Source organism: Ensifer sp. EB106-05-01-XG146 (genome assembly GCF_058791875.1).
The window spans coordinates 3,736,948-3,782,500 of the sequence record NZ_JBYTDX010000001.1; the positions used below are offsets into that span (position 1 = coordinate 3,736,948).

At 63.6% G+C, this 45,553-nt stretch carries 40 protein-coding genes (2 of these 40 running past the window's edge); 15 read left to right on the plus strand and 25 right to left on the minus strand.

What is annotated here, in order from left to right; translation table 11 throughout:
• Positions 1–104: the 3' end of a bifunctional folylpolyglutamate synthase/dihydrofolate synthase gene (locus AC3WVQ_RS18380; protein ID WP_110819711.1), read on the plus strand. 1,240 nt of this gene lie to the left of the window's left edge; only the last 104 of its 1,344 coding nucleotides appear in the window; its start codon lies off the left edge, out of view; the stop codon is at positions 102–104.
• Positions 105–197: 93 nt separating this feature from the next.
• Here the strand turns inward: AC3WVQ_RS18380 and trxA are convergent, their stop codons facing one another.
• From trxA to chvI, 12 genes are all read right to left on the minus strand, one after another.
• Positions 198–521, minus strand: coding sequence for a thioredoxin (gene trxA, locus AC3WVQ_RS18385; RefSeq protein WP_034801674.1), 324 nt, complete (start codon positions 519–521; stop codon positions 198–200).
• An 86-nt stretch (positions 522–607) separates the two neighbouring features.
• A complete protein-coding gene (addA, locus tag AC3WVQ_RS18390) occupies positions 608–4,174 on the minus strand; it encodes a double-strand break repair helicase AddA (protein ID WP_110819712.1) in 3,567 nt (1,188 codons plus the stop codon).
• Positions 4,164–7,346 carry a double-strand break repair protein AddB gene (gene addB / locus AC3WVQ_RS18395; protein ID WP_252160433.1) on the minus strand — a complete coding sequence of 1,061 codons (3,183 nt, stop codon included), beginning with the start codon at positions 7,344–7,346 and terminating at the stop codon, positions 4,164–4,166. The genes addA and addB overlap by 11 nt, the downstream gene beginning before the upstream one ends.
• Before the next feature lie 2 nt (positions 7,347–7,348).
• The gene (locus tag AC3WVQ_RS18400) at positions 7,349–8,080 is read right to left on the minus strand and encodes a nucleotidyltransferase family protein (RefSeq protein WP_090295144.1); all 732 of its coding nucleotides are present in this window, start codon (positions 8,078–8,080) and stop codon (positions 7,349–7,351) included.
• Between the two features lie 10 nt (positions 8,081–8,090).
• On the minus strand, positions 8,091–9,602 hold the full coding sequence (tsaE, locus tag AC3WVQ_RS18405; protein ID WP_110819714.1) for a tRNA (adenosine(37)-N6)-threonylcarbamoyltransferase complex ATPase subunit type 1 TsaE: 1,512 nt from the start codon (positions 9,600–9,602) through the stop codon (positions 8,091–8,093).
• Positions 9,602–12,082 carry an ATP-binding protein gene (locus AC3WVQ_RS18410; protein WP_110819715.1) on the minus strand — a complete coding sequence of 827 codons (2,481 nt, stop codon included), beginning with the start codon at positions 12,080–12,082 and terminating at the stop codon, positions 9,602–9,604. The genes tsaE and AC3WVQ_RS18410 overlap by 1 nt, the downstream gene beginning before the upstream one ends.
• Positions 12,083–12,388: 306 nt before the next feature.
• Positions 12,389–13,789, minus strand: a complete 1,401-nt coding sequence (gene ahcY / locus AC3WVQ_RS18415) for an adenosylhomocysteinase (protein WP_110819723.1) — start codon at positions 13,787–13,789, stop codon at positions 12,389–12,391.
• Positions 13,790–13,955: 166 nt separating this feature from the next.
• Positions 13,956–14,246 (minus strand): HPr family phosphocarrier protein, encoded by a 291-nt coding sequence (locus AC3WVQ_RS18420; RefSeq protein ID WP_043624332.1) that lies wholly within the window; start codon positions 14,244–14,246, stop codon positions 13,956–13,958.
• On the minus strand, positions 14,246–14,647 hold the full coding sequence (locus AC3WVQ_RS18425) for a PTS sugar transporter subunit IIA (RefSeq protein ID WP_034801684.1): 402 nt from the start codon (positions 14,645–14,647) through the stop codon (positions 14,246–14,248). The genes AC3WVQ_RS18420 and AC3WVQ_RS18425 overlap by 1 nt, the downstream gene beginning before the upstream one ends.
• A gap of 156 nt (positions 14,648–14,803) precedes the next feature.
• On the minus strand, positions 14,804–15,262 hold the full coding sequence (locus AC3WVQ_RS18430; protein ID WP_110819716.1) for an HPr kinase/phosphorylase: 459 nt from the start codon (positions 15,260–15,262) through the stop codon (positions 14,804–14,806).
• Positions 15,259–16,992, minus strand: coding sequence for a sensor histidine kinase (locus tag AC3WVQ_RS18435; protein WP_218685636.1), 1,734 nt, complete (start codon positions 16,990–16,992; stop codon positions 15,259–15,261). Before AC3WVQ_RS18435 ends, AC3WVQ_RS18430 begins: the two co-directional genes overlap by 4 nt.
• Before the next feature lie 239 nt (positions 16,993–17,231).
• On the minus strand, positions 17,232–17,957 hold the full coding sequence (gene chvI, locus AC3WVQ_RS18440; protein WP_034801691.1) for a two-component system response regulator ChvI: 726 nt from the start codon (positions 17,955–17,957) through the stop codon (positions 17,232–17,234).
• Positions 17,958–18,281: 324 nt separating this feature from the next.
• On the opposite strand from chvI, the gene AC3WVQ_RS18445 reads away from it, so the two are divergent.
• From AC3WVQ_RS18445 to AC3WVQ_RS18470, 6 genes are all read left to right on the plus strand, one after another.
• Positions 18,282–19,892 (plus strand): phosphoenolpyruvate carboxykinase, encoded by a 1,611-nt coding sequence (locus tag AC3WVQ_RS18445; RefSeq protein WP_060608919.1) that lies wholly within the window; start codon positions 18,282–18,284, stop codon positions 19,890–19,892.
• Between the two features lie 203 nt (positions 19,893–20,095).
• Positions 20,096–20,530 carry an alternative ribosome rescue aminoacyl-tRNA hydrolase ArfB gene (gene arfB / locus AC3WVQ_RS18450; protein ID WP_034801693.1) on the plus strand — a complete coding sequence of 145 codons (435 nt, stop codon included), beginning with the start codon at positions 20,096–20,098 and terminating at the stop codon, positions 20,528–20,530.
• A gap of 207 nt (positions 20,531–20,737) precedes the next feature.
• Entirely contained in the window at positions 20,738–21,808 is a 1,071-nt protein-coding gene (locus AC3WVQ_RS18455) for an IS110 family RNA-guided transposase (RefSeq protein WP_192373398.1), read from the plus strand.
• Positions 21,809–22,071: 263 nt separating this feature from the next.
• On the plus strand, positions 22,072–22,545 hold the full coding sequence (gene lysM / locus AC3WVQ_RS18460) for a peptidoglycan-binding protein LysM (RefSeq protein ID WP_034802175.1): 474 nt from the start codon (positions 22,072–22,074) through the stop codon (positions 22,543–22,545).
• A 2-nt stretch (positions 22,546–22,547) separates the two neighbouring features.
• Positions 22,548–22,985 carry a hypothetical protein gene (locus AC3WVQ_RS18465; protein ID WP_252160434.1) on the plus strand — a complete coding sequence of 146 codons (438 nt, stop codon included), beginning with the start codon at positions 22,548–22,550 and terminating at the stop codon, positions 22,983–22,985.
• Positions 22,986–22,997: 12 nt separating this feature from the next.
• Positions 22,998–23,609, plus strand: a complete 612-nt coding sequence (locus tag AC3WVQ_RS18470; RefSeq protein WP_060521549.1) for an alpha-ketoglutarate-dependent dioxygenase AlkB — start codon at positions 22,998–23,000, stop codon at positions 23,607–23,609.
• A 15-nt stretch (positions 23,610–23,624) separates the two neighbouring features.
• Here AC3WVQ_RS18470 and coaA read toward each other — a convergent pair whose 3' ends face one another.
• From coaA to hisB, 7 genes are read right to left on the minus strand one after another with little or no spacing between them, the layout of a single operon-like run.
• A complete protein-coding gene (coaA, locus tag AC3WVQ_RS18475; RefSeq protein WP_060521550.1) occupies positions 23,625–24,617 on the minus strand; it encodes a type I pantothenate kinase in 993 nt (330 codons plus the stop codon).
• On the minus strand, positions 24,614–24,937 hold the full coding sequence (locus AC3WVQ_RS18480) for a phosphoribosyl-ATP diphosphatase (protein WP_034802164.1): 324 nt from the start codon (positions 24,935–24,937) through the stop codon (positions 24,614–24,616). Before AC3WVQ_RS18480 ends, coaA begins: the two co-directional genes overlap by 4 nt.
• 15 nt (positions 24,938–24,952) lie before the next feature.
• Positions 24,953–25,729, minus strand: coding sequence for an imidazole glycerol phosphate synthase subunit HisF (gene hisF / locus AC3WVQ_RS18485; protein WP_034802161.1), 777 nt, complete (start codon positions 25,727–25,729; stop codon positions 24,953–24,955).
• Positions 25,730–25,732: 3 nt separating this feature from the next.
• The gene (hisA, locus tag AC3WVQ_RS18490; protein ID WP_060521552.1) at positions 25,733–26,470 is read right to left on the minus strand and encodes a 1-(5-phosphoribosyl)-5-[(5-phosphoribosylamino)methylideneamino]imidazole-4-carboxamide isomerase; all 738 of its coding nucleotides are present in this window, start codon (positions 26,468–26,470) and stop codon (positions 25,733–25,735) included.
• A 28-nt stretch (positions 26,471–26,498) separates the two neighbouring features.
• Complete coding sequence (gene hisH / locus AC3WVQ_RS18495) at positions 26,499–27,149, minus strand: imidazole glycerol phosphate synthase subunit HisH (RefSeq protein ID WP_090302289.1); 651 nt, start codon at positions 27,147–27,149, stop codon at positions 26,499–26,501.
• Positions 27,149–27,619 (minus strand): DUF2628 domain-containing protein, encoded by a 471-nt coding sequence (locus AC3WVQ_RS18500; RefSeq protein WP_060521554.1) that lies wholly within the window; start codon positions 27,617–27,619, stop codon positions 27,149–27,151. The genes hisH and AC3WVQ_RS18500 overlap by 1 nt, the downstream gene beginning before the upstream one ends.
• Before the next feature lie 24 nt (positions 27,620–27,643).
• Positions 27,644–28,252, minus strand: a complete 609-nt coding sequence (gene hisB / locus AC3WVQ_RS18505) for an imidazoleglycerol-phosphate dehydratase HisB (RefSeq protein WP_034802151.1) — start codon at positions 28,250–28,252, stop codon at positions 27,644–27,646.
• A gap of 227 nt (positions 28,253–28,479) precedes the next feature.
• On the opposite strand from hisB, the gene hslV reads away from it, so the two are divergent.
• The 5 genes from hslV to AC3WVQ_RS18530 all read left to right on the plus strand — a co-directional run bounded on the left by hslV (position 28,480) and on the right by AC3WVQ_RS18530 (position 33,462).
• The gene (gene hslV / locus AC3WVQ_RS18510) at positions 28,480–29,037 is read left to right on the plus strand and encodes an ATP-dependent protease subunit HslV (protein WP_051659613.1); all 558 of its coding nucleotides are present in this window, start codon (positions 28,480–28,482) and stop codon (positions 29,035–29,037) included.
• Complete coding sequence (locus tag AC3WVQ_RS18515; RefSeq protein ID WP_192373256.1) at positions 29,027–29,551, plus strand: GNAT family N-acetyltransferase; 525 nt, start codon at positions 29,027–29,029, stop codon at positions 29,549–29,551. Before hslV ends, AC3WVQ_RS18515 begins: the two co-directional genes overlap by 11 nt.
• Positions 29,548–30,855: an ATP-dependent protease ATPase subunit HslU gene (gene hslU, locus AC3WVQ_RS18520; protein WP_034802146.1), complete on the plus strand. Its 1,308-nt coding sequence runs from the start codon at positions 29,548–29,550 to the stop codon at positions 30,853–30,855. The genes AC3WVQ_RS18515 and hslU overlap by 4 nt, the downstream gene beginning before the upstream one ends.
• Positions 30,856–31,049: 194 nt before the next feature.
• Complete coding sequence (locus AC3WVQ_RS18525) at positions 31,050–31,994, plus strand: DUF1402 family protein (protein WP_090428639.1); 945 nt, start codon at positions 31,050–31,052, stop codon at positions 31,992–31,994.
• Between the two features lie 73 nt (positions 31,995–32,067).
• Positions 32,068–33,462: a cytochrome P450 gene (locus AC3WVQ_RS18530; protein WP_034802144.1), complete on the plus strand. Its 1,395-nt coding sequence runs from the start codon at positions 32,068–32,070 to the stop codon at positions 33,460–33,462.
• On the opposite strand, the gene AC3WVQ_RS18535 is transcribed toward AC3WVQ_RS18530, so the two are convergent.
• On the minus strand, positions 33,416–34,045 hold the full coding sequence (locus tag AC3WVQ_RS18535; protein WP_060521557.1) for a hypothetical protein: 630 nt from the start codon (positions 34,043–34,045) through the stop codon (positions 33,416–33,418). The genes AC3WVQ_RS18530 and AC3WVQ_RS18535 overlap by 47 nt on opposite strands.
• A gap of 150 nt (positions 34,046–34,195) precedes the next feature.
• Between AC3WVQ_RS18535 and AC3WVQ_RS18540 the strand changes: the two genes are divergently transcribed.
• Positions 34,196–36,199 (plus strand): hydantoinase/oxoprolinase N-terminal domain-containing protein, encoded by a 2,004-nt coding sequence (locus AC3WVQ_RS18540; RefSeq protein ID WP_110819719.1) that lies wholly within the window; start codon positions 34,196–34,198, stop codon positions 36,197–36,199.
• 205 nt (positions 36,200–36,404) lie between these two features.
• Positions 36,405–38,576: a malate synthase G gene (locus tag AC3WVQ_RS18545; protein WP_110819720.1), complete on the plus strand. Its 2,172-nt coding sequence runs from the start codon at positions 36,405–36,407 to the stop codon at positions 38,574–38,576.
• A 112-nt stretch (positions 38,577–38,688) separates the two neighbouring features.
• On the opposite strand, the gene AC3WVQ_RS18550 is transcribed toward AC3WVQ_RS18545, so the two are convergent.
• The gene (locus tag AC3WVQ_RS18550; protein ID WP_090302300.1) at positions 38,689–40,614 is read right to left on the minus strand and encodes a HAMP domain-containing methyl-accepting chemotaxis protein; all 1,926 of its coding nucleotides are present in this window, start codon (positions 40,612–40,614) and stop codon (positions 38,689–38,691) included.
• 272 nt (positions 40,615–40,886) lie between these two features.
• The gene (locus tag AC3WVQ_RS18555; RefSeq protein WP_034802133.1) at positions 40,887–41,576 is read right to left on the minus strand and encodes a L,D-transpeptidase; all 690 of its coding nucleotides are present in this window, start codon (positions 41,574–41,576) and stop codon (positions 40,887–40,889) included.
• Positions 41,577–41,759: 183 nt separating this feature from the next.
• Here AC3WVQ_RS18555 and AC3WVQ_RS18560 point away from each other — a divergent pair, with 183 nt between their 5' ends.
• Positions 41,760–42,284, plus strand: a complete 525-nt coding sequence (locus tag AC3WVQ_RS18560) for an MmcB family DNA repair protein (RefSeq protein ID WP_034802131.1) — start codon at positions 41,760–41,762, stop codon at positions 42,282–42,284.
• A gap of 58 nt (positions 42,285–42,342) precedes the next feature.
• On the opposite strand, the gene AC3WVQ_RS18565 is transcribed toward AC3WVQ_RS18560, so the two are convergent.
• The 3 genes from AC3WVQ_RS18565 to hrpB all read right to left on the minus strand — a co-directional run.
• On the minus strand, positions 42,343–42,927 hold the full coding sequence (locus tag AC3WVQ_RS18565; RefSeq protein ID WP_034802128.1) for an ActR/PrrA/RegA family redox response regulator transcription factor: 585 nt from the start codon (positions 42,925–42,927) through the stop codon (positions 42,343–42,345).
• A gap of 78 nt (positions 42,928–43,005) precedes the next feature.
• The gene (locus tag AC3WVQ_RS18570; RefSeq protein ID WP_034802125.1) at positions 43,006–44,313 is read right to left on the minus strand and encodes an ActS/PrrB/RegB family redox-sensitive histidine kinase; all 1,308 of its coding nucleotides are present in this window, start codon (positions 44,311–44,313) and stop codon (positions 43,006–43,008) included.
• Positions 44,314–44,347: 34 nt separating this feature from the next.
• Positions 44,348–45,553: the 3' portion of an ATP-dependent helicase HrpB gene (gene hrpB, locus AC3WVQ_RS18575; RefSeq protein ID WP_090302304.1), read on the minus strand. It continues 1,254 nt past the right edge of the window; only the last 1,206 of its 2,460 coding nucleotides appear in the window; the start codon falls outside the window, past its right edge; its stop codon occupies positions 44,348–44,350.

Consider the following 45,553-nt stretch of genomic DNA (forward strand, 5'->3'; position numbering starts at 1 on the left):
CCAATCTGGTCGACGAAGATCCGGCGCCGCCGCGCATCCTGATCGGTGGCTCGCTCTATCTGGTGGGCGATGTGCTTGCCGACAACGGCACGCCGCCGAAGTGATCGGCAGCTGGGACCGCCATCCCGCTTCCAGATTTAAGACAAGAAAAAAGCCCGGCATGCCGGGCTTTCAACGTTTTCAGCAGTGAACTCGCTTTAAGCGACCGCCGTGGAGATCCACGAGGACAGGGCCGTCTTCGGGGCGGCGCCAACCTTGATGTCAGCCACTTCGCCGGCCTTGAACATGGCGAGCGTCGGGATCGAGCGAACGCCGTACTGGGCGGCCAGTTCCGGGTTTTCGTCGATGTTGAGCTTGGCAACCTTGACCTTGCCGGCGAGTTCGTTCGAGATTTCCTCGAGGCTCGGGGCGATCATCTTGCACGGGCCGCACCATTCAGCCCAGAAATCGACAACCACCGGCTCGGCGGAGTTCAGCACTTCCTGCTGAAAATTGGACGTATCGACCTTTACAGTAGCCATAGGCTGCTCCTTGCGTTCGGAATGGCAGTATCCAGATGTTGTGTCTCATGTGAGAAGGCACCGCTGGATTTTCAATATCGGGTATCTCACTTTGTTGCGAGGTCTTCAAGGCTCCTGTCGAGTGCCTGGTCGGGAACGACGTGGATTGCCGGCCCCTCGGTGAAGATCAGCACACACCGAAACGCATGCGCCGGATAAAGCGGCTGCAGGAGCGCGCGGTAGATGGCAAGCTGCGCCGTGTAGGCGAAGGGAATGTCGTTAGGCGATGCCGGCACCTGCCTGTTGGTCTTGAAGTCCGCAATCGTCACGACGCCATCGCGGACGGCCAGCCGGTCGATCCGGCCTGAAACCGCGTGCTCACGCTTGCCGAGCGTCAGCGTACCCATGACCGAAACCTCGGCCCGGCTGCTCACCGAGAAAACTGCGCCGAGGTCCGGATGGTCGAGCACGGTTTCGATGCTGGCGATCAGTGCGGCGCGTTGTTCTGAAGGCCAACTGGGCACGGATCGCTCGAGATAGCGTTCGGCCGCGGCCCGGCGATCGTCTCCCGCCATCGAGGGCAGAACCTGCAGCAGGCGGTGCAGGATGGCGCCGCGCAGCATCGAGAGGTTTGCCGGGGCCTTTTCTGAGAAAAGAGCCGAGCCGACGAGCGCATCGCCATCGTCCTCGTCAACCGCGATGCCGACGCCGGAAGGACTGAGCGGCCGCGGCAGCCGTTTTTGCGGCGGCAGTGGCGTCGAAAGCGCCTTTGGCAGGGCGGTGGCGGGACGGCCCGAATCGGCCGAGCGCGCATCGCCGGAGGGCAGATCGCGTTCGAGCTGCTTCTCGCGCCAGGCATGGCCGGACCATTCCTCGCCGCCGGCGTGAAAACTGGTCGGGTGGCCGCGGCCGCTCTCGTCTCCGGCAAGGCTCGCCTGAACCATAGCGTGCCATGTATCGGTAACGGCCCGCTGGCCGCGATAACCGCAGACGATCAGGCGGTCGGCGGCGCGGGTCATGCCGACATAGAGCAGGCGACGATATTCTTCCTCAGCCAGCGTCTTCAGCCGCTCGCCGTCGGCGGTGATGAGCGAGTTCGATTCCGCGCCCGGCGCGCGCCACACCGGAAGCGGCAGGACGGTGCCGTCTCTCTGGGCAAGCTCCAGGAAGCGAAGAGAGGGCACATGCTGGTTGCTGAACGCCGCCCCGCCGCCATCGGCGAGGAAGACGACTGGCGCTTCCAGGCCCTTGGCCGCGTGCACGGTCATGATCCGGACTTCGTCGCGTTCCTTGTCCTGCTCGCGCTTGACCGTCGGCGCTTCCATTTCCAGCGTCGAGACGAAGGCCTGCAGGCCGGGCAGGCCGCTTCTTTCCTGGTCGAGCGCGAAGGTCAGGAACTCGTCGAGAATGTCGCTGACCTCGGTGCCAAGCCGCGCGAGAAAGGCGGCGCGGCCGCCATGCACGCCGAGGACGCGGGCATAGAAGTCATGCGGCGCCAGCTGGCTTGCGAGCGCCATGTAGGATTTCAGCGTTCGCGCCGTCTGGTGAAACAGGATACCGTCATCGGCTTCATGCTGCAGCCTCTCCCAGAGGCTTTCGCCTTCGCCGCGCCGCGCCGCGAGTTCGAACAGCGCGTCTTCGCCGAGGTTGAACAGCGGGCTTTTCATCAGCGCGGCCAGCGACAGGTCGTCCTGCGGCAACAGCACGAACCGCCCGAGGGCGAGCAGGTCCTGGACGGCAATATGCTTGGTGAGCACCAACCGGTCGGCGCCGGCGACCGGAATGTTGTTGCGGCGCTTGAGTGCTCTCGTCAGAGCATTGACGAAGGCGTCGCGCTTGCGGACCAGTACGATCACGTCGCCCGGGCGCATCGGCCGGCGAACGCCCTTCTCGACGATCGTCTCCTTGCCGATCCAGCTTTCCAGCGTGGCTGCGATCCGGCGGGCGAGGATGTTGACCGGCGCACTCTCCGGCGTTGCGTCGAAGGCGGCGGTCCATTCCTCGTCTGTATCCACCGGTTCGGCGGCAATCACGTCCCAGATGTCGACGGCGCCGGGATGGCCGATGCGGTTCGAAGCATGCACCACGGGCTCGTTGCGGGCGCTGAGGCCTCGCGCATGCGCCGGATTGGCAAAGACGGCGTCAACGGCCGAAAGCACGTCGACGGTCGAGCGGAAGGAGAGCTGCAGGCGGATGGGCTCGAAAGCCTTGCCGCCGTCGCGCACCCGCCGTTCGGTCTCCTGGCTCTCGCGCGAAAACCGCTCCGGACGGGCGCCCTGGAAGGAGTAGATCGACTGTTTCTCGTCACCGACAGCAAACATCGTGCGGGCAGTACCGCGTGCGCTCTCGCCCGAGAAGAAGTCGGAAGCCAGCGCCTGGATGATCGTCCACTGCGCCGGGCTGGTGTCCTGCGCCTCGTCGACGAGGATATGGTCGATGCCCTGGTCGAGCTTGTAGTGTACCCAGGCGCTGACGTCGCCGCGGGCAAAGAGCGCCGCCGTGCGGTTGATCAGGTCCTCGAAATCGAGCTGGCTGCGGCGTCGCTTCAGTTCCTCGTAGTCGGTATTCAGCCGCCCGGCGAGCGTCAGCGCCGCCAGCGTCGCCTCGAACATCCTGAGGATGCTGATGTGATCGATGCAGGCGACGACATGGCGATAGGCCTCGTCCACGAGGTCAATGAGATCGGGGGCAGCCTGCTGCATCGCCTTGTTGAGGAAGGCGGATTGCGCCCGCGGCTTGCCCGTGCCGGTGAAGAACAGATGCCTGAGCCCGTCATAGCGCGCGCTGAGATCCGTCATCTTCGAAACGGTCCTCAGCCCCTCCGCAAAGTCGAGCACCTTCGTGCCGCCGACGCTGGTGGCGAGCGAGAAGTACCGTTCGAGCGCCGCGCCGTTCAAGCCCGCCAAGGGCCAGATCGTCGCCATGGCGCCGTCGACGCTTTCCCCCGGCGAAAGCTTCAGCGCCCGGCGCAGCTCGGCCTCGGTGCCGCCGAGCCCGTCGGCATGTTCGAGGAAGACCTGGATCGCGGTTCGGTTTTCGACGATTGCGGCCAGCAGCTTTTCCAGGCCGGTATCGTCGGCGATGTCGAGCACGGTGGCAAAGGCGTGGGCAAGAGCCGGATCGTCCTTGGCCGCGGTCGCGGTCAGCAGCAGCCGGCGCGCATCGGCAAGCAGAACCGCAGCCGCGCGATCGTCGAGAACCGAGAAATGGCCGGCGACATTGGCCTCCAGCGGAAACTGGTGCAGCAGCGCCTCGCAAAAGGCATGGATCGTCTGGATCTTCAGGCCGCCCGGGGTCTCCAGCGCGCGGGCGAACAGGCGCCGCGCCTCCTGCAGCTTCAAGCGCCCGGGCCGCTCGCCCTCAATCGCCTCGATCCGCTTTTCGAGCGTCGCGTCGTCGAGCGTTACCCATTCGGCCAGCCGTTCGAACACGCGATTCGACATTTCGGAGGCCGCCGCCTTGGTATAGGTGAGGCAGAGGATCGCCGAGGGGCGGCAGCCGGCAAGCAGCAGCCGTATCACCCGCTGGGTCAGCACGTGGGTCTTGCCGGAGCCGGCATTGGCCGACACCCAGGCGGAGCGGTCCGGGTCCGAAGCCAGCGACTGCCGGCGCGAGGTCCAGTCGAGCCAGCTTTGAGGCGTCGCCTGTTCGGGGCCGAGGTCGTCATCCCTCATCGCCATCCTCCTCTTCGCTGTCGGCCGTCGACCATTCGGCTACGCGTGCCAGATGGTCGTATTCGCCGCCATAATCGCGCTCTTTCTGAACAATCACGCGCGAGGCAAAGCCATGCTTGCCCGAAAGCAGCGCGCATAGCAGCTTCCTGAGTTCGGCAAGCGACTCGTCCGCAAGCTGATCGGCCGACTTCGTCTCCTTCGACTTGCTGCCTTCGTTGTTGACCGCTTCCGGTTTGAAGCGCGCGCCCGGTTTGAGCCGGACATAGAGCAGCGACTGTGGGTGGCTGGGCGGCACGTCCTTAAAGGCGCCGGCCTTGAGGGCCGCGGCTTCCAGCGCGAGCTGCGGGTCGAGCAGCACGCGCGCTTCCTTGGTCGATGGGCTCGAGCCGGTCTTGTAGTCGACGATCTCGACGCTGCCGTCGGTCAGCGTATCGAGCCGGTCGGCAATGCCGGTCAGCCGCATGTCGGCGACGCCGAGCTCCATCGATGCCGCCACTTCGGTGCGCGACCGGCGGATGAAGCGGGCGCGGTCCCGTTCCCATTTGATGAAGGCCAAGCCGACCGCGGCAAAGCGCGGCCGCCAGATCGTGTCGATATGGGTGGGCAGTCGCGCCTCGTCGAAAGCCTCGTTCAGCAGCCGGTGCATGACCTCTTCCGCCGCCGGCAACATCAGATCGACGCCCGCGCGTACGAAACGCTCGACGATCTGGTGGTAAAGCGTGCCGCGCTCGGCCGGGCCGGGGTCGCTGTTGAACGGCAGCAGCGGATCCAGCCGAAGGATGCGTCGCGCATAGATCGCGTAGGGGTCGCGCCGTAGCCGCGACACTTCGCTGAAAGAGTACTTGCGCGGCTGCAGGTCCGCCGGTGGCTTGGGGGCGGGGCGCTCGGCCAGCGGCTGGCGGCCGCCGTCGTCAAGCATGCGGGCCCAGGCGAGATAGTCGGCGCCATTGGCGTGCAGCGCTCGCGTCAGCCGTTCGCCGCCGAGCGCCAGCAGCCGCTGCAGCCAGCGCGAGGCGACGGTGGGTGCTGCGCCCTGGCGCATCGAGCGGGTGAAGATCAGCCGCCTTGTGCCGCAGGCCATCTGGAAGTCGTGCGCAAGCTGGCCGATGCGTCGTTCAGGCGGCTCAAGACCGATCCCCGTCTTCATGGTGCGCGACAGGAACGGATCGTTGGCCGTCTGGCCCGGCCAATTGCCTTCGTTCAGGCCGCCGAGAACCACCAGGTCCATGCTCTGCAGGCGCGATTCCAGCGCGCCGAAGATGAACACCCGCGGATGGCGCATGGAGCGAGGCTTGACCGCGGCGCTGGCCGACAGGGCTTCGACGACATCGCACCATTGCGGCCCGTCCGCGGTCATCTGGCCGTCGGTCTCGATGATGCCGCGAAGGAGAGTTGCGAGCGTATCGGCGGCCTCGCCGGACCAAAGCCCACCGAGGTCGCCACGCTCGTCGGCTGAGGCCGCTTCCAGGGCCTCGCCGGTGCGCATCGCCCAGTCGGCAAAGGTAAATTCGTCCGAAAACACGCGGCTGCCGTCCCGGCTGCGCGTCAGCGCGGAGGCGAGCGGCGCCACCGCGAGACCGATCTTCGCCGCCACGTCGCGGGCCGCCTGAAGCGCGTCATTCCCGATGCCGATGCGCCATTCCGGTGGATGGCGATCGGTCTTGTGCCGGACGATCGCCGCGTCGAGCACGGATTCGAGCACCAGCAGATCGACCGTCGCGGTGCTGCCACGCAGTGCCATGCGTTCCAGCGCGTCGGCCCCTTCGCGCATCCTGTCGCGGGAAAGCCCGAAGCGCGCCAGCGGATGCTTGAGAAGCGCGACGAACGGCACGGGATCGCCGGGGCGCAGGCATGCTTCTAGCAGCAGCCGCAGCAGGCTGCCCTGCGGCGTCGCGATGAGAGGCGTACCGGCGGAATCGTCGGCCTCGATGCCGAAGCGGGCAAGCTCGGCGCCGACCCGCCGTGCGAGATTGCGGTCCGGCGTGATCAGCGCTGCCTGGCTCTCGTCGCTGCCTTCGAGCGCGAGCCGCAAGGCGACCGCGATCGCGGCCGCTTCCTCGCGTTCGTTGGCGGTTTCGATGAGGGCTGCATCCTGGAAGGCTTGCTGCAGCAACGCCGGATCCAGCTCGCTGCGCATCGCGGTCCATGCATTGGTCGCCTTGGCCGGCAGAAGAGCGTGCGACAGGATCTCGGCACGGACTTCGAGGTCGACCTCGGCGACAGCCAGGGCGGTCACGTCGGGCCGCAGAACGCTCATGCGTTTCAGCAGCCTGTAAAAGCCGTATTGCGGGTGGCTGCGGCTTGCCGGGTCCGGCCTGCCGTCAAGGGCGGCGTTGGCGACGATCATGTCCCATTCGGCCTCGCTCATCGTCTGGTCGAGGCCAGGCAGCACGATCGTACCGTTGGGCAGCTTCTGCACGGCGGCAATCAGCGTGGCCGTTGCGGGAATGGAGCCGGTCGAACCGGCAATGATGATCGGGCCCTCGATCTTGCCGGCGGCGATGCGCTGCGTCTCGGCCTGCAGGATCGCGTTGCGGTGGCGCGCGGGCGAGGATTGTTTTAGTTCCTCCAGCCGTTCCGGCCAGTAGCTGCGGGCAATCTTCAGGAATTCGAGCGTCAGCTGCCACCAGAGGGCGTGCTCGCCGGCATCGAGCTTGTCGAGCTTGTCCCAGTCGAGTTCTTCCGTCTCCATCGCGTCGATGAGGTCGGCAAGATTGCGCGCGAGCCAGATCGCATCGGCAGGGCTTGCCGGCGCAATCAGCGGGCTCTCCGCATGGATGTCGAGCACCACCTTCGGCAGCCGGTTGCGCCAGGCGAGGATAAGCCGGCCAAGCTCGATCAGGCGTGCGGTCCCGGGCAGGGGCGGGGCGAGATCGAGGATCGCCGGCACCTCGGCATCGAAGAAGCCGCTGTCGTCATCGGTCTCGCCGAGCGCCTTGATCGTGGGCAGGATGGTGGAGCGGCCGCCGAGCAGGTCGACGAACTCGGACCGGAGCACACGGGCCGAGCGCCGCGTCGGCACGAAGATCGTCACGCCGGCAAGCGGCAGGGGATCGGCCGGGTCGTAGCGGAAGTCCGGCGTCAGGCTACCGTCGCAAAGCTTTTCGGCGAGCGTCTTCAGGAAGGGGAGGCCGGGCGGGATCGTGAAGACGTTGGACCGGCGGCCACGCACGCTCATCCCTCCGGCTGGTGGCGGCGGATCGCCGCCTCCGCTTCGCCGATCGCCTCGGGCGTTCCGACCGTCATCCAGTGACCGTCGAGCAGCAGGCCGTAAAGACGGCCTTCTTCGGCGGCGCGATCGAAGTAGATGTTGAGATTGAAGGCGTCGTCGGGCGCGTCGGCAAAAAGCCGGGAGTGAAGCGCGATCGCGCCGGCATAGACCACCGGGTTCGGCAGGCCTTCGGCGTAGCGCGTGAGCTTGCCGTCGTCACCCAGCGAGAAATCCCGCTTGCCGTTGTGGCCGGTCGTATCCTCGTCGCGCACGCAAAGGAGCAGCATGTCCATGCGCTCCGCGTCGAAGGCGGCGGCCAGGCGCGTCAGGTTGCTGGGCTTGCCCTTGGGCTCGCCGACCCAGAAGAGATCGGCATTCATCACCAGAACCGGCCCCTCCGGCAGCAGTTTCAGCCCCTTGGCGAGACCGCCGCCGGAATTCATCAGCGCCTCGCGCTCGTCCGAAATCACGATCTCCGGGGCGCTGCGTTGGCTGAGATGGCCTTCCATCAGGTCGGCGAAATGATGCACGTTGACCGCGGCCGTGCTGACGCCGGCCTCCACCAGGAGGTCCAGCACGTAGTCGATCATCGGCTTGCCGGCGATCTCGACGAGCGGCTTTGGTATGGTGTTGGTGATCGGACGAAGACGGGTGCCGAGGCCCGCGGCGAGCACCATCGCATTGCTGATCGACATTGATTCTCTGTCAGTTCGCTGATTCGGAAACGAGGATTCCGGTCTTCATACACCAGTCGTGCAAGGGTTTCAGCGATTCATGTGAAAGCGCCGCCTGAAGATAGGCGAAAGTGCGCGGCATGTGCTTCATGTAGCCGGGCTTGCCGTCGCGCTGCATCAGTCGCACCCAGATGCCGACGAGCTTGCAGTTGCGCTGCGCCGACATCAGGTGCCAGTCGCGAAGGAACATTGCCTCGTCGAAGCTACCACCCCCGCGCCGTTCGGCGAAATAAGCGTCCATCATCCGGCTTGCGAGCGAAGGCGGGATGGTGACGCGGGCATCCTGAACCAAGGACGCGACGTCATAGGCAGTCGGACCGATCATTGCGTCCTGGAAATCGATGAGGCCGATCCGGTTCAGACCTTCGCGTTCCCCGCGCCAGATGATGTTCGGCGAGTGAAAATCGCGCAGCAGCAGGTTCGTTTCGGATGTCTGCAGGAGGTCGATCAGGCCGTCCCAGATCTCTCCATATTCGCGCTTCTCGTCGTCGCTTGCCGGCGCGCCGCGTTTCCAGGGCAGATACCAGTCGGTCAAAAGCCGCGTCTCGATCTTCATCGCCGTCCGGTCGAAATCCGGAATGCGGTGGATCACAGTCGGCTCGACCTTGATCTCGGCCTCGGCCGGTTCCGCGTGCAGGCGAGCAAGCAGCCGCGCGCTCTCGATGTAGCGTTCGTCGATCGGCTCTCCGTCCGCATGGAGGACGCCCTCCGAGCCCAGATCTTCGATCAAGAGGATGCCCTGGTCGATGTCGCGGGCGTAGATTTCAGGCGCCGCAAAGCCGCGGGCAATGAGCATCTGGTCGACGGCGACGAAGGGAACGACATCTTCGGCGATATGCGCCAGCTGCTGATAGTACTTTCCGTCCTGAAGGATCGGGCCCGGCTTGTGCCGCGGCGAATCCATCAGAATCCGGCTAACGGAGCCGTCCGCCGGGTAAATGCGCTCATAGGCCCGGATCGAGGCGTCGCCGCTCAGGTGCCGCCGCCGCGCCTTGGAATGTCCGTTCGTATCGAGAAATTCGCGGATCGAAAGCGTTCGGGCGATGCGCTGCAGCGTGTCATCAGGCGCCGAAATATCGACGCGTCGCCCGTCCTTCTCGTGGGTGATCGCAAGCGTGATGCGACGTGAGGGGAGGGCGTCGTCCGCCCGTTCCGGCCATTCGACCAGGCAGATGCCCTGCGACAGGGCTTCATCGAAGCCCAGTTCGTCGAGCTCGCTGGAATCGGCCAGCCGGTAAAGGTCGAAATGCGCGACGGGTATGCGCAAGTCGTAGCTCTGGACCAGCGTGAAGGTCGGGCTCGGCACTTCCAGGCCGTCGTCATCGGCGACGACCCTCAAAAAGGCGCGCGCCAGTGTGGATTTGCCGGCGCCGAGATCGCCCGAAAGAGCGACGCAGTCGCCAGGCTTCAGGGCGAGCGCCAGGTCCTCACCAAGCTCGATCGTTGCCGCCTCGTTTGCAAGATGGCGCTCGATCGCCGGCATCATTCGGCCGCGACGGTGGCCGGCACGTCGGCCGAAGGGATGCGGCAGGTCACTTCCGTGCCTTCGCCTTCCTTGCTGCGGATCGAGACCGTGCCGTGATGCAGGCTGACGAAGCTCTCGACGATCGAAAGCCCGAGGCCGGCGCCGCCGCGCTGACCGTGGCTTTCAAAGCGGTTGAAGACCGTGTCGAGCACGTCCTGCGGAATGCCGGGGCCGCTGTCGGAGACCGAGAAGATGAAGTCGCTGCCCTCGCGGCGGCACGCCAGTTCGATGACGCTGCCATCGGGGGCGAAGTTCGCGGCATTGGTGAGCAGCTTGACGAAGATCTGCTTCAGGCGCTGCTGATCGGCGACCATCCGGCCGAGATTATCAGGTGCGGCGATCCGGAGCGTCACGCCGCTTTCGGTCAGACGGTCGGCCATCTGATACGCGATGTCGTCGAGGAAATCGGTGAGGCTGATGTCGGCAAGGTCGAGCTGGACGATGCCGGCGTCGACGGTCGCAAGATCGAGGATGTCGTTGACGATCGTCAGAAGCAGCGACGACGACGTGGCGATATGGTCGACATACTCTGCCTGGCGCTCGTTGAGGTCGCCGAAAGCCGGCGTCTTCAAGAGATCGGCAAAACCGATGATGTTGGTGAGCGGCGAGCGCAGCTCGTAGGAGACGTGGTGGACGAAGTCGTTCTTCAACGCATCGGCCTTGCGCAGCGCCTCATTCTTTTCGGTGAGCGCGCGCTCGACCCGGACGCTGTCGGTAATGTTGACGAAGGTCAGCATCGTCTGGGCGTTCGGCAGCGGGATGACCGCGTAGTCGAGAATCAGCCCGGTCCTGAGTTCGAGAATGCCGCGGCTGGAGGGCCGCTCGTCGTCGAAGCTGGTGATGATGTGGGTGAAACGCTTCCAGCCGTCGGGCTGGTCGTAGGAGATCAGGCAGGCCTGCTCGATCGCCTTGATATGCGTACCGGGTTTGGCTTCAGCCTCGCTGATGCCCCAGATCGCGCGAAACGCCGGGTTCGACAGGCGGATGCGGCCGTCCGGGCCGAACACCGCTACGCCTTCGGCCAGGTGATCGATGGTTTCGCCCTGGACCTGGACGAGGGTGTTGTAGCGCGTTTCGAGGTCGACCTTCTCGGTCAGGTTCTCGAACACCCAGGTAACGCCGCCCTGCGGGCGGGCGGTGGCAAAGACGCGCAATGTCTGTCCGTTCGGCAGGTGCCAAAGGTCGCTCTGTGTATCGAGCGCCTGGTAGACCGATAGTGCGTTCGCCTTCCACTGTTTCCAGTTGAGCTGTTCCGGCAGCTGGCCGCCGGCGCGCAGCCGATCGAGCACTTCGCCATTGTCCGGCTTGCGCTCCAAGAAGCCGATATCGAGGTTCCACAGGCGCTGGAAGGCCTGGTTGTAGAACTGCAGACGCTGGTTGCCGTCGAAGATCGCGACGGGCGTCGCCAGATGGTCGAGCGTTTCCGCATGGCTCTTGAGCGTGCGGTTGAGCTCTTCGCGCACGGCCTCGATCCCCGAAATATCGACTGCGATACCGGCCGAACCGGCGGCGCTGCGGGCGTCGACGACGTCGAAGAAGGTGCGGTTGCCGCGCACGACGGTCGAGACCTTGTCGTGGAAAGGCGTATCGAACGTCGAGACCGACCGGATCTTTTCACGCGCAACGGTCGCAAGCAACTCGCGCTTTTCCGCGACGGCGGTGGCGACATCGGGTGCCTCGACGGCGTCGGCATAGGCTTCGTTGACCCAGACGAGCGCGCCGTCGGTGCCGCGCTGCCAGACGGGCAGGTCGATTGCGTCGAGGAGCGTATGGAAGGAGCGAAGCGCGATATTGAGCCGGTCGTGTTCGAGCTTCAGTTCGGCGAGCTCCGCCCGCATGTTGTTGAGCGCGATGAAGCGCACAAAGGCGCGGCCGCCGGAAACGCGTCCCTGGGCTTCCAGCACTTCGTTGCGCTGCGTTTCGATGACGAGATCGAAGCTGCGGGCCTGGGTGCGAAGCGCCTCGATCGATTTTTCGAGCTCGCCTGCAGACTGCGCCTTGACCCAGCGGCCGAAGGCCAGGAAGTCGCGGTCGTCGGAAGGCGCGCCGGTTTCCGCCGGCAGCTGGCCGAGCAGTTCGGCGCGTTCGAGAAGCCCGTCCCAGATGACGATCCGGCGGTTCTTGTCGGCGACCAGCGCCTGGTAGCGCGAGAGGCGCTGGTTGGCGTCGGAAAGGTCGGACCTAAGCTCGCGGTTTTCCGCCTCGATGTTGCCGCGCTGGCGGATCAGCCAGATCGCCGAGATCATCGCAGCGGAAATGACGCCGATCAGCACGGAAAAGGTGACGACTTCCGACGAGCCGAAGATGCCGGCCTTTTGCGGGACAACCTGGGCGAGAGCATCCGTGGCGGTGAAAAGGGCGGTGCCGGCCAAAAGGCGGCGCAGGAATTTCGGACCCTTGCGGCAGATGGCCGGAAAATCTGTGTGGTCTTTGTTCATGGCGCTGCCATCCCCGTCTGTCCGAAGGGTGCTGCCGGCCTTGCTGCGCCTTGCACAGTTCCACCGGGGCCCTGTTCAAGGGTCCGCGTCAGTTCCGATTGCATCCCCGGTCTGTCTCCGTCTGTTTGCCGCTAATTCGACAAGACATCCCATCCGCGATGCCCAAGGTCCGCACCGGCATCACGAATCAATGGGTTAGAGCATACTTCCTAGTCGAATCGTCGGGAAGGGAGAGGCCCAAAAAAGCGGCCGCGCTCTCTTGTCAAGAACGCGGCCACAAGATGTTGTGGATTGCCCGGGTAAGGATCAGTACCGGTAGTGCTCAGCCTTGAACGGACCCTGCGTCTTCACGCCGATGTAGTCGGCCTGCTCTTCGGAAAGTTCCGAAAGCTTGGCGCCGAGCTTCTTGAGGTGCAGGCGAGCGACCTTCTCGTCGAGCGCCTTGGGCAGGACGTAGACTTCGTTCTTGTACTTCTCACCCTTGGTGAAGAGCTCGATCTGGGCCAGGACCTGGTTGGAGAACGAGGCCGACATCACGAAGGACGGGTGACCGGTGGCGTTGCCGAGGTTGAGCAGGCGGCCTTCCGAAAGCAGGATCATGCGGTTGCCCCTCGGGAACTCGATCATGTCGACCTGCGGCTTGATGTTCGTCCACTTCAGGTTACGCAGAGCCGAGACCTGGATCTCGTTGTCGAAGTGGCCGATGTTGCCGACGATCGCCATGTCCTTCATCTCGCGCATGTGGTCCATGCGGATGACGTCCTTGTTGCCGGTCGTCGTGATGAAGATGTCGGCCGACGAGACGACGTCTTCGAGCTGGACGACTTCGAAGCCGTCCATGGCGGCCTGGAGCGCGCAGATCGGGTCGATTTCCGTGACCTTGACGCGGGCGCCGGCGCCGGAAAGCGAGGCGGCCGAACCCTTGCCGACGTCGCCGTAACCGCAGACGACGGCGACCTTGCCGGCCATCATCACGTCGGTGCCGCGGCGGATGCCGTCGACCAGCGATTCCTTGCAGCCGTACTTGTTGTCGAACTTCGACTTGGTGACGCTGTCGTTGACGTTGATCGCCGGGAAGGGCAGCAGGCCCTTGGCCTGGAGCTGGTAGAGGCGGTTGACGCCGGTGGTGGTTTCCTCGGTCACGCCCTTGATCGCGTCGCGCTGCTTGGTGAACCAGCCCGGCGAAGCGGCAAGGCGCTTCTTGATCTGCGCGACGAGGATTTCTTCTTCCTCGGAGCCCGGGTTGGAGAGCACGTCCTCGCCGGCTTCGGCGCGGGCGCCGAGCAGGATGTACATGGTGGCGTCGCCACCATCGTCGAGGATCATGTTCGAGACGCCACCGTCGGCCCACTGGAAGATCTTGTCCGTGTAGGTCCAGTATTCTTCGAGCGTCTCACCCTTGACGGCGAAGACCGGAACGCCGCTGGCGGCGATCGCGGCTGCGGCGTGGTCCTGGGTCGAGAAGATGTTGCACGAAGCCCAGCGTACGTCGGCGCCGAGCGCGACCAGCGTCTCGATGAGGACGGCGGTCTGGATGGTCATGTGCAGCGAGCCGGTGATGCGCGCGCCCTTCAGCGGCTTCGAAGCGCCGAACTCTTCGCGGCAGGCCATCAGGCCCGGCATTTCCGTTTCGGCGATCGCAATTTCCTTGCGCCCGAAATCGGCAAGTCCGATGTCGGCGACGATGTAGTCCTGAGTGGTGGTCATGGAGTTCTCCGGGCTGATCTCTTCAAGCCGCGCGGCCTTGGCCATCTCCGCGGCGCGATTATGCCTCCCACGCCTATACGACGCGGTGAGAGTGCGACCGATCTATCAGGATTCAGGGTGGAGAGCAACCTCGATATAAAGAAGTCTTTATATCTTTATATTGCCGTCAGATTTCTTCGCCGAACTTGTCGGCGACCAGAGCGTCGAGCGCGTTCAGGGCTTCTTCGGCCTGCGCGCCGCTGGCGGTCACGCAAACGCTGCAGCCGGTGCTGGCGGCCAGCATCATCAGCCCCATGATCGAGGTTCCGCCAACGGTCATGCCGTCCTTCGAAACGGTGATCTCGGCGTCATAGGCCTCAACCGTCTGCACGAACTTTGCTGACGCCCGCGCATGCAGGCCTCGCTTGTTGATGATCAGCAGTTCGCGCGTCAGCGACATGTCGGGGCGGTGATCCATTACTTTCCACTCAGGACGCGGCTGGCGACGTTGATGTATTTCCGCCCGGCCTCGGAGGCCTCGACAAGTGCCTTGTCCATGTCGCTCTCGCCGCGCACGCCGGCAAGCTTGATCAGCATCGGCAGGTTGACGCCGGCGATCACTTCGACGGTGCCGCTGCGCATCACCGAGATGGCGAGGTTGGAGGGGGTCCCGCCGAACATGTCGGTGAGAATGATGACGCCGTTGCCTTCGTCGACATTGGTGACCGCGTCGAGGATATCCTGCCGACGCTGGTCCATGTCGTCCTCGGGGCCGATGCAGACGGTCTCTATAGCTTTTTGCGGACCGACAACATGCTCAAGCGCATGTCGAAATTCCTCAGCCAGCTTGCCATGGGTGACAAGCACAAGTCCGATCATGGGTATCTTCGCTCCAACTGCACACGCAATTCACTGATGGCCAGATATCGCAATGCAGCAATTTCGTCCACCTGTTGGGGAGGGCATCTTGGCAAGGAAAAGGGGAAGTGCAAGCCAAAAATGCCGAAATTCCGGTCGCGCTGACGGTAAATCGAGCTAGAAACCTATTTTTTCAGCGATGAGCGCCTGCAAAATATTGAGAACCTGGGCGCCTTCTTCAACGGGAACGCGAACAATCGGCAATACGCGCCCGAGTGGCAGGGGGAATGTCTCGTCTTCGGGCGGTAGCCGCGGGTCGAATGGGACGGCGACGGGCAGAATGGCCCAGTCCATCACGGCGGCAGGCACGGTTTCGATCGTGCCGATGCCGGAGCCGCGGATTTCGATGAGGCCGTGAATGGAGGGCGGGCAGCGCGCCACGATCCGGTCGTGTTCGAGCGCAAGATCCACCCGGTCGTCGGCGACGAGCGCTGCAAAATGTCCAGCCTGCCGGGCGGCCGTGATGCAGGCGAGCGCCAGTCTGGATTTGCCGCTGCCGGACGGGCCGGTAAGCAGGAAGCCGCGTGTCCCGAGCACGATTGCGGTGCCGTGGACATTGGCGCGGGCCGTTGTCACGCGTGCGGCTCGGCGGGCAGGGACAGGACGAAGCGCGCGCCGGTGATATGGCCATCCGGTCCGGCGATGTTCTCGGCCTTGAGCGTGCCGCCATGGGCTTCGGCGATCTGCCTGGAGATCGACAGCCCGAGGCCGGAGTTCTGTCCAAAATCCTCGCCTTCCGGCCGGTCGGTATAGAAGCGCTCGAAAATGCGGTCGATGTCTTCGGCCTGGATGCCCGGGCCGTTGTCCTCGACATAGACGAGGCAGCGCGAGCGCGAGCGGGTGAGGCGCACGACGATCCGCCCGCCGTCCTCGGGAACGAAGGAACGGGCGTTTTCGATCAGGTTGGTGATGATCTGGCCGATGCGCAGGTCGTAGCCGCTGACGGCAAAGCGCGCCTTGGGGCTGTCCTTGCGGTCGATGACGAAATCGAGCAGCACCGCCTTCTTCTTGCTGCGGACCTGGCGCGAGATATCGACGAGGTCGCCGAGGAGTTTTTCGAGATCGATCGTCTTGGCGTCGCTGCGGGCAAGTTCCGCGTCGAGACGCGAGGCGTCCGAGATATCGCTGATCAGGCGGTCGAGGCGACGGACGTCATGCTGGATGACGTCCATCAGCCGCTTCTTCGATTCGTCGGTCCGCGCCAAAGGCAGCGTCTCGACGGCGCTGCGCAGTGAGGTGAGGGGGTTTTTCAGTTCGTGGCTGACGTCGGCGGCAAAGTTTTCGATCGCGGCGATCCGGTCATAGAGCGCAGTCGTCATCTCACGCAGCGCGACCGATAGGTTGCCGATCTCGTCCTGGCGCGAGGAGAAGTCGGGAATTTCCTCGCGCTCCTTGGCGCCGCCGCGGCGCACGCGCACCGCTGCTGCCGCAAGCCTGCGCAGCGGATTGGCGATCGTCGACGACAGAAGCAGCGACAGGATGATGTTGACGAGCGCCGCGACGCCGAAGACGCGGATGATGGCGAGGCGCTCGGCCTGGACGATCTTGTCGATGTCGCCGGCCTGGGTCGAAAGTAGGAGCACGCCGAGAACGGCGCGGAAGCGCTGGACGGGCACCGCCACGGAAACGATAAGCTCGCCCTTCTCGGTAACGCGCTCGACATAGCCGCGCACGCCCGTCAGAGCATTGGTCACCTCAGGGTAGATCGAGCCGTTGCCACCCGGCGGTTCTTTATAGAGCGGCAGATTGCCCGGCTGCAAAAGCTTGTTCAGCCAGCTGTTGAGTTTTTCGCCGATGCCCGTCGCCTCCGGCTCGATCGGCGGCAGGTCGAAGCGCAGCACCTGGCCGCCGCTATAGAGATGGCGCGAATCGAGCAGCAGGTCGGCGTCCGCGTCGAACAGCCGGGCGCGGGTGCGCGTCGGCGAGATCAGCCGCCTCAGAACCGGCGCGACACGCTCCTGGATGATCGGGAAGTCGAGATCCTCGTCGCTCGGCAGCGGCGTGATACTCTGGCCAGCCTGCAGCTCCAGCAGCTTTTCGGGATCGATGGTGATCGAATTGGTATCGACCGAGGCGGAAGCGGAGATCGCGCCGGCGATGATTTCGCCCTGGGTCAAAAGGCTTTCGACGCGCGCGTCGATCAGCCCCTCGCGGAACTGGTTGAGGTACATGATGCCGCCGACCAGAACGACGAGCGCCACCAGGTTGAAGAAGACGATACGGCGGGTGAGGCTCGAGAAGACGGCATTGCCGAAGAGACGACGAATGAGCGTGAAGGGATGCGCCCAGCGGCGCTGGCCCTTCAGTGCCTGGGCACGCCCGTCAGTGTCTTCAATGTCGCCGTGCAAGACTTCTACCAAATGTCCCGCTCCCGCGCGGACTGTCCTTCATAATCGTTCGATAGCGGCGGCGCTGCCGGCCGGTTGCGCCGCCTTCCATGGTTTTGATCCGAAGACGGCGGAGATCGTGTCGAGCCTCAGATGAGGCCATCACCATCGCGCCGCTTCAAATGCGCCACTCTGGGCGCGATGGCAAGCCCCGAGGCTCAGGCACTCTCCCGGAAACGATAGCCGACACCGTAAAGCGTCTCGATCATGTCGAAGTCGTTGTCGACCATCTTGAACTTCTTGCGCAGCCGCTTGATGTGGCTGTCGATGGTGCGGTCGTCGACATAGACCTGTTCGTCATAGGCCGCGTCCATCAGTGCGTCGCGGCTCTTCACCACGCCCGGGCGCTGCGCCAGCGAATGGAGAATGAGGAATTCCGTCACCGTCAGGGTCACCGGCTCACTCTTCCAGGTACAGGTGTGGCGCTCCTGATCCATCACCAACTGCCCACGCTCGAGCGAGCGCGACGGCGCGTCGGTTGCCTTGACGGTATTGTTCGGATTGGCGGCCGCGGCTTCGCGGTTGGCGGCGCGGCGCAGGATCGCCTTGACGCGTTCGACCAGAAGGCGCTGCGAAAACGGCTTGGTGATGAAGTCGTCGGCGCCCATCTTCAGGCCGAAGAGTTCGTCGATCTCTTCATCCTTGGAGGTGAGGAAGATCACCGGCAGGTCCGACTTCTGCCTCAGGCGGCGCAGCAATTCCATGCCGTCCATACGCGGCATCTTGATGTCGAAGATCGCAAGCTGCGGCGGCCGGGCGAGCAGGCCTTCGAGCGCGGAAGCGCCGTCGGTATAGGTCTCGACTTTGTAGCCTTCTGCCTCCAGGGCGATGGATACGGACGTCAGAATATTCCGGTCATCATCGACAAGCGCGATGGTCTGCATCGTGTTCAACTCCGTCTTTTGAGGTGCCGGTCCCGTCCCCGAAAACTCCGGCATTCGCGAGTCACGGGTGCGTTAGTGAGTATAAAGGTGGAACAAATTGTGGCGAAGCCCAAAAAGCACCTGTCGTGACGATAGGATAGGTCCCGTCAGATCGGTGTTCGGGAGGCCGATTTCAACCGATTAAAAAAACGATAATTTTCTTTAAATCGATTAATATACTGAAATCATTATTCTTTTTTTGACGTCGCCTTGTTTTTGAGCGAGCATGCAAGTAAGGTCCGGCGAAATTCAACGCCAATGGCCAAACACGAAGGAAGCTTGACCATGGAGCAACTCGGCACTCGCAATCTCGCGAACGGCTTGGAAAAACTCGGCTTTATCGACCTGGAAACGGTTCGGTACAACCTCGAAGCCGCAGAGCTTTATGAGGAAGCTCTTCGCCGCGGCGAGGCTGAGCTGACGGCACACGGTGCGCTCGTCGCCCGTACCGGCCAGCACACCGGTCGCTCGCCGAAGGACAAGTTCGTCGTTCGCGATGCGAACACCGACGATCAGATCTGGTGGGACAACAACAAGCCGATGTCTCCGGAGCATTTTGCCCTGCTGCGCAAGGATATGCTTGAGCACGCCAAGGGCATGTCGCTCTATGTGCAGGACCTGGTTGGAGGCGCCGATGCCGACAACGCCCTGCCGACGCGCGTCGTTACCGAGTACGCCTGGCATTCGCTGTTCATCCGCAATCTGCTGATTCGCCCAGCCCGCGAAGCGCTCGGCTCCTTCCTGCCGAAGCTGACGATCATCGATCTGCCGAGCTTCAAGGCGGATCCGGAGCGCTACGGCTGCCGCACCGAGACGGTCATCGCCTGCGACTTCACCAACGGCCTGATCCTCATCGGCGGCACGTCCTATGCCGGCGAAATGAAGAAGTCGGTCTTCACCGTTCTCAACTACCTGCTGCCGAAGAAGGGCGTCATGCCGATGCACTGCTCGGCAAACGTGGGCGCGGCCGGCGACACCGCGATCTTCTTCGGCCTCTCCGGCACCGGCAAGACGACGCTTTCGGCCGACCCGACCCGCACGCTGATCGGCGACGACGAGCACGGCTGGGGCGAGCAGGGCGTCTTCAACTTCGAAGGCGGCTGCTACGCCAAGGCGATCCGCCTGTCGGAAGCCGCCGAGCCGGAAATCTACGCCACGACCCGCCGCTTCGGCACCGTCATGGAAAACGTCGTGCTTGACGAGCGCCGCGTTCCTGATTTCGACGACGGTTCGCTGACGGAAAACACCCGTTGCGCCTATCCGCTCGACTTCATCCCGAATGCCAGCGCCACCGGCACCGCACCGCAGCCGCGCACCATCATCATGCTGACCGCCGATGCCTTCGGCGTCATGCCGCCGATTGCCAAGCTGACGCCGGAACAGGCGATGTACCACTTCCTTTCCGGCTACACCGCCAAGGTCGCCGGCACGGAAAAGGGCGTTACCGAGCCGGAAGCCACCTTCTCGACCTGCTTCGGCGCACCGTTCATGCCGCGTCACCCGTCGGAATACGGCAACTTGCTGAAGGACCTGATCGCCAAGAACGGCGTCACCTGCTGGCTGGTGAACACGGGCTGGACCGGCGGCGCCTACGGCACCGGCAGCCGCATGCCGATCAAGGTGACGCGCGCTCTGCTCGCGGCCGCGCTTGACGGTTCGCTGAACGCTGCGGAACTGCGCACCGATGCCAACTTCGGCTTTGCCGTTCCGGTCTCGGTCCCGGGCGTCGACGACGGCATCCTCGACCCACGCTCGACCTGGGCCGATGGTGCAGCCTATGACGCACAGGCCCGCCGCCTGGTCGACATGTTCATCACGAACTTCGCCAAGTTCGAGAGCCATGTGGACGGCAGCGTTCGCGACGCGGCTCCCGGTACGAAGATCGCCGCCGAATAAACATTGTCGGCTATGATTCACGTGAAACCCGGTCCTTGTGGCCGGGTTTTTCGCTTTCGCGCCCGCTCTGTGTCCCTTTAAATCCCCTTCGATCTAAGGCGAGCCAAAGTGCTACGGCGACCTTTGCGCCTCTGATGAGACGCGCGGCGCCGCAGTGTTTTCAACGGGTTCGCTCTGTGCCATAGATCGGGCCGAGGTGAACCATGGCCAGCGACCCGCTCTACATAAACGACAATATCGTCCTTGCCGGCTGGGAGCTAACGGAGCAATTCGTGCTGGCCGGTGGCCCGGGCGGGCAGAACGTCAACAAGGTGTCGACCGCCGTTCAGCTGTTCTTCAACGTCCAGGCGTCTCCGGCGCTTTCCGATCGCATCAAGGCCAACGCCCTGAAGATCGCCGGCAAGCGCGCCTCGAAAGAGGGCGTGCTGATGATCGAGGCGAGCCGCTTTCGCAGCCAGGAGCGCAACCGCGAGGATGCGCGCGAGCGCCTGAAGGAGTTGATCCTGAAGGCTGCCGAACCCCCGCCGCCGCCGCGCAAGAAGACCAAGCCGACGCGCGGTTCCGTCGAGCGGCGTCTCAAGGAGAAGTCGGGTCGCGGGGAGATCAAGAAGCTCCGGGGCCGGCCTGGAGGCGATTGATTCTTTTTGCGGCTCCCTTGCCTTTTGGCGGGCAGCGCCCTCTCTTATCGAGCAGTGTTTTCGCAAAAGGAGGTGGCATGAAAGAGACCGCGTCCGCTGAGAGAACGGATCACTGAGATGCAGGTGATGATTGAGGGACAGCCACGCTTCCGGCCTTTCGGCTTATCCTGTTGGGGTTTTGGAGATCTCAACACGGGAGTTGGAAGCATGACTGCGTCCTATGATTACCATATCGGCGTTGATTACCACAAATCCTATAGCCATCTGGTGGTGCAGGACAGCAGCGGCAAGACGCTGCGCTCCGGCCGGGTGAAGAACGATCGCCAGTCGCTCGGCGGGTTTCTCGAGCGGTACCGCGAAAACAGCCATGCGGTTGTCGAGGCGACGCGCAACTGGATGGTTATCTACGACTGGCTCGACGACATTTGTGATGATGTCGTTCTCGCCCACCCGTTGAAGGTCAAGGCGATCGCCGACGCCAAGATCAAGACCGACAAGATCGATGCGACCGTGCTGGCGCATTTGCTGCGCGCCGACCTGGTGCCGGAAGCCTGGGCGCCAAGCGAGCGGTCGCGGGACCTGCGTGTCGCCCTGCGGGAGCGGATGTTCTACGTGCGGCTGCGCACGATGACGAAGAACCGCATCGTCACGGTGTTTGATCGCTATCCGGAGCAGACGGCGCAATTGAAGACGCTCGGCGATCTGTTTGGTAAGGCCGGCCGCATTCAGCTTTCGCAGGTCAACGTCTCTGAGATCGACCGCATCCAGATCGACCGTGGCCTCGCTTTCATTGGCGACATCGATGAGCGGATCAAGCAGTCGGAAGCGACGATCCGGGCGATGACCAAGGCCAATCCCAACGTGAGGCTGTTGAAGACGATCCCCGGCATCGGCGAGTTCTTCGCCCGTCTGATCGACGCGGAGATCGATGACATAGCGCGGTTCCGCAACCCGAAGAAGCTGGCCGCCTATGCCGGGCTGGTGCCCTCGACCTATTCGAGCGGCGGCAAGACCTATCACGGCAAGATCATCAAGCAGGGCAACAAGTGGCTGCGCTGGGCTTTTGTCGAAGCGGTCACCCCGGCGATCGCCAGCGATCCACAGCTTCGCGCCCAATATGAGCACCTGAAGATCAGAGGAACCAACAAGGCGCGTGTGGCGATGGCGCGCAAGCTTTTGACGATCGCCTTCCAGATCCTGCGCGACCAGCGCGCTTACGAGCCGCGCGGCGAAAGCATCATCACGGAAGGCGCGTCAATGAAATCCCGACTGTCCTGATGACTTTCTAGCGAGCCTAGCAGTGCCGGGCTGCGCTCCTCAAGGAGAATGGGAAGCCGGGAGCCGAACGCCACTCTGTGACCGAAGCCAAGCCATCAGGTCACGCATTGGAGAATGGTTCAGAACCGAAGGACGGCCCTGTCCAGCGGAACGAAGACCATTGAGCCGATCGGCAAAAAAGGCCGGTCAGAACAAAACCGAACCCAAGGAAAGCCGCCAACTCAAGGCGTTCTGCCCCTTGCGTTCTTTCATTGGAGATATTCATGGGTCTTTTCAGCTTTATCAAGAACGCCGGCAAGAAGCTTGGCATCGGCGGCGACGACGATGCTCCGGATGCCGAAAGCGTTCAGAAGGAACTTGCATCCCACGATCTCGGCACCAAGGACGTGCAGGTCGAAGTGGCCGGTGACAAGGTCGTGCTGAAGGGTGTCGTGAAGGACCAGAGCGTCTTCGAAAAGGCCGTCGTCGCCGTCGGCAACACGCTCGGCGTGTCCGCAGTCGAGGCCTCCGAACTCAAGGTCGCCGATGCCGGCGCAGCACCTGCTCCGGCAAAGGAGCCCGTCTTCTATACGGTCAAGAAGGGCGATAACCTCTGGAAGATTGCCGAGGCGCAGTACGGCAAGGGCAAGGGCGCCAAGCACACGGTGATCTTCGAAGCCAACAAGCCGATGCTGACCCATCCGGACAAGATCTATCCCGGCCAGGTTCTGCGCATTCCGGATCTGGATGCGGCCTGAGCGTGTCCTTCAGGCGGTTTCTCGTCGTTGCCGCGCTGGCAAGCCTCTGGCTTGCCAGCGGTTCTTTGGCGCAGCCTTTCCGTGAACCCGCCAAGGGCAGCACTGAGCGTGCCGCCATCCTCGACGCGATCCGCCCCGCGGTCGAAGCCGAGATGCGCGGTCCCGTCGAATTCGTCGTCACCACCATGCGTGCCGCACCCAACTGGGCCTTCATGCAGGTCGAGCCGCAACGGCCGGGTGGCGGATCCATCGACCTGCCGCAAACCGGGTTGCGCGACGAGGCAGACATGATGGATGGTCTGACGGTGTTCGCACTCGTCAGCTTCCAGAATGGCCGCTGGAACCTGGTCGATCACGTCGTTGGGCCGACGGATGTGGCCTATGCCGGCTGGCCGCTTCGCTACGGTGTGCCGGCGGCACTTCTCGGCCTGGAACAATAAGGACTGCTTCTCATGCAGGTGCTCCCGAAAGGGATCAGACATATTCCGGGTTATCTCGATCGTGCCCGGCAAGAGCAACTGGTCGAGGCCATTCGGTCAGTCGTTGCCGAAGCGCCGCTGTTCGTGCCGGAAATGCCGAAGACTGGCAAACCCATGTCGGTGCGCATGACCAATTGCGGCGCGCTCGGCTGGGTCACGGATCGCGATCGCGGCTATCGTTACCAGTCTCAGCATCCGGTGACCGGCCGCCCCTGGCCGGTCATGCCGGAGATCCTGCTCGATATCTGGGATGCGGTTTCCGCAAGCAGCAAGACGCCCGAGGCCTGCCTGGTAAACTTCTATTCCGAAGAGGCCCGCATGGGGCTGCACCAGGATCGCGACGAGCGCGATCTTGAAACCGCCGTCGTCTCGATCTCGCTTGGTGACAGCTGCCTCTTCCGCGTGGGTGGCAATACGCGCGGCGGCCAGACCATGTCCTTCCGGCTGGAAAGCGGCGATGTCGTGGTGCTGGGTGGGGAAGGGCGTCTCGCCTTCCATGGCGTCGACCGGATCTATCCGAGCACGTCGACGCTGCTGAAGAATGGCGGGCGGGTCAATCTGACACTCCGCCGCGTCAATCCCTGAGGATGCACCGAAAGCTTAGAGCTTCCTGAGCGCCACCTTTTCGGTCAGATGGTTCGGGCCCTTTTGCAGGATCAGGTCGGCGCGCGGGCGTGTCGGCAGGATGTTCTGGTGCAGGTTCTTCAGGTTGATGTTGTGCCACAATCCCTCGGCAATGGCCCGGGCTGCATCCTCGCTGATCGTGGCGTAGCGGTGGAAGTAGGATTCCGGGTTCTTGAACGCGGTTTCGCGCAGCCGCATGAAGCGGTTGACGTACCAGCTGTGGATCAGGCTCTCCTCGGCATCGATATAGATCGAGAAGTCAAAGAAATCCGAGACCATCGGCACGATCTTGCCGTCGGCCGGCAGGTTGCGCGACTGCAGAACGTTGATGCCTTCGAAGATCAGGATATCTGGCCGGTCGATGACCGTGAACTGGTCGGGCAGCACGTCATAGGTCAGGTGCGAATAGCTGGGCGCCTTGACGTTCGGCTGGCCGGCCTTGATCGCCGACAGGAAGCGCAGGAGCGCGCCGACGTCGTAGCTCTCCGGAAAGCCCTTGCGGTCCATCATGTTTTCGCGCTGGAGCACGGCGTTCGGATAGAGAAAACCGTCTGTTGTCACCAGGTCGACCTTCGGGCTCGACGGCCAACGCGCCAGAAGCTGCGCCAGGATACGGGCCGTCGTCGACTTGCCGACGGCGACCGATCCGGCAATGCCGATGACGAAGGGGGTCTTCGTCTCGGACATGCTGAGGAAGCGCTTGCGCTGCTCGAAGAGCATCTGCGACGATTCCACATGGGTCGAAAGCAGGCGTGACAGCGACAGGTAGATCTGCCGGACCTCGCCGAGATCGACGGGGTCGTTCAACGATCGCAGCCGCTGTACCTCGTCGGCCGTCAGCGTCATCGGCGTATCGGCGCGAAAGCGCGACCATTCCTCGGCGGTGAAGAAATGATAGGGCGAGTAGTCCCGCTTCTGGAGGTTGTCGGGCAGGTCGGCTGCTTCGATGTCTTTCGCCGCGATCGTCATGGGGTCTGCCGATTTGCCTTTTCCTGCAGGCCGGATTGGTTGGTCCGTCGCTGAAGTTCGTTGAGCACATCCTGCAACGGAACGTCGGCGATCTTCAATACGACCATTAGATGATAGAGGAGATCGGCGCTTTCGGCGATGAGATTTGCGCGGTCGTTGCTGATGGCCGCGATCACGGTTTCAACCGCTTCCTCGCCGAGTTTCTTCGCCGCCTTCGGCTGGCCGCTTGCCACCAGTTTTGCCGTCCAGGATTCGTCCGGCGCCGCCATCGCGCGTGTCGCGACGATGGCTTCGAGGTCGGAAAGTGTGAAGTCGCCCATGGGAGATCCTGAAGCTCAGTCGAGGCGCATGGCGATGCCATGCTCCGCCATATAGCGCTTGGTTTCGCCAATGCTATAGGTGCCGAAGTGGAAGATGGAGGCGGCAAGGACCGCGGTCGCGTGACCGTCCTTGATGCCGGCGACCATGTGGTCGAGTGTGCCGACGCCACCCGACGCGATAACGGGCGCGCGGACCGCGTCGGCGACGGCGCGGGTAAGCGCGATGTCATAGCCGCTCTTGGTGCCGTCACGGTCCATCGAGGTCAAAAGGATCTCGCCGGCGCCGAGATCGACCACCCGACGGGCAAAATCGATCGCGTCGATGCCGGTCGGCTGGCGTCCGCCATGGGTGAAGATCTCCCAGCGATCCGCTTCGCCATCCGTCGAGACCTTCTTGGCGTCGATCGCGACGACGATGCACTGGTTGCCGAACTTGTCGGCGGCTTCGGCGACGAATTCCGGGTTCTTTACCGCAGCCGTGTTGATTGACACCTTGTCGGCGCCGGCCAGAAGCAGCTTGCGGATGTCGGAAACCTGGCGCACGCCGCCGCCGACGGTCAGCGGCATGAAGCACTGTTCGGCCGTACGGGCGATGACGTCGAAGATCGTCTCGCGATTGTCCGAGGACGCGGTGATGTCGAGGAAGCAGAGCTCGTCGGCGCCGGCAGCGTCATAGGCGCGGGCCGCTTCCACGGGGTCACCGGCGTCGATCAGGTCGACGAAGTTGACGCCCTTGACGACACGGCCGTCCTTGACGTCGAGGCAGGGGATAACGCGGGCTTTAAGCGTCATGGTTCAAGCCTTTCTCGCAGCGCGGATCAGCTCCAGCGCCTCCTGCGGGTCGATGCGGCCGTCATAGAGCGCGCGGCCGGAGATGGCGCCTTCGAGCTTGCGTGCGTCCGGCTCGACCATGCGGCGGATATCGTCCATCGAGGCGAGACCGCCCGATGCGATGACAGGAATGGAAACCGCGTCCGCCAGTTCCAGCGTCGAAGCCCAGTTGATACCGGTCAGGATGCCGTCGCGGTCGATGTCGGTATAGATGATCGCCGAAACGCCGGCGCCCTCGAACTTCTTGGCAAGCTCGATCACGCCGAGTTCGGAAGCCTCGGCCCAGCCTTCGACGGCAACCTTGCCGCCCTTGGCGTCGATGCCGACGGCGACCTTGCCGGGGAATTTGCGGCAGGCCTCGATCACGAGCGCCGGATCACGGACAGCGACAGTGCCGAGGATGACGCGGGCAAGCCCGCGCGACAGCCAGTTTTCGATATGGTCGAGCGTGCGGATGCCGCCGCCGAGCTGCACCGGGTTTTTGGTCGCCTTGAGAATGGCGTCAACGGCGGTACCGTTGACCGTCTCACCGGCAAAGGCGCCGTTGAGGTCGACCACGTGCAGCCATTCGAAGCCCTGGTCTTCAAAGGCGCGGGCCTGGGCCGCCGGGTCGGGGTTGTAAACCGTCGCCTGGTCCATGTCGCCAAGCTTCAGGCGCACGCATTGCCCGTCTTTCAGGTCGATCGCGGGAAAAAGGATCATGGGTCTGTCCAATCAGTCGTGCGAAAGCTCAGGGCTTCCAGCGCAGGAAATTCGAGATGAGGGCAAGGCCAAGCGCCTGGCTCTTTTCCGGGTGGAACTGCGAGCCCGCCTTGTTGCCGTTGGCGACGAAGGCCGTGACCGGCCCGCCATAGTCGGCCTCGGCGACCACGTCGGCGGCGTTCTCAGCGGCCAGGTGGTACGAATGCACAAAATAGGCATGCAGACCGGCTTCGCCAACACGGATGCCGTCAAACAGCGGGTGCTCGCGCTTGAGCTTCAGCGTATTCCAGCCGATCTGCGGGATCTTCAGTGTGGTGTCGGCGGGCGTCATCTCGACGACATCGCCGGGGATCCAGCCAAAACCATGGGTGATGGTCTTTTCAAGTCCGCGCGACGACATCAGCTGCATGCCGACGCAGATGCCGAGGAAGGGTCGCCCGGCCTGTTCGACCGCCTCGGTCAACGCTTGCTCCATGCCGTCGACGGCAGCAAGGCCGCGGCGGCAATCGGCATAGGCGCCAACGCCCGGAAGCACGATGCGGTCGGCGCTCGCCACCCGTTCCGGCTTGTCGGTAAGGTCGATCTCGGCTGCAATGCCGGCTTCGTGGGCGGCCCGTTCAAAGGCCTTGGTGGCCGAGCGCAGATTGCCCGAGCCGTAATCGATGATGGCGACGCGCATCAGCGTTCTCCGTAGGAATCAAAAAGGCCGAGGCCGGGGCCGCCACTTGAGGGCTTGCGCACGGTCCAGTCGGCCGGGGAGGGGGCGGCGGGCTTGGTCTCGTTCGAAGCCAGGCTCGTGAAATAGATCTCTTCGGCCGCTTCGAGATTGGGCGCCGGCACGATGGAACGCAGCGTCCAGTCACGGGCCGTCAGGCTGCGCGCCACCAGAACCGGCCCTTCGAGCGCCACCACCAGCCGAAGCGCGAGCTGGGCCAGGAGAGATGGCAAGAAGCCGCTCTCGTGGTTCGACAGGAATATTAACGAGATCTGCAGAACAGCAACTGCGATTCCGATTGCCCATTGACGCTTGGCGAGAAGCCAGAGCGCCGGGAAAAGGAAGGCCCACCAGGAAAAGCCGTCGGCGACGAAGCGCGCCCGCTCGTCGTTGGCGCGCGCACCCGGCGGGGTGAGGATCATGTAAGAAGCCATGAGTCAAAGCCAGTGACTGGCCGCTTAGGCAAGGGTCCCCTTGGTCGAGGGAACGCGGCCGGCCTGGCGCGGGTCGATTTCGGTTGCGGTGCGGAGCACGCGGGCGACGGACTTGAAGCAGGTCTCGGCGATATGATGGTTGTTGGCGCCGTAGATGTTCTGGATATGCAGCGTGATCCCGGCATGCTGGGCGAGCGCCTGGAAGAATTCGCGCACGAGTTCCGTGTCGAAGGTGCCGATTTTCGGCGACGTGAAGGTCACGTTCCAGACGAGGAACGGCCGGCCGGAAACGTCCACTGCCGCGCGGGTCATCGTTTCGTCCATCGCAAGATCGAGCGAGGCATAGCGGGTGATGCCGCGCCGGTCGCCAAGCGCCTTGGCAATCGCCTGGCCGATGGCAATGCCGGTGTCCTCGACCGTATGGTGGTCGTCGACATGCAGGTCGCCGTCCGTCTTGATCTCCATGTCGATCAGCGAATGTCGGGCGAGCTGGTCCAGCATATGGTCGAAGAAACCGACGCCGGTCGAAATCTTGGCGATTCCGGTGCCGTCGATGTTGACCGATACGGATACCGCGGTTTCGTTGGTCTTTCGCGAAACCTCTGCGGTGCGGCTGGACGTGGCTTCTGCCATCGGGCTCTCCTGTATACGCTGACGCGGCTCCTTATCAGGCAAAAGCTGAAATATCCAGAACTTGAGCGGTCGATTCGAATCATCCGGTGACAGTCGCCGAATGAAGATTGCGCCGGCGGCCTGTTGCCATTTGCAAACCTGTCTGCCGTACTTACATAGGCCTCAAGCAACCAGGCTCGAGTCACGAGCCGCAATGCCCCGCGTATCAGGGGCCTACGGGTAATTTCATGAGCGAACACAATCCCTACGGAACGATGCATGCGACGACCATCATCACGGTACGCAAGGATGGCAAGGTGGTGATGGCCGGCGACGGCCAGGTGAGCCTCGGCCAGACCGTGATGAAGAGCAACGCGCGCAAGGTGCGGCGGCTTGCCAAGGGCGACGTGATCGCCGGCTTTGCCGGCGCCACAGCCGATGCCTTCACGCTGCTGGAACGGCTCGAAGCAAAGCTCGAACAGTATCCCGACCAGCTGATGCGGGCAGCCGTCGAGCTCGCCAAGGACTGGCGCACCAACAAGTATCTGCGCAATCTCGAAGCGATGATGCTGGTGGCCGACAAGTCGATCACGCTGGCGATCACCGGCAACGGCGACGTTCTCGAACCCGAGCACGGCACGATTGCCATCGGATCGGGCGGCAACTACGCCTTTGCCGCGGCCCGCGCGCTGATGGACAGCGACAAGTCGGCCGAGGATATTGCCCGCAGGGCGCTGCAGATCGCCGGCGACATCTGCGTCTACACCAACCACAATATCGTCGTGGAGACACTGGATGCCCAATGAGCCCGCGCATGTCAGTTTCGTGCCGGTGGCCAATAGCCACCTGCCGCTGCTGCATGCCTGGCTGAGCGAGCCGCATGTGCGGCAATGGTGGGGCGACCCGGACAAGGAAGTGGAGCTGATCCGCGAAGGCTGCGCGTCAGGAGAAGTGGAAGGCTTCATCTTCCACGTGGCCGGCGAGCCGGCGGGCTACATCCAGTCTTGGGTGCCGGCCCAGTACCCGGACGACGAGCCCTGGGCGAAGGACATGCCGGCCGATGTGCCCGGTATCGACATCTTCATCGGCCCGGCGGAACTGACGGGCAGGGGCGTCGCATCGCTCGCGGTCCGGGCCTTTGCCGGGCGGCTCTTTGCCGCCGGCGCCCCCCGCGTCGTGATCGACCCTGACGCCGGCAACCGAAGGGCCGTCAGCGCCTACACCAAGGCCGGCTTCGTGCCTTACGCAGAATGGATTGATACGTCCGGCCGCACACTCCTGATGGAGCTGACGCGGACCGAGTTTGAGAGGACTACATGAGTACGTTTTCACCCAGAGAAATCGTGTCGGAACTCGACCGTTTCATCATCGGCCAGAACGACGCCAAGCGCGCCGTGGCGATCGCGCTCCGCAACCGCTGGCGCCGCCAGCAGCTCGGGGACGAGCTGCGCGACGAGGTGATGCCGAAGAACATTCTGATGATCGGACCGACCGGCGTCGGCAAGACCGAGATTTCCAGGCGGCTCGCCAAGCTCGCCGGCGCGCCCTTCGTCAAGGTCGAGGCGACCAAGTTCACCGAGGTCGGCTATGTCGGCCGCGACGTCGAGCAGATCATCCGTGACCTCGTCGAAGTCGGCATCGGTCTCGTGCGCGAAAAGCGCCGCGCCGAAGTCAAGGCAAAGGCGCACCAGAATGCCGAGGAGCGCGTGCTCGATGCACTGGTTGGCGCCACCGCGTCGCCGGCAACGCGCGACAGCTTCCGCAAGAAGCTGCGGGCCAACGAGCTCGACGACAAGGAAATCGAGATCGACATCGCCGAGACCGGCGCGCCGGGCGGCGGCTTCGAGATCCCGGGCATGCCGGGCGCCAATATCGGCGTGCTCAATCTTTCGGAGATGTTCGGCAAGGCGCTCGGCGGCCGCACCAAGAAGGTCAAGACGACCGTCAAGGCCTCCTATGGCATGCTGATCGACGACGAGTCCGACAAGCTGCTCGACAACGAGCAGATCCAGCGCGAGGCCGTGAAAGCAGTCGAAGACGACGGCATCGTCTTCCTCGACGAGATCGACAAGATCGCCTCGCGGGAAGGCGGCATGGGTGCTGGCGTATCGCGTGAAGGCGTACAGCGGGACCTCTTGCCGCTCGTCGAAGGCACGACCGTTGCGACGAAGTATGGGCCAGTCAAGACCGACCACATCCTCTTCATCGCGTCCGGCGCCTTCCACGTGGCCAAGCCCTCGGACCTGCTGCCGGAGTTGCAGGGCCGCCTGCCGATCCGCGTCGAGCTGCGCGCGCTGACGAAGGAAGACTTCCGCCGCATCCTGACGGAAACCGAGGCGAGCCTCATCCGCCAGTACAAGGCGCTTCTGGACACAGAAGAGGTCAAGCTCGACTTCACGGATGACGCAATTGATGCGCTTGCAGACGTGGCGGTGCAGTTGAACGCCACGGTCGAGAACATCGGCGCCCGCCGGCTGCAGACCGTGATGGAGCGTGTGCTGGACGAGATCTCGTTCAATGCGCCGGACCGCGCCGGCCACGAGGTGACGATCGACGCTGAATATGTGCGCAAGCATGTCGGCGATCTCGCCGCCAACACCGACCTGTCTCGCTATATCCTGTGACATTTCGGTCGTAGGGCCATGCAAACGCCCGCAACCCTGAATACGCAGGCCGCCTGTCTCTCGACAGGCGGCCGCATTTTTTCTAACACGGACGCGGTTATCGATCGTGGTCCGGGCATTTTTCCGACATGATCTTGGCGTAGGAGCGGCCCGCCGACCGAGGCAGCCTCCACCAGTCACAGGAAGAAGAGATCGTGCGTTTCACCGCCTGCATGCTCGCTATCGCCACGTTTTGCCTGAGCGCAAGCCAGTCATTCGCCGCGACCGACGTTCCGCCGGGCAACCGCAACGTCGAGCAACCGGCGATCCCCGGCGCATCCGTGCGCCGCACCAAGGCCGGCCGCACGTCCTTCGATGCCAAGTTCGAGAAGGTCCGCGATCTGCTAGCCACCGACAAGCAGCTGATCAGCAAGATCAAGTCCGTGTCGCGCGCCTATGGCATCGCACCGATCCACATGGTCGGCGCCATCGTCGGCGAACACACCTACAATGTCGACGCCTACGATCGGCTGCAGTCCTATTACGTCAAGGCGGCTGCCTATGCCGGCAACAGCTTCCAGTTCGGATACGATGGCGAGACCGTCGCCGAATTCGTGGCTCGGCCGCAATTTTCCGAATGCGGCGCCAAGAAGGGCGCCTATGCGCTGTGGAGCTGCCGCGAGCGGGTCTGGGACAACGACTTCCGCGGCAAATCGGTGGGCGGCAAGTCCTACCCGAACAACCGTTTCAGCGCCGTCTTCTTCCAGCCGTTCTTCGCCGGCCAGACCTTCGGCCTTGGTCAGATCAACCCGCTGACCGCCCTGATGCTGACCGATATCGTGGCAAAGACCTCGGGCTATGAGCGCCTCGACGAGAACAATGCCGCCGGCGTCTATGAGGCGATCATGGATCCGGACGTCTCGCTTGCCTATATGGCGGCCTCGATCCGTCACTCGATCGACGCCTACAAGTCGATCGCAGGGGTCGATATTTCGACCAACCCCGGTGTAACCGCGACGCTCTATAATGTCGGCAATCCGGATGGCCGCGCGGCAGCGCTCGCCGCCAAGATCCAGAGCGGTCAGGCGCAATGGCCGGAGGAAAACTATTACGGCTGGCTCGTCAACGACAAGCTGACGGAACTCGAAAGCCTGCTGTGATTCACGTGAAGCACTTTCCTTGATTGCGCCGTAAAAACCTGAAATCCTGGGGCAATCGAGAAAGGCAATCACCATGGACATGCGTCCGGAGCCGTTCGAACCGCCGGCTCCCGTTCCCCGTGTCGGCATTCCTTCCTACCTGAAGATCATCAGGACCGTGCTGCGCAATCCGCTCGAACTGTGGGGCGAGCCATCCTATACGCTGCCCTGGATCGAGACGAAGTTCGTTACCCAGCGCACCCTGATCGTCAACGATCCCGGCCTCATCCGCCATATCCTCGTCGATAACGTCGCCAATTACGAAATGTCGAAGGTGCGCCGGCTGATTCTGCGGCCCATCCTGCGCGACGGGCTGCTGACGGCGGAAGGTGAGGTCTGGAAGCGTTCGCGAAAGGCCATGGCGCCGGTGTTCACGCCGCGCCACGCCAAGGGCTTTGCCGGCCAGATGCTGCGCAGTTCGGAGCAGTTCGTCGAGCGCTATGCCGGAGCCCAGGAAGCTCCCTTTACCACCAATGTCGCCAACGACATGACGGAACTGACCTTCGACATCCTGGCCGAAACGCTGTTTTCCGGTGAGGTCGCCGTCGAGCGCGAAGGCTTCGTCCAGAGCGTCGAGGAATTGCTGCACCGCATGGGCCGCGTCGATCCGATGGACATTCTGCTGGCGCCCGAATGGATCCCGCGCCCGACCCGCATCGGCGGCAGGAAGGTGATGAACCGCTTCCGCTCGATCGTGTCGGAGACCATGGCGCTTCGCCGCCGCAAGATGGCGGAGGACCCTAAGGGCACGCCGCAGGATTTCCTGACCTTGCTTCTGGAGATCGAGGGCAGCCAGGGCCTTTCGACCGCGGAGATCGAGGACAACATCCTGACCTTCATCGGTGCCGGGCACGAGACCACCGCCCGGGCACTCGCCTGGACGCTCTACTGCGTTGCCAACACGCCGGCCTATCGCGAAATCATGGAAGCCGAGATCGATACCGCGATGGCAAGCGGTGCCGAGCCGGTCGAATGGCTCGGTCTGATGCCGCATGTGCTCGCCGCCTTCGAGGAGGCGATGCGGCTCTATCCGCCGGCGCCGTCGATCAATCGCGCGGCGATCGAGGAAGACGCATGGACCTCACCGACTGGCGAGCGGGTGCGCATCCCCAAAGGAATCGCCGTACTGATCATGCCCTGGACGCTGCATCGCCATGTGCTCTACTGGGATAAGCCGCGCGCGTTCATGCCCGAGCGTTTCCTGCCGGAAAACCGAGAGAAGCTGAACCGCTACCAGTATCTGCCCTTCGGTGCCGGACCGCGCGTCTGCATCGGCGCGACTTTCGCGCTGCAGGAAGCGGTGATCGCGTTGGCAGTGATGATGCACCGCTACCGCTTCGATACGACCGCGGAAACCAATCCCTGGCCGGTGCAGCGGCTCACTACTCAACCGCGGGGCGGGTTGCCGATGAGGGTTTCGGCTCGCTGAAGGTCTTGCCGGGGATCGGTGACTGAACGGAACGCACCGGAGAATCCGCCGGCTTCGGCTGCTGTAGCATTTTCGACGGCTTCTTGATCGTCTTGATCTGTGCGCAGGTGGCGTCGCCGACATTGTCGCAGGGCTTGTAAACCACGATCTCGCTTCCGGCGCCATCGTCCCAGACCGCCTGGATCGTCAGCGTTTGCGCCGTTTTGGCGGGCAGCGAGATGTAGACATATTCGGCCGTCTCGTCGCCGGGCAGGTTGAAGGGCAGCTGCGGATTGCACTTGGCCAGCGGGAAGCGTTGGTCGAGTGCGTCGGAATTGATCGAGTAGCGGATTTCCGATAGCCGGCAATGCATCGTCTGCAGTGCCGTGAAATAGATTAGCTGCCGGTCATCATAGTCGCGAAACTGGATCCAGCCGGTCTGCTTGTTGGCATCGAGCATCGCCTTGTAGATCGCGACTTCGGGCAGCTGCGGCTTGTATTCCTCTTCCTCCGCGTCCTGTGCTCGCGCCGCCCCAGTCGGAAGCGCAAGGGAGATAGCCGAAAGCAGCCAAACAAAGGCGAGAGGACGGTGGCGTTGGTGCATGCGCTATGTCTCCGTCCTGCATTTGTGTCGCTCGATAGATCACCGATGTCCGCGACACGATGGTTTTCCCTTGAAATATGTCATATCACCGCATCGATCCCCATTGAACCCGGGGCCTCTGCGCCCCGCCCGAATTCCGGACTGCGCGAATTGACCTCCCATTTTCTTCTCGGCATCGACACCGGCGGCACCTACACCGACGCCGCCCTCTTCTCGGAGACGAAGGGGGTGGTCGCCAAGGCCAAGGCGCTGACGACCCGCCATGACCTCGCGGTCGGCATTTCCGGTGCAGTCGAAGCGGTGCTCGATCAGGCCAGCGTGCCGGTCTCGGCGATCAGCATGGTCTCCCTGTCGACGACGCTTGCCACCAATGCGCTGGTCGAAGGGCAGGGCGGCCGCGCCGGCCTCGTCATGATCGGCTTCGGCCCCGAGGATCTGAAGCGCGACGGTTTGCAGGAAGCGCTCGGCTCGGATCCGGTAGTCTTCCTGCCGGGCGGGCACAATGTGCATGGCGGTGAGACCCCGCTGGACATGAGCGAGCTCGACGCCGTCCTGCCGGTGCTGGCTGATCAGGTCTCCTCCTTCGCCATTGCCGGCTATTTCGCCGTTCGTAATCCGGATCATGAAAAGCGCGTGCGCGACCGCATCCGCGAGGTCTCGCACCTGCCGGTCACCTGCAGCCACGAACTGTCCTCGAAACTCGGCGGGCCGCGCCGTGCCTTGACGACGCTGCTCAACGCCCGCCTCGTCTCGATGATCGACCGGCTGATCGGGTCCTGCGAAGGGTTCCTCAAGGCGCGCGGCATCGACGTGCCAATGATGGTGGTGCGCGGTGACGGTGCGCTGATTTCGGCCGAGGAGGCGCGGCTGCGCCCGATCGAGACGATCCTCTCCGGTCCGGCAGCAAGCCTCGTCGGCGCGAGGCATCTGACCGGCCTCGACAACGCCGTGGTTTCGGATATCGGCGGCACCACCACCGACGTGGCCGTGCTCGATGGCGGCCGCCCGCGTCTCGATGCCGAAGGCGCCGTCGTTGGTGGCTTCCGCACCATGGTCGAGGCTGTTGCGATGCGGACCTACGGCCTTGGCGGTGATTCGGAAGTGCGCATCAACGATCGCGGCCTCAAGGCGAAGATCGATCTCGGTCCGCGCCGGCTGATGCCGCTGAGCCTCGCCGCAGCGCTCCACGGCGACGCCGTCATCTCGGTGCTGGAAAAACAGATGCGCGCCCAGCACACCGGGCGCAACAATGGGCGCTTTGCTGTGCGTACCGGCCTGCCGGATCATCTGGCAAGCGGCCTGCAACCACAGGAGCAGGCGCTCTACGAGCGCATCGGTAGCGTCCCCGTCTCGCTTGAAACGCTGCTCGTCTCGACGCCACAGAAGGCGACGCTCGATCGTTTGGTGGCCCGGGGGCTCGTCCATATCTGCGGTCTGACGCCGTCCGACGCCATGCATGTGCTCGGCCGGCAGTCGCAATGGAACCTCGAAGCGGCCGAGCTTGGCATTCAGCTTACGGCCCGGACCCGCGACGGCTCCGGCCAGCCGATTGCTTCTTCTCCACAGGCGCTGGCGCAGATGATCGTCGATCGGCTGACGCGGCAATCCTCCGAGGTCATCCTGCAGGCCTGCCTCGGCGAGGACGGCGCCGGCGCGATCGATCCCGCCGTATCGCAGGCCGTCGATCGTGCGCTGACCCGGACGCCCGGCATCGTCCGGTTCTCGCTTGGTCTCGATCGTCCGCTCGTCGGTCTTGGTGCTTCGGCGCCGGTTTATTACCCGGCTATTGCCGAGATGCTCGGAACCGAAGCCGCCATTCCCGAGGAGGCCGGCGTCGCCAATGCCGTCGGCGCCGTGGTCGGCCAGGTAAGCGCCACCGTCACCGTTTTCGTGACGATGCCGGAGGAGGGCATTTTTGTCGTCAACGGGGCCGGGGCCAGCGAACGCTTTCTCGATCAGGAAAAGGCTTTTGGTGCCGCGCGCCGACGGGCCGAGACCGCAGCTCTGGAGGCGGCGCGCACCAACGGTGCCGATGATCCCGCGTCGTTGCTGCGCGAGGAAATCGACGCGCCGGAGGTCGAGGGCAGCCCCAAGCTGATCGAGGCCCGGTTCATTGCGTCCGCCAGCGGCCGGCCGCGCATCGCGCACGGCTGATCTTTTCCGTTTCGGAAACAATTCTTCGCATCCTTGCAGAATTGACAGGGAATGAATTGGTGAGAAACTGCGGCCGTTTCACGCGCGTATTGCGCATGGGCTGGTCCGAGACCCGCTTCAGGCGCAAGATCAACATGTTGGGGCGTTTTCATCGCATCCGTTCGGATCGGTGGCGCTCCTTACGTCTATTTCAAGGAGTTGGCAGATGGACCGCATTGAGACGTATGGATTGAAGATTGATGCGGACCTCCATCGCTTCCTGATGGAAGAGGCGATGCCGGGCACCGGCGTCGATGCAGAGCACTTCTTTGCTGAGCTTTCCGCCCTCGTGCACGATCTGGCGCCGAAGAACCGGGCGCTGCTCGCCAAGCGCGACGACCTGCAGGCCAAGCTCGACGCCTGGTACAAGCAGAACGGCGCCCCCAGCGATATGGAGACCTATCAGGCCTTCCTGCGCGATATCGGCTACCTGCTGCCCGAGGGTGGCGAGTTCAGCGTTTCGACCGCCAACGTCGATCCGGAGATCGCGACGATCGCCGGCCCCCAGCTCGTCGTTCCGGTCATGAATGCGCGCTATGCGCTGAACGCCGCCAATGCACGCTGGGGCTCGCTCTACGATGCGCTCTACGGCACGGACGCGATTTCGGACGCTGATGGCGCCGAGAAGGGCCGCGGCTACAATCCGAAGCGCGGCGCCAAGGTCATCGCCTGGGCGCGAAACTTCCTCGACGCCAGTGCGCCGCTGGCGAATGGAAGCTGGGCGGACGTTACTTCCCTGAAGGTTGCTGGCAGTGCGCTGGCGATTGGTCTCAAGGATGGTTCGAGCACTGCACTGCGCAACGCCGCTCAATTCGCCGGCTATTCCGGGGCTGAAGGTGCGCGCTTCGAGATCGTTCTCCGGCACAACAATCTGCATGCGATCGTCGTCCTCGACGCCACCACGCCGATCGGCAAGGAAGATCCGGCGGGCATCGCCGACGTCATTCTCGAATCGGCGATCACCACGATCATGGACTGCGAAGATTCGGTCGCCGCCGTCGATGCCGAAGACAAGGTCGTCGTCTACCGCAACTGGCTCGGCCTGATGAAGGGCGACCTCGAAGAAGAGGTTGCCAAGGGCGGCAAGACCTTTACCCGTCGTCTCAATGCCGACCGCGTTTACACGGCAACTGCCGGCGGCACGCTTTCCCTTCCCGGCCGCTCGCTGATGCTGGTCCGCAACGTCGGCCACCTCATGACGAATCCGGCTATCCTTGACCGCGACGGCAAGGAAGTGCCCGAGGGCATCATGGACGCGATGGTGACGGCGCTGATTGCCCTCCACGATGTCGGCAACGGCGGTCGCCGCATGAACTCCCGCGAGGGTTCCATGTATGTCGTCAAGCCGAAGATGCATGGCCCCGAGGAAGTCGCCTTCGCCAGCGAGATTTTCGCCCGTGTCGAAAAGGCGCTCGGCATGCCCGCCAACACCATGAAGATGGGCATCATGGACGAGGAGCGCCGCACGACGGTCAACCTCAAGGAATGCATCCGCGCGGCCCGCGAGCGCGTCGTCTTCATCAACACCGGCTTCCTCGATCGCACTGGCGACGAGATGCACACCTCCATGGAAGCCGGCCCGATGATCCGCAAGGGCGACATGAAGCAGGCAGCCTGGATCGGCGCCTATGAAAACTGGAACGTCGACATCGGGCTTGAATGTGGCCTGTCCGGTCACGCCCAGATCGGCAAGGGCATGTGGGCGATGCCCGATCTGATGGCGGCGATGCTCGAACAGAAGATCGCCCACCCGAAGGCCGGCGCCAACACCGCCTGGGTGCCGTCGCCGACGGCGGCCACTCTGCACGCGACCCACTACCACCGCGTCAATGTCGCCGAAGTCCAGGCGAGCCTGAAGAGCCGCGCCCGCGCCAAGCTCTCCGATATCCTGTCCGTGCCGGTCGCCGTCCGTCCGAACTGGACGTCCGAGGAAATCCAGCGCGAACTCGACAACAACGCGCAAGGCATCCTCGGCTACGTCGTGCGCTGGGTCGATCAGGGCGTCGGCTGCTCGAAGGTTCCCGACATCAACAATGTCGGCCTGATGGAAGACCGTGCGACGCTGCGCATCTCCGCCCAGCATATGGCCAACTGGCTGCATCATGGCGTCGTCACCGAGGCCCAGGTCGTCGAGACGATGAAGCGCATGGCGGCAGTCGTCGACAGTCAGAACGCCGATGATCCGCTCTACGTCGCGATGGCCGGCAATTTCGACCGTTCGATTGCCTTCCAGGCCGCCGTCGAACTCGTCCTCAAGGGCCGCGAGCAGCCGAACGGCTACACCGAGCCGGTCCTGCACCGCCGCCGCCTGGAGCTGAAGGCGCGCAACGCCGCCTGATTCGCCACCGAAGTCGGGGTATTGGGAAAGAGCCGTGCGTTCACATGAACGCACGGCTCTTTCGTTTCAGCGGTGGTCCGGGCTTCCAGACACGATCGCAGCCCGTGCCGCTCTAAAACTCCGCCCAGCCGTCCGTTGCGAGTGCGGCATTGCCGTGGGTGGCATAGGGGGCTGGTCGGCGTACCGGCTGAGGACGTCCCTGGTCACGCGTGGTTGCGGCGACTGCCGGGGCAGGCGCCATCGGCCTGCCCTTTGGCTGGGCCTCGCCGGCGAGCGTGAAGCGGTCGATCAGGTTGCGCAGGTTCGTGCCTTCCTGCGCCAGCGTCGCGGAGGCCGCATTGGCTTCCTCAACCATCGCTGCGTTCCGCTGCGTTACCTGGTCCATCTGGTTGACGGCGGTGTTGACTTCGCTCAATCCCACCGACTGTTCGCGGGCGGAGGTGGCGATCGCCGCCATGTGTTCGTTGATCGTGATCACATGCGCCTCGATCGTCTGCAGCGCCTCGCCGGTGTCGCGCACCAGGTGCACGCCGTTCTCGACCTCCCGGCTCGATGTACGGATGAGATCCTTGATTTCTTTCGCAGCCTTCGCCGAGCGCTGGGCGAGCTCGCGCACCTCCTGGGCCACGACGGCGAAGCCCTTTCCCGCTTCGCCGGCCCGCGCTGCTTCCACGCCGGCATTCAGCGCCAAGAGGTTTGTCTGGAAGGCGATCTCGTCGATGACGCCGATAATGCTGGAAATCTGGCTGGAGGATTCCTCGATCCGACGCATGGCTTCCACCGCGTTGGCGACGACGACGGCGGATTGGGCCGCGCTGGTCTTCGCCTCGCCGGCGATGTCGCGTGCCTCCTCCGTCCGTCTTGAGGAATTGCTGACATTGGCGGTGATCTGATCGAGCGCCGCGGCCGTTTCCTCGAGAGACGCGGCCTGCTGTTCGGTGCGCTTGGACAGGTCGTCGGCGCTCTGGCTGATTTCGCGCGTGCCCATGCCGATGTTTTGGGCGCTGTCGGCAACGGCGAGAAGCGCATCGTTCAACTGCGCGGCCGCCTTGTTGAGGTCGTGCCGCAATTGTTCGAACTCGGCGGCGAACGGCTCATGTAGCTGAACGGCGAGATCGCCGTTGGCCAGCCGCTGCAGGCCGCCGGCAAGTCCGGCGGTCGCCTGCGTCAGCTTTTCCTGCGCCGCCTGCTCCGCCGCCTTCTGGACGCGGACACGTTCGGCCTCGCCGTTGCGGCGGTTCTCCTCGGCCTCCGCCTGCAGCCGAAGATTCGAGCGCGCCGCCACGCGGAAGGATTGAATGGCGCGGGCCATTTCGGCGATCTCGTCCTTGCCGCGCACCGGCTCGTCGGCATCTTCAACGTGGCCGTCGATCAGCCGGCGCATGGCGGCGATCTGGCGGGCGAGCGGTCCGACGACGCCGCGCAGCACCACAAGCAGGGTGCCGGCAGCAAGCGCCACGACGAGAACGATGATCCCAATGTTGAGTGTCTGTACGGTTTCGAACTCGTGATGCTTGGCCTCGAAGGCCGTACCCGAAAGTTCGACCTGCAGGTCCGAAATCTCGGAGATCGTGGCCGTCAGCGGATCGATCGTAGCGTAGAGCTTGTCGCGCACGAAGGCGTCAAGAGCCTTCTGGTCCTTGGCCGAGAGGATTTGCGTGAGTGCCGTGATCGAATCCATCGCAACGACCATCTGGCTTCGTGCATTGTCGACGAGGTTCCGTTCCTCGTCGGTCATCGAGGTCGCCGCATAGGCATCCCAGTTTGACTTGATCGTTTCCCGTGCGGCATTGACCGAGGCAAGCCCGCTCTCCATCGATTCGTTGCCATTGCGCACCTTATGGGCAGCATCGACGATCGAGACCGCAAAGGCGTCGGAAGTCGCCTTCAGGTTCTTCAGCGGCACAATGCGATCGGCGTAGACCGCGTCCATCATGTCGCTGGTTTCCGACAGCGTGCTCTGGCTGTGAATAGCGATGCCGATAGCGATGGATGATAGAAGCGCGATTGCGCCGATAAGCTTGGTCTTGATCAGCATGCCAGTCCCTCCCGAGCGGAATTTCGTGGGCACACTGTTTCGATTATTTAGATAACGCTTACTTAATAAGCGACTGAATTTAAGTCGAAATTGAACTTTCCGAGCGGGCAGGGACATATTCCGCGACCCTGATTTGAGCGCGAATCAGGACGGCAACTTTGCGTCGATGGTGTGCCTGCTTGCGGCTTTCGCTCGGAAGTTGGGTGACGTGAGCACGAACGAAAAAAGCCGCCGACAGAGTCGGCGGCTTTGTCAGTGTCGATCTGATTCGATTACTGCTGGACGACGACGCGGGCGCTCTTGCCGGGGCGAACGCGCGAATAGAGGTCGATGATGTCCTGGTTGATCAGGCGGATGCAGCCGGACGAAGCGGCGGTACCGATCGAGGACCATTCCGGCGTGCCGTGCAGACGGAACAGTGTATCCTTGCCCTGGTCATTGAAGAGGTAGAGCGCGCGGGCGCCAAGCGGGTTCTTGAGGCCGGGACCCATGCCATCTTCGACGTACTTGGCGACTTCCGGCTTGCGTTCCGCCATTTCCTTCGGCGGATGCCACATCGGCCATTCCTGCTTCCAGGCAATATAGGCTTCGCCTTCCCATGCAAAACCAGCCTTGCCGACGCCGATGCCGTAACGAACGGCCTTGCCGCCCGGCAGCACGTAGTAGAGGAAGCGATTCGGCGTGTTGACGACGATCGTTCCGGGGCGCTCGCTGGTGGCGTAATCGACGATCTGGCGATGGAAACGGGTATCGACCTTGCTGATCGGAATGGCCGGCAGCGCGTAACCGTGATCCTCAACTGCGCCATAATCGCCGTTAAAGATCTGATTCGTAGCAACCTGTACCGTTGCGGGCGCGGGTTCGTTCGCAGCCGTTTCGGGCTTGGACGAGGTCGTCGAGCAGCCGGCAACGGCGAGTGTCGCCGCGAGGCTGCACAAGAGGAAGGCATTGCGGAAGCGCATGGGAGTCTCTTAAAAAGAAGCGAAGTAAAAACTGGGTCGCCGCGACCAACAGTGACTACGGTTATTTTCGATTAGTTTGAGCTATGCAAGAGATTGCGCGGCCACAATTTGGCTGAAAAGTGCAAATTCCATGACCCTTGTTTTTTTGCAACAAAATGACCGGCTCAAAGGGACACCGGACGCATGACGATCCTCTCCATCCATGGCGACAACCCCTTGATCGACGGTCGCCAATCGAATCGCGCGATGATGGTGCGCCGCGGTGTGCAGCGTCTGTTCGCCGAACTGCGCCATTCGGTCCTGCCGGAATTGACTTTGGCGAGTGGACGGCGTGCCGATCTGATCTCCTTGTCGGCGAAGGGCGAGATCTGGATCGTCGAGATCAAAACCTCGATCGAGGACTTTCGCGTCGACCGCAAATGGCCGGACTACAGACAGCACTGCGACCGGCTGTTCTTCGCCACCCATGCCGCCGTGCCACTGGACATCTTTCCGGAGGACTGCGGACTGCTGCTGTCTGACGGTTATGAAGGCCACATCGTTCGCGAGGCGCCCGAACACAGGCTGCCGCCGGCGACACGCAAGTCGGTGCTGCAACTCTTTGCCCGTACGGCAGCACAACGGCTGATGCTTGCCGAATGGGCGGCCGAGCGCAACGGCGAACTCGGTGATTCGATCGGCGACATCCTCTCCGGCGGTCGCGACTGATCCCGCGGGGAAAAGCGACCGGAACAGCGGTTGTGCGCCGGTCGTGGAAGTTGATTGCTTACTTCGGCGCGCGCTTGGCGAGAATGCGCTGCAGCGTGCGGCGATGCATGTTGAGCCGGCGCGCCGTTTCCGAGACGTTGCGCTCGCACATTTCATAGACGCGCTGAATATGTTCCCACCGCACGCGATCGGCCGACATCGGGTTTTCCGGCGGCTCGACGCGTTCGCCCTGGCGCTGCACGAGCGCGGCAAAGATGTCGTCGGCATCGGCAGGCTTGGCGAGATAGTCGACCGCGCCGAGCTTCACCGCGTTCACGGCGGTGGCGATGTTGCCGTAGCCGGTCAGCATGATCATGCGCGTGTCGTCGCGCCGTCCGCGGATCGCTTCGATCACGTCGAGGCCGCTGCCGTCGCCGAGCCTGAGGTCGATGACCGCATATTTCGGCGGGTTGCCCTTGGCCTTGGCGATGCCTTCCGCGACCGATTCGGCGATGTCGACCGAAAAGCCACGGGCTTCCATGGCGCGGGCCAACCGCCTGAGAAAGGGTGCGTCGTCATCGACGAGCAACAGGGTGCGGTCCGGTCCGATCAGTTCGGCGTCCTGTGCGGTGGTGCTGGGCGAAGCTGTCGATTTGTCGGTCATTCTCGCAATCCTTGGGCAAAAACGGAACGCTTTCGCCGAGATTATAGGTTTCTGCCTCGTTCAATAAACTGCGAAATGTCATTTCGCCAGTTTCGTATCCATCAGGGCGCGCGGCCATTCGACGCTGACCCGGGCGCCCGGCCTCTCCGGCCCGCCATTCTCGAAGCGCAGGCGCGCGCCCGAGCGTTCGAGCAGCGTCTTTGCGATAAAGAGCCCGAGCCCGAGGCCGCCGGCGCTGTCATCCTTCTGCCTGCGTGTCACATAGGGTTCGCCGATCCGCTGCAGGATATCGGGCGCGAAACCGTCACCATCGTCGGCGATCGTGACGCGAACCCGATCCGCCGTGTGCTCGACGGTTACGGTCACCTGTTTCTTGGCGTAGTCGACGGCGTTTTCCAAGAGGTTGCCGAGCCCATAGAGAATGCCGGCATTGCGGTTGCCGACCGGCTCCGTGGCACGGTCGCCCTTTTCGATGAGCTCGATGTGGATGCCGAACTCGCGATGTGGCGCCATCACCTCTTCGATCAGCGACGACAGCGGCAAAAGCCGCATGTGCTCCTCGCTCTCGGAGGACAGCGTCGTCAGCCGCTTCAGGATATCGCGGCAGCGTTCGCTCTGGCTGCGCAGCAGATGCACGTCCTCCCCGAAGCGCGGATCGTCGCCGAGTTCGCGTTCCATCTCCTTGGCGACGACGCTGATGGTCGCAAGCGGCGTGCCGAGTTCATGGGCTGCCGCTGCCGCAAGCCCATCGAGCTGCGACAGGTGCTTTTCCCGCTGAAGCACCAGTTCGGTCGCCGTCAGCGCTTCCGACAGCTCACTCGCTTCCAGCGACACGCGGTAGGTATAGAAGGCGGCAAAGGCGGTCATCGAGACGATCGCAAACCAGATGCCGGCGGTCAGCACCCGCGGCATCAGCAGGACCGTGCCCGGATACCAGGGCAGCGGAAAGGGTGAGAAGGCGAGTGCGGTGATGGCGATTACCGCAAAACCGGCAAGAATGATGCTGTGTGACTTCGGCTGCGACGCAGAGGAAATGATGACCGGGACGCAGAGCAGCGGCGCGAAGGGATTGGTGAGCCCGCCTGTGATGAACAGCAATCCGGTGATCTGCGCGAGATCGAGGCCGAGAAGCGCGAAGGCCGCCGGCGGCTGCAACCGGTGCGTCGGCGGATAGCGCAACGTCACATAGGCGTTGACCAGCGCGAGGCTCGCGATCAGCACCAGGCAGGAAATCAGCGGCAGAGGAAACTGCAGCCAGAAGGCCGTGATGAGGACGGCGATCGACTGGCCGCCGACGGCAAGCCAGCGCAGCCGAACGAGCGTCTGCAGGCGCAGACTGCGGTTGCTGGTCTGGTCGTTGTTGTGTTCGAGCGCAACAGTGGTCATTCGTGCCTGCATTCCAATGATCGATGCTTTCGTCTCATGTACCACGGGGCTTCGCCCGTGTCGTCGGCGCCGCATTGGCCGGATCCTCGGGCCAGGGATGCTTCGGATAGCGCCCGCGCATGTCGGCGCGCACATCGCGCCAGGAACCCGCCCAGAAACCGGGCAGGTCGCGCGTCGTCTGGATCGGCCGATGTCCGGGCGAGATCAGCTCGAGCAGCAACGGCAGCCGCCCATCGCCGATCGCCGGATGGGTCTTCAGGCCAAAAAGCTCCTGTACCCGGATCGATAACAGCGGCTCGTCGCCGTCGTAGTGGATCGGGTGCCGTTGCCCGGTCGGCGCCTCGAAATGCGTCGGCGCCAGCCGCCCGAGTTCCCGTTGCCGCTCGTGTGGAATGAGGGAGAGCAGACCGTCGGAGAGGTTGGATGCCTTGATGTCGGCAATCGCGGTGATGCCGTGCTGGAAGGGAACGAACCAGTCGTCGAGACGGTCGAGCAGCGCTTCGTCGGAAACATCCGGCCAGGGTTCACCGATCGAGCGGTTGAGGAAGCCGATGCGGTCGCGCATCTGCATCGCCTCCTTGGAGAAGTGCAGGATGGCAAGGCCGAGCTGGCGTACGCCGTCGGCGAGTGCCCGCGCCGCCGATTCACCGGTCGGTCGTGTGAGCGGCGCCTCCTCGAAGATGATGGCGCCGAGCCGCGTGACCCGACGCGCCCGCACCTGCCGGCTGGCCTTGTCGAAAAAGCTCTGGTCCTCGCGGGTTATCGCCTCGGGCATATGCGCCTCGACCTCGGCGCGCGTCAGCTCTGCCGCCGCCAGCACGCGCTGGCCGCCGGCGCGGCCGGTCAGGTCGGCGATGACGAGCATGGAAGCCGCCGCCAGCCGCTCCGTCTCGGGGATCTCGGCGCCCCGTCCGTTCGCCATGACGAATCGGCCGCGGCCACCGCGCTGCAGCGCGATGCGGTCGGGAAAGGCGTGCATCAGCAGGGCACCCGGCTGGATCGGTTCGCTCGATTTCGGCGCGCCCTTCAGCTCGGCCGCCATGCGCCGCGCCAGATTGCGCGAGGCGTCGGCGCGGTCGCCACGCTCCTGACGGAAGCGGCGCACCCGGTCCTCGAGATCGACGCTGTTACCGCCCAAGCCCTGTTCGGTCAGCATCACCGCCAAGAGACACGCGGTTTCCGCCTGTCCCTCTTCGGCCGCGGCAACCGCCATTGCCGCCAGCCGCGGCGGCAAGGCCAG

Coding starts and splice junctions, on each gene's coding strand:
- trxA (WP_034801674.1), bottom strand. CDS start 521: ATGGCTACTGTAAAGGTCGATACGTCCAATTTTCAGCAGGAAGTGCTG.
- addA (WP_110819712.1), bottom strand. CDS start 4,174: ATGAGGGATGACGACCTCGGCCCCGAACAGGCGACGCCTCAAAGCTGG.
- AC3WVQ_RS18400 (WP_090295144.1), bottom strand. CDS start 8,080: ATGTCGATCAGCAATGCGATGGTGCTCGCCGCGGGCCTCGGCACCCGT.
- tsaE (WP_110819714.1), bottom strand. CDS start 9,602: ATGCCGGCGATCGAGCGCCATCTTGCAAACGAGGCGGCAACGATCGAG.
- AC3WVQ_RS18410 (WP_110819715.1), bottom strand. CDS start 12,082: ATGAACAAAGACCACACAGATTTTCCGGCCATCTGCCGCAAGGGTCCG.
- ahcY (WP_110819723.1), bottom strand. CDS start 13,789: ATGACCACCACTCAGGACTACATCGTCGCCGACATCGGACTTGCCGAT.
- AC3WVQ_RS18420 (WP_043624332.1), bottom strand. CDS start 14,246: ATGGATCACCGCCCCGACATGTCGCTGACGCGCGAACTGCTGATCATC.
- AC3WVQ_RS18425 (WP_034801684.1), bottom strand. CDS start 14,647: ATGATCGGACTTGTGCTTGTCACCCATGGCAAGCTGGCTGAGGAATTT.
- chvI (WP_034801691.1), bottom strand. CDS start 17,957: ATGCAGACCATCGCGCTTGTCGATGATGACCGGAATATTCTGACGTCC.
- AC3WVQ_RS18445 (WP_060608919.1), top strand. CDS start 18,282: ATGGAGCAACTCGGCACTCGCAATCTCGCGAACGGCTTGGAAAAACTC.
- arfB (WP_034801693.1), top strand. CDS start 20,096: ATGGCCAGCGACCCGCTCTACATAAACGACAATATCGTCCTTGCCGGC.
- AC3WVQ_RS18455 (WP_192373398.1), top strand. CDS start 20,738: ATGACTGCGTCCTATGATTACCATATCGGCGTTGATTACCACAAATCC.
- lysM (WP_034802175.1), top strand. CDS start 22,072: ATGGGTCTTTTCAGCTTTATCAAGAACGCCGGCAAGAAGCTTGGCATC.
- AC3WVQ_RS18470 (WP_060521549.1), top strand. CDS start 22,998: ATGCAGGTGCTCCCGAAAGGGATCAGACATATTCCGGGTTATCTCGAT.
- coaA (WP_060521550.1), bottom strand. CDS start 24,617: ATGACGATCGCGGCGAAAGACATCGAAGCAGCCGACCTGCCCGACAAC.
- AC3WVQ_RS18480 (WP_034802164.1), bottom strand. CDS start 24,937: ATGGGCGACTTCACACTTTCCGACCTCGAAGCCATCGTCGCGACACGC.
- hisF (WP_034802161.1), bottom strand. CDS start 25,729: ATGACGCTTAAAGCCCGCGTTATCCCCTGCCTCGACGTCAAGGACGGC.
- hisA (WP_060521552.1), bottom strand. CDS start 26,470: ATGATCCTTTTTCCCGCGATCGACCTGAAAGACGGGCAATGCGTGCGC.
- hisH (WP_090302289.1), bottom strand. CDS start 27,149: ATGCGCGTCGCCATCATCGATTACGGCTCGGGCAATCTGCGCTCGGCC.
- AC3WVQ_RS18500 (WP_060521554.1), bottom strand. CDS start 27,619: ATGGCTTCTTACATGATCCTCACCCCGCCGGGTGCGCGCGCCAACGAC.
- hisB (WP_034802151.1), bottom strand. CDS start 28,252: ATGGCAGAAGCCACGTCCAGCCGCACCGCAGAGGTTTCGCGAAAGACC.
- hslV (WP_051659613.1), top strand. CDS start 28,480: ATGAGCGAACACAATCCCTACGGAACGATGCATGCGACGACCATCATC.
- AC3WVQ_RS18515 (WP_192373256.1), top strand. CDS start 29,027: ATGCCCAATGAGCCCGCGCATGTCAGTTTCGTGCCGGTGGCCAATAGC.
- hslU (WP_034802146.1), top strand. CDS start 29,548: ATGAGTACGTTTTCACCCAGAGAAATCGTGTCGGAACTCGACCGTTTC.
- AC3WVQ_RS18530 (WP_034802144.1), top strand. CDS start 32,068: ATGGACATGCGTCCGGAGCCGTTCGAACCGCCGGCTCCCGTTCCCCGT.
- AC3WVQ_RS18535 (WP_060521557.1), bottom strand. CDS start 34,045: ATGCACCAACGCCACCGTCCTCTCGCCTTTGTTTGGCTGCTTTCGGCT.
- AC3WVQ_RS18545 (WP_110819720.1), top strand. CDS start 36,405: ATGGACCGCATTGAGACGTATGGATTGAAGATTGATGCGGACCTCCAT.
- AC3WVQ_RS18550 (WP_090302300.1), bottom strand. CDS start 40,614: ATGCTGATCAAGACCAAGCTTATCGGCGCAATCGCGCTTCTATCATCC.
- AC3WVQ_RS18555 (WP_034802133.1), bottom strand. CDS start 41,576: ATGCGCTTCCGCAATGCCTTCCTCTTGTGCAGCCTCGCGGCGACACTC.
- AC3WVQ_RS18560 (WP_034802131.1), top strand. CDS start 41,760: ATGACGATCCTCTCCATCCATGGCGACAACCCCTTGATCGACGGTCGC.
- AC3WVQ_RS18565 (WP_034802128.1), bottom strand. CDS start 42,927: ATGACCGACAAATCGACAGCTTCGCCCAGCACCACCGCACAGGACGCC.
- AC3WVQ_RS18570 (WP_034802125.1), bottom strand. CDS start 44,313: ATGACCACTGTTGCGCTCGAACACAACAACGACCAGACCAGCAACCGC.